The organism is Bradyrhizobium tropiciagri, from assembly GCF_001189845.1.
Taxonomy (GTDB): Bacteria; Pseudomonadota; Alphaproteobacteria; order Rhizobiales; family Xanthobacteraceae; genus Bradyrhizobium; species Bradyrhizobium tropiciagri.
In genome coordinates, this window is sequence record NZ_LFLZ01000013.1 from 1 (window position 1) to 55,051 (window position 55,051).

General features: G+C 62.1%; 59 protein-coding genes and 4 pseudogenes (1 of these 63 cut by a window edge). 29 read left to right on the plus strand and 34 right to left on the minus strand.

All coding sequences use genetic code 11. From position 1 onward, the window contains the following. Window positions 1-589 (minus strand): flagellar biosynthetic protein FliO (locus AKN84_RS13170; RefSeq protein WP_193399653.1); only part of this gene is annotated, 589 nt, incomplete at its 3' end. A gap of 360 nt (window positions 590-949) precedes the next feature. Between AKN84_RS13170 and flgB the strand changes: the two genes are divergently transcribed. The 9 genes and pseudogenes from flgB to AKN84_RS13215 all read left to right on the plus strand — a co-directional run bounded on the left by flgB (window position 950) and on the right by AKN84_RS13215 (window position 9,096). Continuing rightward, window positions 950-1,360 carry a flagellar basal body rod protein FlgB gene (flgB, locus tag AKN84_RS13175; protein ID WP_050421135.1) on the plus strand — a complete coding sequence of 137 codons (411 nt, stop codon included), beginning with the start codon at window positions 950-952 and terminating at the stop codon, window positions 1,358-1,360. A gap of 27 nt (window positions 1,361-1,387) precedes the next feature. Further along, entirely contained in the window at window positions 1,388-1,813 is a 426-nt protein-coding gene (flgC, locus tag AKN84_RS13180) for a flagellar basal body rod protein FlgC (protein WP_021077939.1), read from the plus strand. A gap of 26 nt (window positions 1,814-1,839) precedes the next feature. Further along, window positions 1,840-2,151, plus strand: a complete 312-nt coding sequence (gene fliE / locus AKN84_RS13185; protein WP_050421136.1) for a flagellar hook-basal body complex protein FliE — start codon at window positions 1,840-1,842, stop codon at window positions 2,149-2,151. Window positions 2,152-2,207: 56 nt separating this feature from the next. Next, entirely contained in the window at window positions 2,208-2,471 is a 264-nt protein-coding gene (gene fliQ / locus AKN84_RS13190) for a flagellar biosynthesis protein FliQ (protein ID WP_021077937.1), read from the plus strand. An 18-nt stretch (window positions 2,472-2,489) separates the two neighbouring features. Then, entirely contained in the window at window positions 2,490-3,260 is a 771-nt protein-coding gene (fliR, locus tag AKN84_RS13195) for a flagellar biosynthetic protein FliR (protein ID WP_050421137.1), read from the plus strand. A 10-nt stretch (window positions 3,261-3,270) separates the two neighbouring features. Continuing rightward, window positions 3,271-4,344, plus strand: coding sequence for a flagellar biosynthesis protein FlhB (gene flhB, locus AKN84_RS13200; protein WP_050421138.1), 1,074 nt, complete (start codon window positions 3,271-3,273; stop codon window positions 4,342-4,344). Between the two features lie 141 nt (window positions 4,345-4,485). Then, window positions 4,486-7,067, plus strand: a pseudogene (cckA, locus tag AKN84_RS13205) (cell cycle histidine kinase CckA). Between the two features lie 245 nt (window positions 7,068-7,312). Next, window positions 7,313-8,272: a Tim44 domain-containing protein gene (locus AKN84_RS13210; RefSeq protein ID WP_050421139.1), complete on the plus strand. Its 960-nt coding sequence runs from the start codon at window positions 7,313-7,315 to the stop codon at window positions 8,270-8,272. Between the two features lie 197 nt (window positions 8,273-8,469). Continuing rightward, on the plus strand, window positions 8,470-9,096 hold the full coding sequence (locus AKN84_RS13215; RefSeq protein ID WP_244485083.1) for a lectin: 627 nt from the start codon (window positions 8,470-8,472) through the stop codon (window positions 9,094-9,096). Between the two features lie 149 nt (window positions 9,097-9,245). Here AKN84_RS13215 and AKN84_RS13220 read toward each other — a convergent pair whose 3' ends face one another. Next, window positions 9,246-9,653, minus strand: coding sequence for a DUF3606 domain-containing protein (locus tag AKN84_RS13220; RefSeq protein ID WP_050421266.1), 408 nt, complete (start codon window positions 9,651-9,653; stop codon window positions 9,246-9,248). Window positions 9,654-9,820: 167 nt separating this feature from the next. On the opposite strand from AKN84_RS13220, the gene AKN84_RS13225 reads away from it, so the two are divergent. Further along, window positions 9,821-10,528 carry a glutathione S-transferase gene (locus AKN84_RS13225; RefSeq protein WP_050421141.1) on the plus strand — a complete coding sequence of 236 codons (708 nt, stop codon included), beginning with the start codon at window positions 9,821-9,823 and terminating at the stop codon, window positions 10,526-10,528. 110 nt (window positions 10,529-10,638) lie between these two features. Here AKN84_RS13225 and AKN84_RS13230 read toward each other — a convergent pair whose 3' ends face one another. After that, window positions 10,639-10,998, minus strand: coding sequence for a GFA family protein (locus tag AKN84_RS13230; protein WP_050421142.1), 360 nt, complete (start codon window positions 10,996-10,998; stop codon window positions 10,639-10,641). Between the two features lie 13 nt (window positions 10,999-11,011). Further along, on the minus strand, window positions 11,012-11,686 hold the full coding sequence (locus AKN84_RS13235; protein ID WP_050421143.1) for a methyltransferase family protein: 675 nt from the start codon (window positions 11,684-11,686) through the stop codon (window positions 11,012-11,014). 155 nt (window positions 11,687-11,841) lie between these two features. On the opposite strand from AKN84_RS13235, the gene AKN84_RS13240 reads away from it, so the two are divergent. Both AKN84_RS13240 and AKN84_RS13245 read left to right on the plus strand, forming a co-directional pair. Continuing rightward, entirely contained in the window at window positions 11,842-12,168 is a 327-nt protein-coding gene (locus AKN84_RS13240) for an ArsR/SmtB family transcription factor (RefSeq protein WP_050421144.1), read from the plus strand. Beyond that, on the plus strand, window positions 12,168-12,608 hold the full coding sequence (locus tag AKN84_RS13245) for an SRPBCC family protein (RefSeq protein ID WP_050421145.1): 441 nt from the start codon (window positions 12,168-12,170) through the stop codon (window positions 12,606-12,608). The genes AKN84_RS13240 and AKN84_RS13245 overlap by 1 nt, the downstream gene beginning before the upstream one ends. Before the next feature lie 67 nt (window positions 12,609-12,675). On the opposite strand, the gene AKN84_RS13250 is transcribed toward AKN84_RS13245, so the two are convergent. Then, window positions 12,676-13,137, minus strand: a complete 462-nt coding sequence (locus AKN84_RS13250) for a hypothetical protein (protein ID WP_050421146.1) — start codon at window positions 13,135-13,137, stop codon at window positions 12,676-12,678. A gap of 105 nt (window positions 13,138-13,242) precedes the next feature. Next, window positions 13,243-13,560, minus strand: a complete 318-nt coding sequence (locus AKN84_RS13255; RefSeq protein ID WP_050421147.1) for a Kazal-type serine protease inhibitor family protein — start codon at window positions 13,558-13,560, stop codon at window positions 13,243-13,245. Window positions 13,561-13,792: 232 nt separating this feature from the next. Between AKN84_RS13255 and AKN84_RS13260 the strand changes: the two genes are divergently transcribed. Continuing rightward, window positions 13,793-15,448: a fumarate hydratase gene (locus tag AKN84_RS13260; RefSeq protein WP_050421267.1), complete on the plus strand. Its 1,656-nt coding sequence runs from the start codon at window positions 13,793-13,795 to the stop codon at window positions 15,446-15,448. Further along, window positions 15,445-16,119, plus strand: coding sequence for a DUF429 domain-containing protein (locus AKN84_RS13265; protein WP_128970740.1), 675 nt, complete (start codon window positions 15,445-15,447; stop codon window positions 16,117-16,119). Before AKN84_RS13260 ends, AKN84_RS13265 begins: the two co-directional genes overlap by 4 nt. 67 nt (window positions 16,120-16,186) lie before the next feature. Here the strand turns inward: AKN84_RS13265 and AKN84_RS13270 are convergent, their stop codons facing one another. The 4 genes and pseudogenes from AKN84_RS13270 to AKN84_RS13285 form a co-directional block, all read right to left on the minus strand. Then, window positions 16,187-16,483, minus strand: a complete 297-nt coding sequence (locus AKN84_RS13270) for a hypothetical protein (RefSeq protein WP_050421148.1) — start codon at window positions 16,481-16,483, stop codon at window positions 16,187-16,189. Window positions 16,484-16,564: 81 nt separating this feature from the next. Beyond that, window positions 16,565-17,119: an inner membrane-spanning protein YciB gene (locus tag AKN84_RS13275; RefSeq protein ID WP_050421149.1), complete on the minus strand. Its 555-nt coding sequence runs from the start codon at window positions 17,117-17,119 to the stop codon at window positions 16,565-16,567. Window positions 17,120-17,177: 58 nt separating this feature from the next. Continuing rightward, on the minus strand, window positions 17,178-17,753 hold the full coding sequence (locus AKN84_RS13280; protein WP_050421150.1) for a hypothetical protein: 576 nt from the start codon (window positions 17,751-17,753) through the stop codon (window positions 17,178-17,180). A gap of 220 nt (window positions 17,754-17,973) precedes the next feature. Continuing rightward, window positions 17,974-19,376, minus strand: a pseudogene (locus AKN84_RS13285) (carotenoid oxygenase family protein). A 112-nt stretch (window positions 19,377-19,488) separates the two neighbouring features. On the opposite strand from AKN84_RS13285, the gene AKN84_RS13290 reads away from it, so the two are divergent. Together AKN84_RS13290 and AKN84_RS13295 are read left to right on the plus strand one after the other, a co-directional pair. Then, a complete protein-coding gene (locus tag AKN84_RS13290) occupies window positions 19,489-20,214 on the plus strand; it encodes a TetR/AcrR family transcriptional regulator (protein WP_050421269.1) in 726 nt (241 codons plus the stop codon). A 54-nt stretch (window positions 20,215-20,268) separates the two neighbouring features. Next, complete coding sequence (locus tag AKN84_RS13295; protein WP_050421151.1) at window positions 20,269-20,745, plus strand: OsmC family protein; 477 nt, start codon at window positions 20,269-20,271, stop codon at window positions 20,743-20,745. Between the two features lie 15 nt (window positions 20,746-20,760). Here the strand turns inward: AKN84_RS13295 and AKN84_RS13300 are convergent, their stop codons facing one another. Beyond that, window positions 20,761-21,363, minus strand: a complete 603-nt coding sequence (locus AKN84_RS13300; protein WP_050421152.1) for a hypothetical protein — start codon at window positions 21,361-21,363, stop codon at window positions 20,761-20,763. 165 nt (window positions 21,364-21,528) lie between these two features. On the opposite strand from AKN84_RS13300, the gene AKN84_RS13305 reads away from it, so the two are divergent. Beyond that, a complete protein-coding gene (locus AKN84_RS13305) occupies window positions 21,529-22,212 on the plus strand; it encodes an SET domain-containing protein (protein WP_050421153.1) in 684 nt (227 codons plus the stop codon). A 29-nt stretch (window positions 22,213-22,241) separates the two neighbouring features. Here the strand turns inward: AKN84_RS13305 and AKN84_RS13310 are convergent, their stop codons facing one another. After that, the gene (locus AKN84_RS13310) at window positions 22,242-22,676 is read right to left on the minus strand and encodes an RrF2 family transcriptional regulator (protein WP_050421154.1); all 435 of its coding nucleotides are present in this window, start codon (window positions 22,674-22,676) and stop codon (window positions 22,242-22,244) included. An 83-nt stretch (window positions 22,677-22,759) separates the two neighbouring features. Here AKN84_RS13310 and AKN84_RS13315 point away from each other — a divergent pair, with 83 nt between their 5' ends. Next, window positions 22,760-23,266, plus strand: a complete 507-nt coding sequence (locus AKN84_RS13315; protein ID WP_050421155.1) for a group III truncated hemoglobin — start codon at window positions 22,760-22,762, stop codon at window positions 23,264-23,266. 170 nt (window positions 23,267-23,436) lie between these two features. Here AKN84_RS13315 and AKN84_RS13320 read toward each other — a convergent pair. Both AKN84_RS13320 and AKN84_RS13325 read right to left on the minus strand, forming a co-directional pair. Further along, window positions 23,437-23,834 (minus strand): annotated as a pseudogene (locus AKN84_RS13320) (hypothetical protein). A gap of 33 nt (window positions 23,835-23,867) precedes the next feature. Beyond that, window positions 23,868-24,092: a hypothetical protein gene (locus tag AKN84_RS13325; protein ID WP_050421156.1), complete on the minus strand. Its 225-nt coding sequence runs from the start codon at window positions 24,090-24,092 to the stop codon at window positions 23,868-23,870. Window positions 24,093-24,356: 264 nt separating this feature from the next. On the opposite strand from AKN84_RS13325, the gene AKN84_RS13330 reads away from it, so the two are divergent. Continuing rightward, the gene (locus AKN84_RS13330) at window positions 24,357-25,742 is read left to right on the plus strand and encodes a tyrosine-type recombinase/integrase (RefSeq protein WP_050421157.1); all 1,386 of its coding nucleotides are present in this window, start codon (window positions 24,357-24,359) and stop codon (window positions 25,740-25,742) included. 42 nt (window positions 25,743-25,784) lie between these two features. Here AKN84_RS13330 and AKN84_RS48335 read toward each other — a convergent pair whose 3' ends face one another. The 7 genes from AKN84_RS48335 to AKN84_RS13360 form a co-directional block, all read right to left on the minus strand. Continuing rightward, complete coding sequence (locus AKN84_RS48335; RefSeq protein ID WP_193399654.1) at window positions 25,785-25,964, minus strand: hypothetical protein; 180 nt, start codon at window positions 25,962-25,964, stop codon at window positions 25,785-25,787. 959 nt (window positions 25,965-26,923) lie between these two features. Beyond that, window positions 26,924-28,561, minus strand: a complete 1,638-nt coding sequence (gene groL, locus AKN84_RS13335; protein ID WP_050421158.1) for a chaperonin GroEL — start codon at window positions 28,559-28,561, stop codon at window positions 26,924-26,926. An 87-nt stretch (window positions 28,562-28,648) separates the two neighbouring features. Beyond that, window positions 28,649-29,047 carry an Hsp20/alpha crystallin family protein gene (locus AKN84_RS13340; RefSeq protein WP_050421159.1) on the minus strand — a complete coding sequence of 133 codons (399 nt, stop codon included), beginning with the start codon at window positions 29,045-29,047 and terminating at the stop codon, window positions 28,649-28,651. A gap of 50 nt (window positions 29,048-29,097) precedes the next feature. Further along, entirely contained in the window at window positions 29,098-29,523 is a 426-nt protein-coding gene (locus AKN84_RS13345) for an Hsp20/alpha crystallin family protein (protein WP_128970741.1), read from the minus strand. 249 nt (window positions 29,524-29,772) lie between these two features. Next, window positions 29,773-30,411, minus strand: a complete 639-nt coding sequence (locus tag AKN84_RS13350; protein ID WP_050421161.1) for a MarC family protein — start codon at window positions 30,409-30,411, stop codon at window positions 29,773-29,775. Window positions 30,412-30,967: 556 nt separating this feature from the next. After that, window positions 30,968-31,189, minus strand: a complete 222-nt coding sequence (locus AKN84_RS13355) for a hypothetical protein (protein WP_050421162.1) — start codon at window positions 31,187-31,189, stop codon at window positions 30,968-30,970. 37 nt (window positions 31,190-31,226) lie between these two features. Then, a complete protein-coding gene (locus tag AKN84_RS13360; RefSeq protein WP_050421270.1) occupies window positions 31,227-31,424 on the minus strand; it encodes a hypothetical protein in 198 nt (65 codons plus the stop codon). Between the two features lie 630 nt (window positions 31,425-32,054). Here AKN84_RS13360 and AKN84_RS13365 point away from each other — a divergent pair. After that, window positions 32,055-32,450: a response regulator gene (locus AKN84_RS13365; protein WP_157863290.1), complete on the plus strand. Its 396-nt coding sequence runs from the start codon at window positions 32,055-32,057 to the stop codon at window positions 32,448-32,450. Between the two features lie 8 nt (window positions 32,451-32,458). Then, a complete protein-coding gene (locus tag AKN84_RS50665; protein WP_050421164.1) occupies window positions 32,459-32,845 on the plus strand; it encodes a response regulator in 387 nt (128 codons plus the stop codon). Window positions 32,846-32,972: 127 nt separating this feature from the next. Here AKN84_RS50665 and AKN84_RS13375 read toward each other — a convergent pair whose 3' ends face one another. Continuing rightward, a complete protein-coding gene (locus AKN84_RS13375; protein ID WP_050421165.1) occupies window positions 32,973-33,470 on the minus strand; it encodes an Hsp20/alpha crystallin family protein in 498 nt (165 codons plus the stop codon). 91 nt (window positions 33,471-33,561) lie between these two features. Further along, entirely contained in the window at window positions 33,562-34,017 is a 456-nt protein-coding gene (locus AKN84_RS13380; RefSeq protein WP_050421166.1) for an Hsp20 family protein, read from the minus strand. Between the two features lie 828 nt (window positions 34,018-34,845). Here AKN84_RS13380 and rpoH point away from each other — a divergent pair. After that, window positions 34,846-35,796, plus strand: coding sequence for an RNA polymerase sigma factor RpoH (gene rpoH, locus AKN84_RS13390; protein ID WP_050421168.1), 951 nt, complete (start codon window positions 34,846-34,848; stop codon window positions 35,794-35,796). Window positions 35,797-36,151: 355 nt separating this feature from the next. On the opposite strand, the gene AKN84_RS13395 is transcribed toward rpoH, so the two are convergent. The 3 genes and pseudogenes from AKN84_RS13395 to AKN84_RS13400 form a co-directional block, all read right to left on the minus strand. Then, on the minus strand, window positions 36,152-37,108 hold the full coding sequence (locus AKN84_RS13395) for a sensor histidine kinase (protein ID WP_050421169.1): 957 nt from the start codon (window positions 37,106-37,108) through the stop codon (window positions 36,152-36,154). A 50-nt stretch (window positions 37,109-37,158) separates the two neighbouring features. Continuing rightward, window positions 37,159-37,361 (minus strand): annotated as a pseudogene (locus tag AKN84_RS48925) (response regulator); the annotation flags it as partial. 131 nt (window positions 37,362-37,492) lie between these two features. Beyond that, window positions 37,493-38,575: a trypsin-like peptidase domain-containing protein gene (locus AKN84_RS13400; RefSeq protein WP_050421170.1), complete on the minus strand. Its 1,083-nt coding sequence runs from the start codon at window positions 38,573-38,575 to the stop codon at window positions 37,493-37,495. Between the two features lie 223 nt (window positions 38,576-38,798). Here AKN84_RS13400 and groES point away from each other — a divergent pair, with 223 nt between their 5' ends. From groES to AKN84_RS13435, 6 genes are all read left to right on the plus strand, one after another. Then, window positions 38,799-39,113: a co-chaperone GroES gene (groES, locus tag AKN84_RS13405; protein ID WP_050421171.1), complete on the plus strand. Its 315-nt coding sequence runs from the start codon at window positions 38,799-38,801 to the stop codon at window positions 39,111-39,113. Between the two features lie 44 nt (window positions 39,114-39,157). After that, window positions 39,158-40,783, plus strand: coding sequence for a chaperonin GroEL (gene groL / locus AKN84_RS13410; protein WP_050421172.1), 1,626 nt, complete (start codon window positions 39,158-39,160; stop codon window positions 40,781-40,783). 1,060 nt (window positions 40,784-41,843) lie between these two features. Further along, window positions 41,844-42,293 (plus strand): Hsp20 family protein, encoded by a 450-nt coding sequence (locus AKN84_RS13415; RefSeq protein ID WP_050421173.1) that lies wholly within the window; start codon window positions 41,844-41,846, stop codon window positions 42,291-42,293. A gap of 91 nt (window positions 42,294-42,384) precedes the next feature. Beyond that, entirely contained in the window at window positions 42,385-42,903 is a 519-nt protein-coding gene (locus AKN84_RS13420; protein WP_193399651.1) for a hypothetical protein, read from the plus strand. 512 nt (window positions 42,904-43,415) lie between these two features. Further along, window positions 43,416-43,631, plus strand: coding sequence for a Lar family restriction alleviation protein (locus tag AKN84_RS50670; protein ID WP_128970744.1), 216 nt, complete (start codon window positions 43,416-43,418; stop codon window positions 43,629-43,631). A gap of 146 nt (window positions 43,632-43,777) precedes the next feature. Further along, window positions 43,778-44,149, plus strand: a complete 372-nt coding sequence (locus AKN84_RS13435; protein ID WP_050421176.1) for a TetR-type transcription factor C-terminal domain-containing protein — start codon at window positions 43,778-43,780, stop codon at window positions 44,147-44,149. 73 nt (window positions 44,150-44,222) lie between these two features. Here the strand turns inward: AKN84_RS13435 and AKN84_RS13440 are convergent, their stop codons facing one another. The 7 genes from AKN84_RS13440 to AKN84_RS13470 form a co-directional block, all read right to left on the minus strand. After that, entirely contained in the window at window positions 44,223-45,425 is a 1,203-nt protein-coding gene (locus AKN84_RS13440) for an ABC transporter substrate-binding protein (protein ID WP_050421177.1), read from the minus strand. 99 nt (window positions 45,426-45,524) lie between these two features. Beyond that, entirely contained in the window at window positions 45,525-46,295 is a 771-nt protein-coding gene (locus tag AKN84_RS13445; RefSeq protein ID WP_244485073.1) for an enoyl-CoA hydratase/isomerase family protein, read from the minus strand. 28 nt (window positions 46,296-46,323) lie between these two features. Continuing rightward, complete coding sequence (locus tag AKN84_RS13450) at window positions 46,324-48,324, minus strand: acetyl/propionyl/methylcrotonyl-CoA carboxylase subunit alpha (protein ID WP_050421179.1); 2,001 nt, start codon at window positions 48,322-48,324, stop codon at window positions 46,324-46,326. A gap of 17 nt (window positions 48,325-48,341) precedes the next feature. Beyond that, window positions 48,342-49,949, minus strand: coding sequence for a carboxyl transferase domain-containing protein (locus AKN84_RS13455; protein ID WP_050421180.1), 1,608 nt, complete (start codon window positions 49,947-49,949; stop codon window positions 48,342-48,344). 167 nt (window positions 49,950-50,116) lie between these two features. Beyond that, a complete protein-coding gene (locus AKN84_RS13460) occupies window positions 50,117-50,530 on the minus strand; it encodes a Zn-ribbon domain-containing OB-fold protein (protein ID WP_050421272.1) in 414 nt (137 codons plus the stop codon). Window positions 50,531-50,532: 2 nt separating this feature from the next. After that, the gene (locus AKN84_RS13465) at window positions 50,533-51,714 is read right to left on the minus strand and encodes a thiolase C-terminal domain-containing protein (RefSeq protein ID WP_050421181.1); all 1,182 of its coding nucleotides are present in this window, start codon (window positions 51,712-51,714) and stop codon (window positions 50,533-50,535) included. Beyond that, window positions 51,711-53,252, minus strand: coding sequence for a class I adenylate-forming enzyme family protein (locus AKN84_RS13470; RefSeq protein WP_050421182.1), 1,542 nt, complete (start codon window positions 53,250-53,252; stop codon window positions 51,711-51,713). The genes AKN84_RS13465 and AKN84_RS13470 overlap by 4 nt, the downstream gene beginning before the upstream one ends. 132 nt (window positions 53,253-53,384) lie before the next feature. On the opposite strand from AKN84_RS13470, the gene AKN84_RS13475 reads away from it, so the two are divergent. After that, window positions 53,385-54,194, plus strand: a complete 810-nt coding sequence (locus AKN84_RS13475) for an enoyl-CoA hydratase/isomerase family protein (RefSeq protein ID WP_050421183.1) — start codon at window positions 53,385-53,387, stop codon at window positions 54,192-54,194. 72 nt (window positions 54,195-54,266) lie between these two features. Here AKN84_RS13475 and AKN84_RS13480 read toward each other — a convergent pair whose 3' ends face one another. Continuing rightward, window positions 54,267-55,051, minus strand: the final stretch of a protein-coding gene (locus AKN84_RS13480; protein WP_050421184.1) for an AMP-binding protein. 1,162 nt of this gene lie beyond the right edge of the window; the window shows 785 of its 1,947 coding nt (coding positions 1,163-1,947); its start codon lies off the right edge, out of view — the gene reads right to left on this strand; it ends in the stop codon at window positions 54,267-54,269.

Below are 55,051 nucleotides of genomic sequence, written 5' to 3' on the forward strand. Positions count from 1 at the left end.
CGGCGCGCGGCGGACGCGGGACGACGGGTTCGGCACGCGGCGGCAGGCGCGGCGGCATCGGATCAGGCCGTGGTTCGCCACGGTCGGGCGTGAAGCCGGTGAGCGGATCACTGCGGCGTTCGGCGATCGGCGGCGGGGGCCGGCGCAGCTCGTCGGCGAAAGAGGGCCGTGCCTGTCGCGGCGGCAATTCGGGCTCGGGAAGGTCGAAATTGTCTGACCGGGCGGCCTCGCTCTCGTTCCAGGCAGCATCCGGCAGCGGCGCCACGCGCGGTGGCGCGGCATCGGTTGCGACGGCCGGGCGGCTCGACATCTGATCGCGGCCGGGCATGGCGCGCACGATGTTCGGCTCGACCACGATGTCGGTGGGGCCACCGATCATCAGCAGATGCTCGATGTTGTCGCGGCGGACCAAGACCAGGCGACGGCGGCCGTCGACCGCGGCAGCGTCAATCACCGCCAGGCGGGGCATGCGGCCGCGATTGGCGTTGGCGCCGAGACGGTTTCCAGCGAAGCGGCGGACGAGCCATGCGGTGACGCCGATCAGCGCCAGCACGACGACGAACGCCAAGACGAATGTAATGACCTGCATATTGGAGTCCCCGGCCATCTTGGCCTTCCTCAGCTTCCGCCATCAACGAGCGCGGATTGATAGGTGCGGTTTTACGCAGCGAATCGCGCCCGAGATTCGCCTTATTTCTTAATTCCCAGCGGCTTGCAGCCGGCTGTTCTATTAATAAACCAAGAATCGCTTGTCCCAAAACGACTTCTCAGCGCCCCACGCTGTCTCGGTTTGTGCTGGTTAACGCAGCATTCGTGGCGAAAATGCGCTCGCCGGCCGTAGTTGCGGCGTTCTCCACGGATCCATCCGGCATTTTAACCACCCGTTAACCATGCACCGGGCAAATTCTGCCTACCTCGGGAGGTCCCAGAGGTTAACGGAGCCGCGGCGATGGCCATGAACGATCTCCCGATCCTGTCGGCGTTGCGCAGCAAGATGCAGTGGCACCAGGAGCGCCAGCGGGTGCTCGCCGAGAACATTTCCAATTCAGACACGCCGAACTTCCGGCCGCGCGACCTGGTCGAGCCGAAGTTCGACAAGGGCGGCGCCACCGTCGGCGGCGGCATGGGGACGCTGCCGATGATGCAGACCAGCGCCACCCACATGGCGGCCTCCGGCGCACCCGACACCTTCGACAATGATCGCGGCAAGAGCGGGTTCCAGACCCGCCCGGCCGGCAACGCGGTCAATCTCGAGGAGCAGATGCTGAAAGTATCGGCCAACCAGATGGACTTCGCAGCCGCCACGTCGCTCTACAGCAAGAGCCTGCATCTGCTGAAAACCGCGATCGGCAAGGGTTAGGCCACTTAAGGGCGGCAGGAGGATCCCATGGCAGATGGAACAAGCGATTTCGCCCGCTCGATGAGCATCGCGACCTCCGGCCTGCGCGCGCAGGCGGGGCGGATGCGGGTGATCTCGGAAAATATCGCCAACGCCGATTCGACGGCGCAGACCGCCGGCGGCGATCCCTACCGCCGCAAGGTCCCGACCTTCTCCTCCGCGCTGGATCGCTCGCTCGACGCCCAGGTGGTGACACTCGGCCGGATACGCCCCGACCAGTCGTCGTTCCGCATCAAGCACGAGCCGGGCAATCCCGCGGCGGACGCCTCCGGCAACGTGAAGTATCCGAACGTCAATTCGATGGTCGAAATGACCGACATGCGCGACGCCCAGCGCTCCTACGAGGCGAACCTCAACATCATCAGCGCGACGCGGCGGATGATCCAGCGCACGCTCGACATCCTCAAGTCCTGACGCAGCAAGAACAGGGAACGTAACTCATGGCTACCCCGACAGTCGCCGCCAACGCCTACGCCAGCCTCGCGAAGATGATGGAGCGCGGCGGCGCCGAGAAGGCCGGGCAGGCCGTCGCCGGCCCGTCCTTCAGCGCGCTGCTGAAGGACTCCGTCGGCAGCGTGCTCGAAGCAGGCAAGAAGTCCGACGCGCAGACCATGGCGATGGCGTCCGGCAAGGCGAATGTGATGGATGTGGTGACGGCGGTCGCCGACACCGATGTCGCGGTGTCGACGCTGGTCTCGGTGCGCGACCGCGTGATCCAGGCCTATGAAGACATCATGAAGATGCCGATCTGACGTCGCTTGCGACGTCATCCCGGGGCGATGCAAAACAACCAACAGCGAGAACAAACATGACCGGCCCTGAAACTCTCGACGTGGCACGCGATGCGATCTGGACCATCGTGATCGTGTCGTCGCCTTTGATGGTGGTCGGCCTCGTGGTCGGCGTCGTGGTGTCGCTGTTCCAGGCGCTGACCCAGATCCAGGAGCAGACGCTGGTGTTCGTGCCGAAGATCCTCGCGATCTTCGTCACATTGCTGCTGGCGCTGCCGTTCATGGCGGACTCGCTGTCCAGCCACATGATGCGGATTTCGTCGCGAATCATCGGCGGTTGATGCACTAATGCCGCGGTCATGCGCATCGATGTCTCCCTGCTGCCGGCGCTGGCCGCAATCTTCGTGCTGGTCTTTGCGCGCGTGGGCGCGATGGTGATGCTGCTGCCCGGCTTCGGCGAGAGCAACATCCCGGCGCGGGTCAAGCTGTCGATCGCGCTGCTGCTGACGCTGATCATCCTGCCCCTGCATCGCAATGCCTATCATGTCGACCTGACGTCGATCTCCTCGCTCGGCGTCCTGATGGTGCATGAGCTCATCATCGGCATCGTGCTCGGCGCGACCGCGCGGGTGACGCTGTCGGCGCTCAACGTTGCGGGTTCCGTGATCGCGCAGCAGCTCGGCCTCGGCTTCGTCACCGCGATCGACCCGACCCAGGGCCAGCAGGGACAGATCATCGGCAACTTCCTCACCATCCTCGGCCTGACGCTGCTGTTCGCCACCGACAGCCACTATCTCGTCATCGCGGCGCTGAGCGAGAGCTACCGCATCTTCTCGCCGGGCGAGATCATGCCGACCGGCGACGTCGCGGCGCTTGCGACCAACGCGTTTTCGGCGGCCTTCAAGATCGGCCTGCAATTGTCGGCGCCGTTCCTGGTGTTCGGCCTCGTCTTCAACATCGGGCTCGGCGTGCTGGCGCGGCTGATGCCGCAGATGCAGGTCTACTTCGTCGGCGTGCCGCTCTCGATCATGGTCGGCTTCCTGATCTTCGCCGTCGTGCTCGCGGCGATGATGAACACCTATTTCGACTACTTCAACGGCGTCATGCGCCAGCTCGCTCCGATGAACTAGGGGAGAGCCTATGGCCGACGATACCGAAGACAAAACAGAAGACCCTACGCAAAAACGTCTCGACGAAGCCCTTGAGAAAGGCGACGTCGTCAAGAGCCAGGAGGTCAACACCTGGTTCATCATCGCCGGCGCCACGCTGGTGCTGTCGACCTTCTCGGGCTCGATCGGCGGCGGCATCTTGATGCCGCTGCGCAATTTGATCGCCAATTCGTGGATGATCCGCACCGACGGTGCCGGCCTGCTGCAACTGACCCAGACGCTCGGCTACGCCGTGGTCGCCGCGATCGGCGTGCCGTTCCTGATGCTGGCGCTGGCCGCCGTCGCCGGCAACATGATCCAGCATCAGCTGGTGTGGTCGGGCGAGCAGCTCAAGCCGAAATTCTCCAAGATCTCGCCGGCGGCCGGTTTCAAGCGGCTGTTCGGCAAGCAGGCGGTGGCGAACTTCCTGAAAGGCCTGTTCAAGCTGATCGCGCTCGGCGTCGTGATGGTCATGGTGCTGTGGCCCGACCGGATGCGGATGGAATCGTTCCTGCGGGTCGACCCGGCCGAGCTGCTGCCCGCCATCACCAGCATGACTGTGCACCTGATGGCGGCGGTGGTCGCGATCCTCGCTGCGGTCGCGATCGCCGACTACTTCTTCCAGTACCGGACCTGGTACGAGCGTCACAAGATGTCGCTGCAGGAGATGAAGGAGGAGTTCAAGCAGTCGGAAGGCGACCCGCACGTCAAGGGCAGGATCAAGCAGTTGCGGGTCCAGCGCGCCAAGAAGCGCATGATGGCGCAGGTTCCGAAGGCCTCGGTGATCATCACCAACCCGACCCACTATTCGGTCGCGCTGGCCTACGACCGCAGCATGTCGGCGCCGATCTGCGTCGCCAAGGGCGTCGACGTCCTCGCGTTCAGGATCAGGGAGATCGCGAAGGAGCACGATATTCCGATCGTGGAGAACGTGGCGCTGGCCCGGGCGCTCTATGCCACCGTCGACATCGACAAGGAAATCCCGGTCGAGCACTATCATGCGGTTGCCGAAATCATCGGCTACGTGATGCGGCTGCGGCGCGGCCTGTCCGGCCTGCGTCAGTAAGGGGCGGAAAACCGCCTGAAATGCGCGTAACTTGCGAAATTGCCGCCTGATGGACTTGCGTTTTCGGGTCCGATTCAGGCACTCAGGGGCAAGGTGGCCGGCCGGTCGCCTTCGTGATGCAGACGAGCCATGTCTCTCCAGATGACCGCCGATAGCAACGATCCTCCCGCGACCGAGCCGTTCGTGGCTCACGGGCCAGCCCGGCGGAGCGGCAGCATCCTGCTGGTGGTGCTGATCGCGATCGGCATCGTCGCGGTGGCGGTCTGGCTCATGACCATCGGCCGCACCCAGGCGCAGCCTATATCCTCGGCGTGCTGGCGCTGCTCGCCACCGCTGGGCTGTTCAACCTGTTCGCCTTGGCCGCAGGCATCATCCGCTTCTCCGACCGCGCCACCGACGACCCGGTGATGGCGCGGATCGCCGACCAGGCCCAGGAGGGGCTCGTCGTCACCGACTCCCGCGGCCATGTGGTCTATTCCAACGCCGCCTATCTGACGCTGACCGGTGCGGCCGGGCCGCAGGACGTCCGTCCGGTCGAGCGCGTCTTCATCGGCAACCCCGACGTCTCCGAAGCGGTGTTCCGCCTCCTGAAGGCCGCGCGCGAGGGCAAGCGGCAGCAGGAGGAGGTGCGCGTCGCCGGGCACGACGCCGGGCAAGGTGGTGGACAAGGCCGCTGGCTGCGGCTGCGGGTCCGCCCGCTCGGCGAGGGCAAGCGCGACGCCAGATATGCGGTGTGGTCGATCGCCGACATCACCCGCGACCGCGAGCGCCAGGAAGACGTGTTCCAGGAGCTGCGGCACGCGATCGAATATCTCGATCACGCGCCTTGCGGCTTCTTCTCGGTCAATCCGGCCGGCGAGATCGCCTATGTCAACGCGACGCTCGCCAACTGGCTGGACTACGATCTGGCCGAGATCGGCTCGGGCGGGCTGAAGCTGACCGACATCGTGTCGGGCGACGGCGCGGCATTGTTGACCTCGATCGCGGCCGTGCCCGGTGAGGTCAAGACCGAGGTGTTCGACATCGACCTGCGCATGCGCGGCGGCAAGACCGTGCCGGTGCGGCTCTATCACAAGCTCGCCTTCGGCTCCGACGGCGCAGCGGGCGCCTCGCGCACGCTGGTGATCAGCCGCGCCCGCGACGAGCATTCCGATCCGGAGCGCGCCGCCGAGGTGCGCTTCATGCGCTTCTTCGACCATACGCCGATGGCGATCGCGACCGTCGACCGCGGCGGCAACGTGGTCGGCGCCAATGCGCGCTATGCCAAGCTGGCGCAGGGGCTGAATGGTGACGGCGGCGCTGCCAAGTCGATCTTCCGCGCGGTCAATCCGCGCGACCGCGGCCTGCTGATCGCCGCGATCAACCAGGCGGCCGAAGGGCAGGGCGATATCGCACCGGTCGAGGTGATGCTGGACGGGCCCAAGGAGCGCTTCGCCCAGTTCTTCGTCACGACCATCGAGAAGGACGAGCGCGACGCCGAGACCGCGATCGTCTACATGCTCGAGATCACCGAGCGCCGCGCGCTGGAAAACCAGATCAACCAGTCGCAGAAGATGGAGATGGTCGGCCAGCTTGCCGGCGGCATCGCGCACGACTTCAACAACGTGCTGTCGGCCATCATGATGGCCAACGACTTCCTGCTGAACGCGCACAAGCCGACCGATCCGTCGTTCCAGGACATCATGCAGATCAAGCAGAACGCCACCCGCGCCGCGACGCTGGTGCGGCAGCTGCTGGCGTTCTCGCGCCGCCAGACGCTGCGGCCGCAGGTGCTCGATCTCGGCGATGCCTTGAGCGATCTCACCATGCTGCTGCGCCGGCTGATCGGCGAGAAGGTCAAGCTCGACCTCGTGCATGGCCGCGATCTGTGGCCGGTGAAGGTCGACGTCTCGCAATTCGAGCAGGTGGTGGTCAATCTCGCTGTCAACGCCCGCGACGCGATGCCCGACGGCGGCAAGCTGATCATCCGCACCGCCAATGTGCCGACCGAGGAAGCAGCCCAGCTCGCCAACAAGGGCATGCCGGCGGCGGACTATGTGAAGATCGAGATTTCGGACACCGGCACCGGCATTCCGCACGAGATCATCGACAAGATCTTCGAGCCGTTCTTCTCGACCAAGGAAGTCGGCAAGGGCACCGGCCTCGGCCTGTCGACGGTCTACGGCATCGTCAAGCAGACCGGCGGCTTCGTCTATGTCGATTCCGTGCCGGGCGGCGGCACCACGTTCCGGATCTATCTGCCGCGGCATCGCCAGGAGCAGGAGGTCGCGCCGGAGGCGCAGGCCGGCAACGGCGCGGCAAAGGAAACCGCCGCCGCAGCGGAGGCCGCCAAGCCGAAGCCCGATCTCACCGGGCAGGGCACCATCCTGCTGGTCGAGGACGAGGATGGCCTGCGCTCGCTCAATGCACGTGGTCTGCGTTCGCGCGGCTACAGCGTGATCGAGGCGGCCAACGGCGTCGAGGCGCTGGAGGCGTTCGAGGAGAAGAACGGGGCCGTCGATCTCGTCGTCTCGGACGTCGTGATGCCGGAGATGGACGGGCCGACGCTGCTGAAGGAAATGCGCAGCCGCAATGCGGAACTGAAGATCATCTTCGTCTCCGGCTATGCCGAGGATGCGTTCGAGAAGAGCCTGCCGGAGAACCAGCAGTTCGCCTTCCTGCCGAAGCCGTTCACGCTGACGCAGCTGGTCGCCGCGGTGAAGGAAACCATGGCGGCGAACTAGCCGGTTGCCGCCGCAACTGCCTTCGCTTCTCGCAAGTGCGAGGTGAAATTCCGCTGCAACTGCGATTGAAACCGGGCCTCATCTCGCGCTAGGACGCGCTGTCGCGGCCACAAGGCCCATAGTGTCACATCGCCGCGACCGAGGGCCGCAGCCGCGGTTCCCGTTTCCCGCTTCACTTTTGTCAGGCCCTGCCCATCTTAGGGGCGGCGTTTCCCCATGCCGGGGAATCCTTTGAGGAAACCAACATGAATTTCTCGCAACGCACGCGTGGAATTGTTCGGGCGATCGCCGTCGCGATGGCGCTGGCGCTGCCTGTGATGATGACCGTCTCGGCGGCCGACGCTCGCGTCGGCGGTGGCGGCTCGCGCGGCTCGCGGACATTCTCCGCGCCGCCCTCGACCAACACCGCGCCGGGCTCGGTTGCGCCGCTGAACCGCACCTTCAGCCAGCCTGGTAGCCCGGGTATGAACTCGCCGGCTGCTGCGAACTCCGGCGGCCTGTTCGGCCGCGGCGGAATGGGGCGCGGCCTGCTCGGCGGCCTAGCCGCGGGCTTCCTCGGCGCCGGCCTGTTCGGCATGCTGTTCGGCGGCGGCCTGTTCTCGGGTCTCGGCGGCCTGTCGTCGATGCTCGGCCTGCTGCTGCAGATCGGTCTGATCGTGCTCGTGGTCCGGCTCGCGATGTCGTGGTGGCAGCGCCGCAATGCGCCGGCCGCCGCTTACGCTGGCGGACCCGACGTCGGCCCCGGCCCGCAGGCGAATGCCCGCTCGGGCTTCGGCTTTGGCCTCGGCGGCGGGGCGAATGCGCCGGTTGAGATCGCGCCTGGCGACTATGAGACGTTCGAGCGGCTGCTCGGCGACATCCAGACCGCGTGGTCGAACGAGGACATTGCGAAGCTGCACACGCTCGCGACGCCGGAAATGGTGTCGTACTTCTCCAGGGATCTCGAGGAGAACAAGGCGCGCAACGTCACCAACAAGGTGACCAATGTGAAGCTCCTGCAGGGCGATCTGGCGGAAGCCTGGCGCGAAGGCGACAGCGAATACGCGACGGTCGCGATGCGCTACGCGCTGGTCGACACCATGCTGGAGCGCGGCACCGGCCGCCAGGTCAGCGGCGGGCAGCCGGAAGAGGTCACCGAGGTCTGGACCTTCGTGCGCCAGCGCGGCGGCAATTGGGAGCTTTCAGCGATCCAGCAGACCAACTGACCGATGGTCTGACATGACGAACACAAGGCGCCGCGGCATCGTCCGCGGCGCTTTTGTCTTGTGCGTTCATTGCCGTGTCGTGACGCCGGAATATCCGGACATGCCGCGGGTTGATGTCAGCGGACCATAACAACCATCGGGAGGATGGAATGAAGTTTGCAAAAATCGCCGTTCCCGCCTGTCTTGCGTTCGTCGTCATGGCCGCGCCGCCGGCTAGCGCGCAGACCGCCGACACCGGCTTCTTCGTGACCAGCAACGGTATCGGCAACGGCGGCAACCTCGGCGGCCTCGCCGGCGCCGACAATCATTGTCAGACCCTGGCGCAGGCGGCGGGTTTCGGCGCGCCGAAGACCTGGCAAGCCTATCTCTCGACCCAGGCGGCCGATGGCAAGCCCGCAGTCAATGCGCGCGATCGCATCGGCAAGGGGCCGTGGAAGAATGTGAAGGGCGTCGTGGTCGCCAAGGATGTCGCCGATCTGCACAGCGCGGGCAACGCCCTGACCAAGCAGAACTCGCTCTCCGAGAAAGGCGAGCCGATCAACGGTCGCGGCGACACGCCGAACCGTCACGACATTCTGACGGGCTCGCAACCGGACGGCACCGCCTTTGCCGCTGGCGAGGACCGCACGTGCAAGAACTGGACAAGCAGCACGCAGGGCGCGGCGATGCTCGGCCATTCCGATCGCATCGGCCTGCGTGACGACGACGCATCGAAGTCGTGGAATTCGTCCCATCCCTCGCGCGGCCCCGATGGCGGCTGCTCGCAGGCCGATCTGAAGAGCACCGGCGGCGACGGCCTGCTGTACTGCTTCGCGGCGAATTGAGGGAGGCTTGCACCTCTCTCGTCATTGCGAGGAGCGATAGCGACGAAGCAATCCATCCGTCCGCGTACGGTGGGCGATGGATTGCTTCGCGGAGCCTGTCATCGGGCGCGCGTTCGCGCGACCCGTTGGCTCGCAATGACGGGGCCGGGTCAGCTCTTCTTGCGCTTGACGCTCTTCTTTGCAGTTTTCTTTACGGTCTTCTTTTTCTTCGCGGTTTTCTTCTTTGTCGCGAAATAGGCCTCGACCTTCTTCGAGGAATGTCCGACCTCGGCGACTGCCGCCTTGAGCCGGGCAGGGGTCACCTTGAACTTCTTCGACCAGTAGCGGACCTCGTAGGGCTCGCTGATCGCGATCCGGGCGCGATCGGCGGCCATGTGGCGCTGCTCCTTGAAATAGGCTTCCACTTTCCTCGCGGAGTGCCCGACCTTCTTGACGGCAGCCTTGAGCTTTGCCGGCGTGACCTTGAACTTCTTGGACCAGTACGCAACTTCGTAGGACTCGCTCAACGCGATCAGGGCGCGATCCTGTGCGCCCCGCTTCTTCTTGTTGTCCGCCATCAGTTGATCCTTCATCGAAGACTCGACGCTGGAACCTTAGCAGTCTCCGCGCGGTTCGGACAGGCGGCCCGCGTGCGATGGACGATCGGGCCGCGGCGCGGCTACGATCGCGATGAAAACAAACGACTGAAGAGAAATGACGCTGCGAAGTTTTTGGAGGTAAGTGCATGCACTATCAGCTTTACTACTGGCCGATGATCCAGGGCCGCGGCGAATATGTCCGCCTCGCGCTCGAGGATGCGGGCGCCGGCTACACCGATGTTGCGCGCGGCAAGGGCGGCACCGGCGCCATGATGAAGATGATGGACGCGCACAAGGGTGCGCCGCCCTTTGCGCCGCCATTCCTCAAGGCCGGCAGTCTCGTGATCGGACAGACCGCTAACATCCTGCTGTATCTCGGCGCGCGTCACGGCCTGGCGCCGAAGGCGGCAGCGAGGAAGCTCTGGGTGCACCAGCTGCAACTGACGATCACGGACTTCGTGCTTGAGATTCACGATACCCATCATCCGCTCGGCCCGTCGCTCTATTACGAGGACCAGAAGGCGCCGGCCAAGAAGCGCACGGAAGAATTCTGGAAATCGCGGGTGCCGAAATATCTCGGTTATTTCGAGGATCTGGTCGCGGCGAACGGCGGTGCCTTCGTCACCGGACGCCGGATCACTTATGTCGACCTGTCGCTGTTCCAGATCGTGGAAGGCCTGCGCTACGCTTTTCCGAAGCGCATGGCCGCGTTCGAGAAGAAGGTCCCGCGCCTGATCGCGCTGCGCGATCGCGTCGCCGGGCGGCCGAACATCAAGGCCTATCTGGCGAGCGAGCGGCGGATTCCGTTCAACGAGGAGGGCATCTTCCGGCGCTACAAGGCGCTGGATATTTGATTGATAGCAGTCATTCCGGGGCGATGCGTAGCATCGAACCCGGAATCTCGAGCCACAACTTCTGGATTCCGGGTTCACGCTTCGCGTGCCCCGGAATGACTGCTCCGCAGTCACCGGCTCCGCCCATCCACCGGCGTCATCGTGATCTTCGACAGGTCGATGCCGTCGATGCAGCTGACATTCAGCGCCACGATGTCGGTGCCATCGGGTTTCTTGCCGAGCGCGAACACGTCGACGCCGCAATCGACGCAGAGCTGGTGGCGGATCGCATGGCGGTTGAAGAGATATTCCTTGAGGTTCTCGGCGCCGGCGCGGAGCTGGAAGCTTATTGGCGGCATGAACACGAAGTGCAGGCCCTTCTTGGTGCAGATCGAGCAGTTGCAGGCGGTCACCATCGCCATGTCGGTGGTGCATTCGAAGCGCACCTGGCCGCAATGGCAGCCGCCGGTGTAGATCTTGCTCTCTGCCATGGCGGTCGGTCCCTCACCACAGTCCGGGCACCAGACGATAGCGCACCCGCGCCGCATAGTCAGCATAGCCTGACAATCCCGCCATCAGCGTGCGCTCCTCGATCCCGGTGCGGAACGCAAACATCGCGAAGAACACCGGCACGAAGGCAAGGCCCCACCAGGAGCCGAGTGTCAGCGGCACGCCGATGAAGAACAGCATCACGCTCGCATACATCGGATGCCGCACCAGCGCGTAGGGACCGGTCGAGATCACGTGATGGTCGCGCTCGGTCTGCACCTTGACGACCGGCGCTGCGAACGAATTGGTGCGGAACACCCACAGGATCAGCACGGTCGAGAGCAGATACAGCGCGAGGCCGAGCACGATCAGCGGCACGCCGGCATTGGCACCGCCAAAGCGGCGATCGAGCCCCATCGCGACGAACCACAGCACCGCGATGACCAGGAACACCAGCATGAAGCGCTTGTCCTCGGCGGGCTGGCCTTCGCGTGTGGTGAGACGCATGCGCTCGGCCAAGAGGCCGGGATCGACCTTGGCGAGCCACAGCCCGCAGGCCGGGCCGATCAGCGCCGAGGCGATCAGATATGCCCAGGCGCCGGGCCAGTGCAGCGTGCCGGCGAAGGCAAACAGCAGCGCGGCCATCGCGAGGACGAAGAACGTATTCTGCAGGAGGAGCTTTGCGATCATGGGTGGCTCCGTGATTCCAACAGTGATTATCGCACCGTTTGTCCGGCAAACATGCGACCGCAGCCATCAACTTTCGGAGCAGGCGAGCTGTTCCAGCGCCGCAACTGCATCGCTTCTGCATTGACAATCGTATAAGCAATTGCTTATATATTCGCATGACCGCCGCCATGCAGCTGACCAATGTGCTCAAGACCCTTGCCGACCCGACGCGGCGGGCGGTGTTCGAGCGGATCATCCGGGAGGGCGAAATCGCCGCGACCGGGCTGGTGCAGGGCTCAAAGGTGTCGCAGCCGGCGGTGTCGCAACATCTGCGCGCGCTGCGCGATGCCGGGCTCGTCGCCGAGCGGCGCGAGGGTCGGCACATCCACTATCGCGTCGCGCCGAAGGGGCTCAGCCCGCTGATCGACTGGCTCGGCCATTACGAGACGTTCTGGGCCGAGCGCTTCGCAAATCTGGAACGGTTGTTGAAGGAGAGTGAGTGATGAGTGAGACGCACGCGATCACGGTCGAGAAGGTGCTGCCTTATGCCGCCGACAGGATCTGGCGGACGCTGACCACGAGCGAATTGCTGATGAAATGGCTGATGCCGAACGATTTTCAGCCGAGCGTCGGCCACCGGTTCAATTTCCGCACCAAGCCGATGGGCGACTGGGACGGCGTTGTGCATTGCGAGGTGCTGGATTGCGATCCGCCGCGCCTGCTGCGCTATTCCTGGAAGGGCGGCGCCGACACCAATCCGGACTACGGCTCGAAGCTCGACTCGGTCGTCACCTGGACGCTGACGCCGGTCGAAGGCGGCACGCAGGTCCGCATGGTGCATGACGGCTTCGTCTTCCCCGGCAACCGCTTCGCGTTCGACATGATGAGCCCGGGCTGGGGCAAGATCGTCGACGCGATCGGGCGGGTCACAGCGGAAGCCTAGAGCTCCATTCCGATTGAATCGGAACAGAGTCGAGATTCTAGTTTCGCTCAGAAAACGCTCGAACGGATCACTCGTTGTTGCCGCGGCGAACCGTGATCGAGGCGTCGGTTCTGTTGCGCGTGCATTCGAGATTGAGACGGCGATAGCGCATGTTGATGGTGTTGCCGCGCAGGATGCCCATGCGCTTCAGGCAGCGTGAGGTGCCTGTGGTGGCGTCGTCCTTCGGCACGGTGAAGATCAGTGCGGTGGCGGAGCCGACCAGGTTGAAGAACTCCGGCTTCATCTTGCGGTCGGTCTTGGCATAGAGCTCGATCGCATAGTCCTTGCCGCGGCAGCCGAGCGACAATTCCTTCGCGGCCGGATGTGTGAGGTATGTGATGTTGGCGGCGCTGAAATTGACCTTCAGCCCGTCGATCTGGCCGGCGAGCTGCTTTGCGATGTCCACGCAGGGATCGGCATGCGCGGGTGCTGCGGCGAAAGCCGGCGCCAGCGCGATCAGCGCGGCGGGCAGGGTGGAGCGGATGCCCAAAGGCAAGCGTCGGCGCAACGGTGCTGTCACGAAATACCCCCGCGGTACGAAAATACGCGAAGCTACATGCAGGCTCCCGCGCAGCGCGTCAATATGACCTGTCCGTCAGAACGTGCACTTGCCGTCCTGCGCCTTGGAAGCACCGGCGGCGCGGCGCTCGCAATCATTGCCATAGGTCTTGCCGTCACAGCCGCACACCGGCTTGAAGATCTTGTTGCAGATCGTCGGGCGGAACGCGCAGGTGCCGGTCTGGTCGGCACGGCCGCAGCTGCCTGGTTTGAACTGGCAGAACTGGCCGCGACTGCTGCATTGCAGGCCGGCAAGGCCGCCGCAGGACTTGCCGAGGCGGGCTGCATCGGCGCCGCTCGGGAGTGCGATCAACAAGGCCAGCGCCGCAAAGTAGATGAAATGCGCTGTCTTCATGAAGGCCTCCTAATGGCTTCGCTGGCCAATTGCTGGTGTGCTGCGCGTTGTGGCAACCCAAGATTACCGTGGCATGAAACCTAGCACGTGGATTGCCGGTCTCGCGCATGGCTGGAAGGCGGCCGGCTTCCCTTTCCTTTGTCCGAAAAAGGCTTAGAACGGCTCTACATTGCCGGCGGCCTTGCGGCCGGGCCGGCCTTCGAACCCGACCTGCAAGCCCAAAGAGCAGCTCATGAACGCCCCCTCAGCCTTCCCCGACCAGCAGAAGCCCGTTCCGCCCTACAAGCACACGCCTCTGTTCCCGCTTGGTGCCGACACCACGCCCTACAAGAAGGTGACGAGCGGGGGCGTCCGGGTCGAGAAGGTCCTGGGCAAGGACATGCTGGTGGTGTCGCGCGAGGCCTTGCGGGCGCTCTCCGAGGCCGCCTTCGGCGACATCAACCACTATCTGCGGCCGGGCCATCTGAAGCAGCTGCGCTCGATCCTCGAGGACAAGGAAGCCAGCGACAACGACAAGTTCGTCGCCTTCGACTTCCTGAAGAACGCCAACATCGCCGCCGGCGGCGTGCTGCCGATGTGCCAGGACACCGGCACCGCGATCATCATGGGCAAGAAGGGCTGCAACGTCATCACCGATGGCGACGACGAGGCCGCGCTCTCCGAAGGCGCGCGCGATGCCTATCTGCGCCGCAATCTGCGCTATTCGCAGGTCGCTCCCTTGTCGATGTATGAGGAGAAGAACACCGCCAACAACATGCCGGCGCAGTGCGAGATCTACGCCGAGGGCGACGATGCCTACAAGTTCATGTTCATGGCCAAGGGCGGCGGCAGCGCCAACAAGAGCTTCCTGTTCCAGGCGACGCCGTCGGTGCTGACCAAGGACCGGTTGCTGGCCTTCCTGAAGGAGAAGGTGCTGACGCTCGGCACCGCGGCGTGCCCGCCGTACCACCTTGCGATCGTGATCGGCGGCACCTCCGCCGAGCTCTGCATGAAGACGGTGAAGCTTGCCTCGGCGCGCTATCTCGATGCGCTGCCGACCCACGGCTCGGCCGACGGCAATGCGTTCCGCGATCTCGAGATGGAGCAGGAAATCCTCAAGATGACGCAAAGCCTGGGGGTGGGCGCGCAGTTCGGCGGCAAGTATTTCTGCCACGACGTGCGCGTGATCCGCATGCCGCGTCACGGCGCCTCGCTGCCGATCGGGCTCGGCGTGTCCTGTTCGGCGGACCGCCAGGTGCTCGGCAAGATCACCAAGGACGGCGTCTATCTTGAGGAGCTCGAGCACAATCCGGCGCAGTACCTGCCCGCGGTCGAGCAGTCGCTCGGCGGCGAGGTCGTCAAGATCGACCTCAACAAGCCGATGAAGGAAATTCTCGCGACGATGTCGCAATACCCGATCAAGACCCGTGTCTCGATGACCGGCACCATGATCGTAGCGCGCGATTCCGCGCATGCCAAGCTGCGCGAGCGGCTGGAGAAGGGCGAGCCGCTGCCGGATTATTTCAAGAACCACCCGGTCTATTACGCCGGCCCGGCCAAGACACCCGATGGCTACGCCTCCGGCGCGTTCGGCCCGACCACCGCCGGCCGCATGGATTCCTTCGTCGACCAGTTCCAGGCCGCGGGCGGCTCGATGGTGATGGTCGCCAAGGGCAACCGCGCCGTCGCGGTGCGCGAGGCCTGCAAGAAGCATGGCGGCTTCTATCTCGGCTCGATCGGCGGCGCCGCGGCGAACCTCGCCGAGCACTGCATCAAGAAGGTCGAGGTGGTCGAGTATCCCGAGCTCGGCATGGAAGCGATCTGGCGCATCGAAGTGGTCGACTTCCCGGCCTTCATCATCATCGATGACAAGGGCAACGACTTCTTCAAGGAATTGAATCTGGGTTGAGGGCGATCGGCCTCGACGGATTCTCGAAAGGCTGGGTCGCCGTCAGCATCGACGGCGACCAGCGCACGATTTCCTTTCACAGCGATCTTGCGGACGCGCTTTCGCGTCCGTTCGATCGTGCCGGGATCGACATCCCGATCGGCATGACTGATGACGGGGAACGCGATTGCGACCTGCTCGCCCGCGCGCGGCTGCGCCAGCACAGCTCGCGCGTCTTCACCGGCGCACGGCGCTGGCTGTGGCAGGAGTTTCAAGACCCCGACAGGGCGAACAAGGAAGCGCGACGCCGCGGTCAGACGGCCGTCTCACGCCAGCTCTGGCACCTCGGCAGGAAGATCATGGAGGTCGACGCGTTCGTTCGTGCGAACGCTGCACGCGACATCCGCGAGGTGCATCCCGAACTGGTGTTCCTGCGGCTGAACGGCGGCGTGCCGCTGCCGCGCAAGAAATCGGAGGAGGGCGATACGCTCCGCCGCAAGCTGCTCAAGCACTCAGGCTTTCACGACATCGATCGCTGGCTGACGCGTGCGCGGATCGGCACCGGTGCGAAACGCGACGACGTGCTCGATGCCTGCGCGGTGGCGCTGGCTGCCCATGAACCAAGCGGCTGCGTTCCCGAGGGACCGCAGCCGCTGGATGGACATGATCTGCCGATGCAGATCTGGTTCTAAACGCGTTTTCGAGCGAAGTGGGCACCGGTTCGCGCCAAGAAAACGCGTCAAGACAAGGCGGGTTTGCTTACGCGCGCGAGCCAGTGAAGGGGAAGCTGCCCATCGGGCCGATGCCCATCTCGCCGGAGATGCCGTCGCCTGCGACCTTGCCGGAGAATTCGAGCGTCAGCGGCATCGGGTTGGTGATCGAAACCTTCCAGGAGACGTCGTCGCCGTTCACGGTGCCGTCGAAGATTTCGGTGGAGTTGCCCTCGGCGCCCTGCGTGCCGGTGAGCGTGCCGCCCGAACTCGCCAGCGACAGCGTCGCCTTGCGCTCGCCCATCGGCGTCGTCATCGTGAGATTCCAGTTTCCGTCCACCGCCATTGATGTATCCCCTCGGTTATTCAGAGCGTGCGCGCGGTATAGCCCATCTTGCCGCGCGCGCCTAGTTCGCGGCTGCGGCGATCAGGCGCGGGCTGTGGCGCGCAGCCGGTTTCCGACCAGGAAGCGGAACGCGACGTACTGGATCGCGAAGGCAACGATCTTGGCGCCGAGCAGAACCACCGACACGTAGAACGCCCACAGCTTAATGTCGCCGGTCGCTGCCACCGCGATGGTGCCGGCGGCAAGGATGAACATCAGCCCGGCCCAGGCAAAGCCGGCGAGGGTGGCGTATTCCGGAATGGTCTCGGTCACGATCGGCGGCAGATAGCGCAGCATCCAGCCGCGCTTGAGCATGATCGCACCGATCGCGATATGGCCGATCGCGGGCTTTGCCAGCACGAAGCGCGGATCGTTGGTGAAGAGCGTCGCGCCGCCCAGCACGATCACCAGCCCAAGGCTCGCCCAGGTCATGTAGCCGAGCGCCTGTCCCTTCACGCGCGCGTAGATCACTTGCGCGATCGCGCCCGCGATCGCAACGCCGGTCGCGATCAGGACATTGTCGGTGGCGAGATAGACCACCAGGAACACGATGGTGGAGAGGAAGTCGCTCGCGAGCCTGGCAAATACGCTCTTCATCGTCGTGGTTTCCGTTTCCTCAGACGTGGTGATTGTTCTGGTGTTATGACGGCAGCGTTCAGTGCGACGGCAGCGCGCCAGGCGGCGGCGCGCCGTACTTGGCCGCGCGATACTGCGGATACCAGCGGGTGAAGCCGACCGCGGCGTTGCGCGCGGCGAAGGCGACCAGCAGACCGCTCCATAGCGGCAGCGCCGGCACGTAGAGCACCGCGATGTTGCTGATCAACATCAGCAGCGTCGCCGCGGTCCAGGCGCCGGTGATCAGGTAATTGGCATGGATGAAGCCAGGCTGCTTCGCGATCTCGGCATCGACCTGCTCGACCGCGTATTGCCGCGTGAAGGGATGGCCGATCAGGATCGAGCCGAACGACACTGCGAGGATGCCGGCATCGACCTCGATCTTCACCGCGATCATGCTTGGCGTCGCATCGACGAAGGTGAGGTAGAAGCCAACCGCGGTGAACACGATCACCGAGCCGACGCCGAGGATCTTGATGCTGCGGCCGCGCGCGATATCGAACGCGATGACGGCAAGGCAGATCAGTGCGGCAGCGAGCAGGCTCACCGTGGCCGAGGTCACCAGCATCAGCGTGGCGAACGCACCGTAGGGAGCGAGGATCAGGAAGATCGTCATTGCGCGCCTCGAGGGCTAATCTTTACAACGTAAAGATAACCTAGAGGCGGGCAAGGAAAGCGTCAAGCGAAATCTTTACAGTGTCAAAATCGTGAAGTGGCGAGGGAAAACTGAGAAATGACAACGAAATAGGGCGCCTGCTCACGTGGATGCCCGGCACGCGGCCGGGCATGATCAGCGGAGAAATTTCAGTGGCTTTCATGTCTGGGACGATTGAGTGCTACTCCGCCCCCACCCAATTGCCGTGGAATCCGTCCGGCACGCGATGGCCGAGATGAACCAGCGCCGCCGGGCCGACCTCGACATCCTGCGCGTTGAAGACGGCGAGGTCGCTACGGTTTTCGCGGGCGCGCCAGACCACCGCGAGCAGCCAGCCGTCGCCTTCCGCGGCGTCGGCGCCGCGTTCGACGAACACCGGCTCGGAGATCGTATCACCGGCGGGCAGGAGATAGTGGCCGAGCCGCTTGCCGCGGCCGTCGACATGCACGATGCCCGACAGCGCACCGAACATCGGCAGGTCAGGGTTGGCGCAGGCGTACCAGCGTGATTGCTTGCAAAGCCCGCGCGGCGATCGTCAACGCGGGGGAATTCACCGGTGAGATCGTCGAGATAGGTTTGCGTGAAGCGATCGGTGTTGCCGGAAAGGTCGAAAGTCCAGCGGCAATAGCGGGCGCGGTTTTTCTTCGGATCGGTCGGCGAGCCGTCGGGATGGTTGAACAGCGGCGCTTCCTCGAACTGCATCACGTCGGCGACGATGCGGTTTCCTTCCTCCCACGCATTCATGACATGGAAGACGTAGCAGGTCTCGGCGCGGAACCAGACGATGTCCTTCGATGCGCCGTTGCGCTTCATCACGCCAACATAGGCGCCTTTCTCCGGCTCCCAGGCGTAGGGCGCCTGTCCGCGCATCGCGCGTTGCATGCTGCCGGTGATCGGCAGGATCGGAAACAGCACGTGATTCTCGGTGACGATGAAGTCGTGCACCATGCTGGCATAGGGCGCCTCGAAGCGCTCGAACCGCGTCACCACGCCGGATGCGCTCACCGCGCCGTACGACAGCGCCGGCGTCAGCGGACCCGCGGCGTTGTAGCCGAAGAACACCATTTCGCCGGTGACTGGATCGATCTTGGGATGCGCACTGAAGGGGCCCGAGATCGCGCCCTGGTAGTCGCAATAGCCGAGGCGATTGAGCGTGCCCGGCTCGATCTCGGTCGGCAGATGGCCTTCCTCGAGCGCGAGCAGGCGGCCGCCATGGAAGATGATGTTGGTGTTGGCGACGCCGCCATCGGTCGTGGTCGTGGCCGGCGCATCCGGTATCTTGCGGCCGAAGCCGCCGAACAGCGCGCGGCCCGCGTCGTGCTCGGCCTGCCATTTCGGGGTGCGGACCCAGCGGTTGCGGTAGCTGGCGCGGCCATTCTCGAGATGGAAGGCGTGCAGCATCCCGTCACCGACGAACCAATGCGCGCCCGGCGCCTCGAACTGCGGATTGGGGCCGTTGCGGTACAGCGTGCCGTTGAGTTCGCGCGGCAGCTCGCCTGAAATCTTCAGGAACGGCGCATCGGCTTCAAACGGGATCGGCGCGAGATTGGACCGCGCCGTGTTCGAGGTGACCTGGTCGAGCATTCGCATCTCCCTGCATTATGATCTTTACATCGTAAAGATATCAGTAGGGATCACGCCTTCGATCGTCAAGCAAAATCTTTACAATGTAAAAATTGCGACATATAACGGCGTCATGGCAAGATTATCCAAGGAAAACAAAGCGACTCGCCCGGTGCGGGCTCCGACGCGCCGGGTTGCGCGGGTCGCTGCGGACCGTCCGGCGTCGCGGCGCCGGGCCAATGACACGCCGTATCATCACGGCGATCTGCATGAGGCGTTGCTCAGGGCCGCCGAGCGCGTGCTCGAGCGTGACGGACTGGCTGGGCTGACCTTGCGCGCGGTGGCGCGCGAGGCCGGTGTGTCGCATGCAGCTCCCACGCATCATTTCGGCGATCTCACCGGCCTCGTCAGCGAGCTTGCCGCGATCGGCTTTCGCCAGTTCAACGAGGCGATGATCGTCGCCGGCGCGTCCGGTGCCACGCCGAACGAGAAGGGGCTGGCGCGCGCGAAGGCCTATATCGCCTATGCGCAGGCGCATCCCGGCATGTACGGGCTGATGTTCCGCACCGAGCGGCTCGACATGAAACGGCCGTCCCTGCACGAAGCGGCGAATACCTCGTTCGCCGGGCTCGCCGGCTCGATCGGCGAAAGCCGTCACGAGCAGATCCAGGAACGGGCACTGTCGCTCGACCAGGCCGCGGCGATCGTGCGCGCCTGGTCGCTGGTCCACGGCTTCACGATGCTGCTACTCGACGGACGCCTGACCGACGTGTTGAACCGGATGCCGCCGGGCAATACCGTGGAGATGCTGCTCGAGGCGATGCTGAGGGGGGCGGTCAACAAGCCGCCCGGGTGCTAGCCAAGGCTTGATCCGGTAAAGGCTTGGTCCGGTAAGTGTGTATGCGGAGATCGTATGAGCGGGAAGATACATACCTACGACGTGAAAGTGACGTGGACCGGCAATGTGGGCAACGGCACCAAGGCTTATCGAGATTACAAGCGCGACCATGAGATAATGGCGGCCGGCAAACCGACTATCGCCGGGTCTTCCGACCCGAGCTTTCGAGGCGACCGTACGCGGTGGAACCCGGAAGACCTGCTCGTCGCGGCGTTGTCCGCCTGCCATAAGCTCTGGTACCTCGGGCTTTGTGCGCAATCCGGCGTGAACGTCTTGTCCTATGAGGACGATGCGCACGGCACCATGGTCGAGGAAGCGGGTGGCGCGGGGCAGTTCACAGCGGTCGTTCTCCGCCCCAGAATCGTGATCGATGCTTCATCCGATATCCAGGTCGCCCGCGAGCTGCACCACAAAGCGCACGAACAATGCTTCATTGCGAGATCGGTGAATTTCCCGGTCGAGAACGAACCGGACATCGCCGTCGCCGCTTGAACGATCTCAGCGCATCTAGCGTTTTGTCAGCGCCGTGGTGCGGCCGCTCTGGCCGATCGTCTTGACCTGATCCGCGCCGCACTTGAAATCGCGGGCGAAGTCGTCGGCGGCCTGCCGCGCCAGCTCGTTGGCGTTGGGATTGGCGGCGACGTCGACATAGGCGACATGACAGACATCGCCCGGCGGCAGCCGCGTCACCGCGAGCATCGCCCGTGAGACCGGGCCGCCGCGCTTGTCCTGTTCGCTGTTGTCGGCGATCTGCCAGCGCTGGATGATCGCGAAGGGTCTGCTGCCTGCGGCACGCCATTCGACCGTATCGCCGGTCGAGCTGAACGGGCCGAACCAGGCCTGCGCCGCCGGTTCCTTCGCCGCAGCCGCGCGGTTTCGGCCGACCGAAACCACTTCGCGCAGATCACCCTCGTTGATCAGCACCACAAGGCCGGATTTCCCCGGGCAGATCCGCGTGGTGCTGCCGTCCTCCTCGTTGGGCTTGCCGATCATGCGGCAGGCCTTCGGCGCGGTCGAGGTGAAGCTGCTGCTGATCGTCTCAGAGGCAGCCTGACCGGGATTTGCGCAGGCCAGCGCCATAACGGCTGTTGCAAAAGCAAGGTATTTCATCGGGGGAAACCTGCGATCCGGACGTTACTTTGTGTCTGACATATGCAATCTGGGGAAGGTTCAACAGACACGCTGGAAACACCTGACAGGCGCGTGGAATCGTCCTAGAAGGGCGGCTTCGCAACTTTGTCGCGTGCGCCCCGGCGTGCCTCAGCCTCGATCATCATGCCCGCATCATTATCGCACAAGCCCTATCGCGTTGGTCGTTCCCGTACCGGCCTCGGCCTTTTCGCCACCAAGCCGATCAAGAAAGGCACCAAGATCATCCGCTATTTCGGGCCGTTGCTCGATTCGAAGAAGAAGGATGAGGACGCGATCGAGAACAAATACCTGTTCGAGCTCACCAACCGCTGGACCATCGACGGCTCGATCCGCGAGAACGTCGCCCGCTACATCAACCACGCCTGCCGGCCGAACGCGGAATCCGACGTCAAGCCCCGCAAGCGCAAGGTGTTCATCCGCGCCATCAAGGACATCGAGCCGGGCGACGAGATCAACTACGATTACGGAACCGACTATTTCAAAGCCTATCTGAAGCCGATCGGCTGCAAGTGCGATGCCTGCGAGAAGAAGCGCAAGAAGAAGCGCGCGGAGGCGAGGGCAGAGCGGCTGCGGCTGAAGGAAAGGGCCGAACGGAAGGCCAAGCGCGAGGCCGAGAAGCTAGCCGAGACGCGGGCCAGGCAAAGGAAAGCCAACGCGAACAAGGCCGCCAAGGCAAACGGCAACGGCAAGGCCCTGAATGGCAAGGCTCTGAACGGCAAGCACCTCAACGGCCACAGCCTCACTGCCGCGGCAGGCAAGCGCGCGGTCCCTTCAAAGCGTGGCGCGGCGCGCGTGCTGCAAGCCTGAGCCCCGAGACCGATCCTGTTCGAGGATCGTCATGATGCGCGCGCCGGATGACGCGGGGGACGCGGCAGGTAGGCGCATTCGGCAAGCGTGGTTCCGTCGAGCTCGCGCATGAAGGCCTCGCGCGCCGCGGCGAGCCTTGCCTTCAGCCGGCAGCGCGGCAGCAGCACGCAATCCCCGCCATCTTCCCTGAAACATTCGACCAGCGCGCTGCCGCCTTCCAGCGCACGGACCACTTGCCCGAGGGTGATGGTCTCCGCCGGCCGCGCCAGCGAAAACCCGCCGCCCGCGCCGCGCTGGGTCGCGATGAAGCCGGCCTCGGCGAGGTCGCGCACCACCTTAGCGAGGTGATTGCGGGAAATGCCGAACTCGGCCGCGATCTCGCTGGTGGCGAACGACCGATCCGGCTCGCCGGCCAGCCGCATCAGCGCGCGGAGCGCAAAATCCGTGAACGAAGTCAGGCGCATGGAAGCCCTTCGAAATCAGCACTTGGCGGATCAGCTATAGCAGTTTAAATAGGTATTTGAAATGCATATTTTGGGTGTGAGTGATGACAGGAGCAGAGCGCCGCGAGCAGATCACCGCCGAGATCGTCGCGCGGACCGGGATCACCGAGGCCATGATCGCGCAGCTGGTGCACGCCTTCTACGCAAGGGTGCGCAATGACCCGATGATCGGGCCGGTGTTCGAGGCCAGGATCAGCAATTGGGAGCCGCATCTGGCCCAGATGTGTGCGTTCTGGTCGTCGGTCGCGCTGATGACCGGGCGCTACCACGGCACGCCGATGGTCAAGCATATGCCGCTGCCGATCGATGCCGCGCATTTCGATCGCTGGCTCGAACTGTTCGAGGCGACGGCGCATGAATTGTGCCCGCCGGTCGCCGCCGTTCATTTCATCGAGCGCGCGCGGCGCATCGCCTCGAGCCTCGAGATGGGCGTCGCCAGCGGGCAGGGCGTGATGCTGGCGGTTGGCGAACGTTACAGGCGAAATCTCCCCGCGTCATTCCGGGGCTCGCGAAGCGAGAGCCCGGAATCCATCGGTCCAAAGTTCTCGTAGCACAATGGATTCCGGGCTCGCGCCAGGAGGCGCGCCCCGGAATGACGGCGTTCGTTTCGTAGGGTGGGTAGAGCGCAGCGAAACCCACCATCTTTGCCGCGGGTCGAAGCCGATGGATTTCGCTACGCTCTACCCATCCTACGCAGCTCCGCTCGCAATGATGGTCGCTACTACACCGTCACCGCACCTTCACTCCTGCGCAACCCGACATATTGCAGCTCGGCGAACACGCCGGTGGCGATCGCCTGGGCGAGGATCACGATCGTCCCGAAGAGGTTCGGCGACACCGCGCCCGAGAGCAGCAGCGCGATGCTGGCGAGCGTCCAGGCCGCGTTGCCGGCGACCACGAGGATCACGGGGCCTTTCGGCAGCGAGGTTCGCGCGCCGAGCCAGCCGACCAGCGCGGTGTAGGCGATCAGGAACAGCCCGGTCTCGCGCAGCAGCGCTTCCGGCAGGCCGAGCAGCGAGCCAGCGCGCTGGTGTCGAGCACCATCGCTATGGCGGATACGCCGCTGAACACGGCATCGGCAAGCAAAGCGCGGCGCAGCAGCTGGGACGAGTGGATCATGGCAGTGTCTCCTCTGGTTTGGGACGGGAGTGGTCAGCGGAACAGGGACTGCAACTGACGCCACAGCCGCGGCGGGCACAGCGCCTTGCCGACCCTCATCTCGACCGCGTAGACCTGCGCGAACACGAACAGGCCGGTCGCGTGCACGAGCGGCTGGGGCATGTTGAGCGAGCGCGCGACCAGCCAGGTGGTCAGGTGGGCCAGCCACGGCAGCAGGACGGCGAAGGCGCGGATAAGGGACAGCATCAGCATGGTCATCTCCTGTGCCGTGGAAGATGAGCCGCCCCGCGCGCCAATTCGATTACCTCAGGCGTAAAAAATTAGCCTGTTCGAAGGTGTTCGACGCCGTTCGTTTGGCTGGCAAAACCCCTTGAAAAACAGATGCTTCTGCGTACATCGGTGTCCGTCCCTGTTTGTTCTTCGCCGCCTCCAGCCGACCGATTTGTTGGTATTTTTGTTGGTATCGGAAGAACAAACGTTCTCGGTAAAATTACGATATTCCGAACGAAGAGAACAGAGCAGATGGCACGCAACAAAGGCGAGTGCGCCAATCCCGGGCAGATCAGGACCGACGTCGACTGCCGCGCCGCCGGGCCGAAGTTTCAGAACGGTGCATGGCGAGCGACCAAGATTTCCGACGCGACCGGCGGCGGTCTCTATCTGTTGATCACGCCGGACCCGAGCAGAACCGGCAAAGCGGGCTCCAAGCTCTGGCGGATGGCCTATCGTTTTCACGGCAGGCAGAAGACCTATTCCATTGGGCCCTACGGCAATGGCAGCGACGGCACCGTCTCGCTCGCTACGGCACGCCAGAAACGTGACGCCGCAAAGGGCCTGCTCACACAGAACCGGCCGGTCGATCCCTCGATCGAGAAGCAATTCGAGCGCCATCGCCAGGCGGCCGAGCGGCCGTTCGGCGTGTGGATCGACGAATGGCTCGCGGAGAAGAAGACCGAGAAGATCAAGCGTGGCCGGCTTGTCACCGTGCGTAGTCCGCAAACCATTGCGCTGCTTGAAAGGTGGTCTGGCTACCTGAAGAATCGTTTCGGCAATCTCCACCGGCCGGACATCAAGCGTCCCGACGTGCTCGCCTTCTTTCGGACGATGCAGGCCGAGGGGAGGTTGGAGACCCGTGACCGGGTCCACAGTATCGGCGAGCAGGTCTGCGACTACGCCGACCTCGAAGGCGACGGCTATAATCCGTTCCGCGCCTGCAAGAAGCAACTCAGTGTCAACGTCTCAACCCCGCGCCCGGGCGTCACTGAACCCCAGGACATCGTTCGCCTCTTCAGCCTGATCATGCCGCTATGGCAAAAGGCCAGATTTGGCGACGTGGTCGGTGATGCCCTACGGGTCGATGCGTTGACCGTCCCTCGTCCCGGCATGATCAACGACATGGAATGGACCGAAGTCGACTGGGATGCCAAGCGCTGGACCATCCCCGCGACGAAGATGAAGACCGGATGGGACCACGTCGTGCCGCTGTCACGCCAAACTCTCGCGATCCTGCGGCGCGTGCAACAGATCACAGGCAATCGGCGCTACGTGTTCGCTTGTGCCCAGGATGCGCCACTGTCGAGCAGAACGCTATGTCAGCGGCTGCGCGCGCTCGGCATTGATACCAAGGTCGAGCATTGCGCACATGGTTTCCGCACGACTTTCTCGACCCTTTGCCACCATGAGGAGATCGAGGAAACCAAGGCATGGGACAGCGACGTCATCGAGCTGCAATTGGCACATCTCGAAAGCAATTCGGTCAAGGCGACCTACAAACGGCATGGCCCCCTCGCACTGATCGGCTCGCGCACGAAGCTGATGCAGCATTGGGCCGACCGGATCGATGGCTTTGCCGATCCAAAAAAGATTGTGCCGGTCGAGGCAATCCGAGAAGGCTTCGCAACCAGCTAAACTAGGCCTGTCTTCATGTACCCGGTTCAATGCGAGGAAGGCTCATATGGTAAGCGTCGATGGAATCGGCATCGACCATGGTCTGGCCGCCCATTTTGTAGGCGATGATTTCCCTTCGTTGATCAACTCGTAGGCCTTGGTTCGGCCAAAGCCGCCGCGCTCCAATGCCTTTTTCAGTGGGATCAGGTTCCGTTTCTGGCGGGGCTCACCTAAAATCGCCATGTGTTCTCTCGTAATCGGCTTGCCACGTCGATAGCTACGGCCACATCGCGGTCTCGCGCAGCCAATCAGCAGCGTGCTTTCGGCCGCCACTCTACGTGCAAAGCCGCTTGTCGCTCCAGTGAAGCTAACGAATGCTTGAAGCATTGTGGGAGAGCTGAAAGAGCCAAGGATCGTTGTGAGCCAGTGAGGTCGGATATGAACATAGCGATCATTTTCCGTTGACCGGACTCTTTGCTTTGAGATGACCACCTTGATGAAGACGTATTAGGGAACCCTTTGCCCTAGCTAGCGCAGTCTTTCCGATGATGGATTGGAGCGAGAGTTCGAGTTTTTCAATTGGTTAGATGACGCCGTGTGCACGACGTGTGCACCGGGAGATCAAGAAAGATCTTGTCACAGCCAACATGAGCAGCCTTGTAGTGCATGTGCAGAGTCTGAATTGCCGAGGGCCTGAGGCGGGCGAGTGCTTACGAGCAGTCTCAGTTGTTCGATGTGGAACGATCGATATTCGTGGGTTTGACTCCCACTCTCTCCGCCACTTCTACGCCACAGCTCTCCCCTTTATCCAATTGTTCGAATCTACCGCAAAGCCACCGAAATTTCGCTATGTTGCGCGCTTCTTCGCGCAAAGCCGTAGTTTTTCACCGTAGGTTCGGAGGAAAAGACCAGCGGTCACACTGCTCGCGCTGCGTGCGACCATTTGTCTTCGCGGAGGCAAGGAGAGGACAAAGGAGTTGGCGGTTGGCGGTCAAAGTCCAGCGCTGAAGAGTTTTATGCCCGCCGCGTGTGAGCGAATACGCTCCGCGACATCAAACTTGGAACCAATTCCAACACGGCTCCTGCGGTGAGGATATTGATAGACGATTTGCCCTGGGACCCTTTCTGTAGCAAGGGCCGCCGGTCGCACGCGGCGTAAGTAGACCGGGGGACCGGCCTCTATCCGCACGTCGTTTGTACCCTCAGAAGTCCATTGCGCCGGCGCCCGCGGGGACAGTTTGGCCAGCTCCATTCTTCTTCTGGGGCGCTTCGGCGACCATGGCCTCAGTCGTGATCAAGAGCCCGGCGATCGAAGCTGCGTCCTGCAGCGCGGACCTTACGACCTTGGTCGGGTCGATGATGCCTTTCGCGAACAGATTACCGTATTCTGCTGTCTGCGCATCGAAACCCCAAGCATAGTCCTTGGTTTCGAGCACCTTTCCAACCACGATCGATCCATCTTCTCCCGCATTTTCGGCGATCTGCCGCGCCGGCCAGGTGAGCGCCCGCTTGACGCTTTCCAGGCCGTGTCGCTGATCGTCGTTTGCGGGCTTGAGTTTCGCCAGCGCCGCCGTGGCCCGTAGCAGCGCCACTCCGCCGCCAGGAAGAATACCTTCTTCGACTGCGGCGCGCGTCGCGTGCATGGCATCATCGACACGGTCCTTCCGTTCCTTGACCTCGACTTCTGTCGCGCCACCGACCCGGATGACGGCAACTCCGCCAGCAAGCTTTGCCAGCCGCTCCTGCAGCTTTTCCCGATCATAGTCCGACGTGGTCTCTTCGATTTCGGTTCTGATCTGTTTAATGCGCGCCTCGATCTCCGACTTCTTACCGGCGCCGCTGACGATGGTCGTATTATCCTTGTCTATCGTGACTTTCTTGGCGCGTCCCAACATCGCGAGCGTGACATTCTCAAGCTTCGTGCCGAGTTCTTCGGAAATGAAATTGCCGCCAGTCAGGATCGCGATGTCCTGCAACATTGCTTTGCGGCGGTCACCGAACCCGGGCGCCTTGACAGCGGCAATCTTTAATCCGGCCCGCAGCCTGTTCAAGACAAGCGTGGCGAGCGCCTCACCCTCTATGTCTTCGGCGATCATAAGCAGGGGCTTGCCGCTCTGCACGACCGCTTCCAGCAGCGGCAGCATCGGCTGCAACGCCGAGAGTTTCTTTTCATGGATGAAGATGTATGGATCGTCCAGCTCAACCCGCATCTTTTCTGCATTGGTGACAAAATAGGGCGAGATGTAGCCGCGGTCGAACTGCATGCCTTCGACGACTTCGAGCTCGGTATTAAGACTCTTGGCTTCCTCGACCGTGATCACTCCCTCGTTGCCAACCTTTTTCATTGCATCAGCCAGGAAGCGTCCGATTTCCTTGTCACCATTGGCCGAGATCGTCGCGATCTGCGCTATTTCTTCATTTGAAGTTAGCTTCTTGGTATTCTTCTTGAGTTCATCGACGACCGCATCGACCGCGAGATCAATACCACGCTTAAGATCCATAGGATTCATGCCCGCTGCGACCGCCTTTGCGCCTTCGCGGACAATTGCATGTGCGAGAACGGTAGCAGTAGTCGTGCCGTCGCCTGCCTGGTCGGACGTCTTCGACGCGACCTCGCGGACCATCTGCGCTCCCATGTTCTCGAACTTGTCCTCGAGTTCGATGTCCTTCGCAACGGTTACGCCGTCCTTGGTGATGCGCGGCGCCCCAAAACTCTTCTCAAGCACAACGTTGCGGCCCTTCGGTCCCAGCGTCACTTTGACGGCATTGGCTAGAATGTCGACGCCACGGAGCATCTTGTCCCGGGCGTCAGTCGAGAATCGTACCTCCTTTGCGCTCATGATTATTCCTCCGAAAAGCGTTTGCCAGCGCGGCGCACGCACCTGCGTAGTGAACTATTCTCTCGACCCACCCGAGACAAAGCCCCTTCAATTGACCTGGATGGCTCGCGGCTTGGCTTTCTCTGCAAGCGGCAGCATGAGCGACAGCACGCCGTCCTTCAGCTCGGCTGCGATCTTGCTCTGATCGATCTTGCCGAAAAGCCGGAAGCTTCGCGAAAAGTGACCGACATTGTACTCGGTGTACAGCGGCTGTAGGCCCCGGTACTTGGAGAAGTCGAGCTTTCCGTCGACCTTGAGCACGTCGTCCTCCACTCGAACGTCGACGCTACTCTTGTCGACCCCCGGCATTTCGAGAACCACGTTGAGCCCATCCTTGGTCTCATAGATGTCCGCGTTCGGCACGAATATGCGCGCCGGGATGGTGGTCTCCTCCTTCTTCTCCAACTCCCGTTTTTGGGTGACCTGCAGTTCCTTCTTAGAAGCCATGATTGTAATCTCCTCAAAGCTGCGCGGCGCCTTATGGCGACAGATTGCGGTCAGGATATTTTGATGGTGCGTGGCTTGTCGCTTTCCGCACGCGGCAGGAATAGCGCCAAAATGCCGTCCCGATATTCGGCCTTGATGCCATCTGGCTCGATCTGCACGGGGACGGAGAGCGTTCGATCGAACTCGCCGGAGACGCGCTCGCGTCGATGCAGGCTCGCCTCTTCGGGATAGTCGACATTCTTCTTTCCGAAGATGCGGATGGTGTTTTCCTTCGCCTCGATCTGTAGATCGCTCTTGCTGACACCCGGCAGCTCTATGATGGCCAGGATGTCGTCGCCTTGCTGGAAAACGTTAATCGGTGGGAATGGTCCGCGGCTGGTCGTGAGGTCTTGCAGCCAGTCGCTGGCCAAGCTCGCTTCAAGAGAGCGTTGTAGATCGAGAAGTGTGTCGAACGGATCAGCAAATCCCATGATCATGTTTGCAACCCCATGTACTTGTGGACGGGGCGAGAAGGCATCATGGTCGCCCCTCGGAGCTTTGATTTGGGACGACCCGTGGCACTGTCAAGGGGTGAGTGCTAACCGGGGCAAGTGTTTGCTGTTACCCTCATAAGTAATTGAAATTGCTGCATGAAATATAATTTCAGATGCAGGCTGCCAGCAGCCCATTTGGAGTGCGTCTCGTCAGTTTTTCCAAGTAGAGGCGGATTTGCTCGAGCGCCTTGGCTATTGGCCCGCCAATCCCGGCAATTCACTCCTGATGCCAGTCATGATGAAATTCACGCCGATCGCGGCGACGATAAGCGCCATCACGCGCGTCATGACGTTGATGCCGGTTCTGCCTAGAAGCCGCTCGATTGCTGCGGCCATCCACAGCGTAAGTCCAATCAGGAGCGCTGCGAGCAGCGAGGCAATTGCAAGCAGCGCTTTGGGAAGCCATCCCGGATTGTCGTTGGATAGAGTGATCATGATGCTCAACTCGGCCGGCCCCACAAGCAGCGGAAAGGCAAAGGGGGTGATCGCTAGCCCGTGAATATCCACTTCGCCGCGCGCCGTTTCGTCAGCAACTTGTATGAATCTTCCATACTGCGCCTGAAACATCTCGAAGGCGATCATCAGCGCCAGTAGGCCGCCTGCGATGCGGAAGTCATCGAGTCCGACATTGAAGAAATTTAGGATCTGCTTGCCAAGCAGCGCCGAGCTCATGAAGAAAACCGCGACGGCCGCGGAAGCCAGAATGATGATGCGGTGTATCTGTACGCTTTCAACCTTGCGCGTCATCGCCAGAAAAATCGGAATGGCTCCGACCGGGTTCGTCAGTGCATACAGCAGCATGGTAATGCCGACAAACTGATTCCAGGCCATCGTCTAAGCACCGACCTTTTGAAGAGATGCGCAGCCGCGCGTCCCCCGGCTGGGCGTCGGGCAGGCGCAAGCAGGCTCGCCTTCAACGTTCCAGCAACCAGTTTGCTCCACTCGGAACGCGACCCCTCAGCTTCGGTCCCAACATTGTTCGAACTGCGGGTTGACCGGCCGACGGAAATTCGTTCCAAAATAGGCTTCCGGGGAGCTATCCAATGCCGAGGCGCCTGTTCACGGGCTTTGGCATACTTCTGCGGAACCACACACCAGTCGCAATTGATGCCGATCGGGCGGAGCCAAGCCTGCGCGACCGTGCGCCCCCGCTTGACCGAGCATGATCCGCAGGCGTGTTAAAGCTGACGGTGTTTTGCAGTGGTTATCCAGACTCATCGACACGACAAGCAAGCGCGTACGCGGTGGGCGCTCCTACTCAGCAAGCCGTACTCGTCCGGAGAACTTTCGGCCAAGGTCGAGTCGATGCTTCGGGCAAAACGGATGCCGTCTCCTGTGATGGTCGCAGGGAGCGAAAAATCCGCGGAGGCACAAAAATAGTCCCATCCTAATTCCTCTCAATGGTAACCTGCGATTCCGCCGCAAGGCCGGCAAGAGATTCCGCAAGGGAGCGCCGCAGCTCTTCATCTGTAGCATCTGTCCCCTTCCAGACAACGATACGCGGCACCTCACTCCGGCCACTCCAGACGAGGCTATACTTGCGGATCAGGCCGCTTTCCTTCACGCAATCAAGAGCCTCCGTCAGTGCGTCATGGATCTTTGCAGTCATCCTTGCCTCGTCATGAGTTGCCCATAACGTTGGTCTTTCACTCAGCTCCGGTCCGCAGCATGGCTCGTGCGACTTCTAGCTCGCTAATCGCTCGACGAAGCGCTGCTCGCGCCTCGGCCTTGTCGCCGCTCGCGCATGCTGAACACAGCTCTTTAAGATAGCGGGTCGCCACCTCGGCATGCGCAACAAGGTCCGCGGCACCCGCAAAGCCGGATCGGCGCTTCGTGTCATTCATCGAACCCACTCCCGACCTCTGCCCGAATGTTTCAATGGCATTGACGAATGTGGCCATACAGCAACCGCAAGCAGAGTTTCTCTGTCTCTCCTGCTTGGAGCCTTCGATCCGCAGAACGCGCTGCGCGACGGCTTGTTCGCGCCTCCGGGCCATCAAGCGCTTGGCAGTAGGAATCATAGGACAGCGTCCTGGCGTTTCAAGGACGGCATGACCAGCACGACCACCCAACATGAGTGCCGTAAGGGGCAGAGCCGTGCGAAACTTCAGCCTGCGCAGCGGTCCTTGAGCGCTCTGGCTCATGCTTCACCGCGTCCGGAAGTATCGATCGAGGGAGGGGAACCATGATTGGCGTGCCGGAAATATACTGTCGCTAGGGCTTCGTCGCCGGCGTACTCCAGACCGGCCGGGATGACCAACCGCCCTTGCCTTGGTCATGGGCGCAGGGAGAAATGCCGCCGTCGACTGCTGACGACCGTTCTTCGGCGCGTGCTCGAAGCGTGCAATCGAACGCAGGACTTTTCACGAGCGAGCTAACCCCAGATGCGCGACCGTTCGGGCCAAGCTCTATGTCGGCACTTTGAGGAACCAACTGTTTGCCGACCGATTATGCGGTTACAGAAGGGCGTGCGTATGGCCACGGTTCCATTGCTACGTTTGGATACAGGGCCAATTCGGGTTTTGCTCGTCGAAGATGAGACATTCATCCGCTTGGACGTTGCAGAGACCCTTCGGCGAGCCGGGTATGAAGTGATTGAGGCCGCCAAAGCCGACGCTGCGATGGAGTTCATTGAGGCGGGTGAGCAGGTTGACCTGGTGGTTACAGACGTACAGACGCCTGGCCTTCTAACGGGCCTGACTTTGGCCGAGCGTATTCGGGCCAAGTTCCCGATGGTGCCAATCATCATAACCTCCGGAAACACGAACATAGAGGACGCGGCGAGCCGATTAGGGAAGTTCTTGCCGAAGCCATATCCGCCTGATGGGATTCCGAAGCTGATCGGAGAGATCATCGGCTTATTACCGTGACGAAATGAATGCAAATAGCAACTGTTTTGGTGGTGGAGCAGGACATTCTCGTCCGCCAGCCACTTGCCCAGTATCTGCGAGACTGCGGTTATCGTGTCCGGGAAGCAGTCGATGGCGACGAGGCTCGTGCAACCCTTTCGAGTGGCAGACATACAGTGGACGTTGCGCTCATTGGCGTGAAAAGTTTGCCGAGCGAAAGTGGGTTTGCTCTCGCATCATGGATCAGGGATCACCAGCCTGACGTGAAGGTGCTGCTCGGGGGGACCATTACCAAAGTTCTGCAACTCGCCGGCGGCCTATGTAACGATGCCCCCGATGGTGGGCTGGATTATAAGACGGTGCTTGATCACATCCGTCGGTTAGTCGCTGCTCGCAATCGCGGAAGGACAAGCTAACCAAGGAGCAGAGGTTCTCGATCGGCTTCCAAACTTGGACGCTTGTCCTTGGCTTGGGGCTCAAGCCGAGTGACATGCAAAGAGCAAAGGTACAGCGGGAGCAGGGATCCCGCTCCCGCTGTGACGCTTATTTGCCGTTGATCGCAATGCGCTTCACTTTCGACTGTGCCTCCGGCAGCTTCGGCATGGTCACGGTCAGAACGCCGTTCTTGAATGCGGCTGACACCTTGTCTTGATCAACACCCTCAACCGGAATGCGCCGTTCGAAGCGGCCGTAGTAGCGCTCACTGAATCGTCGATTCTTGTCTTCCGTTTCGGTCTTCTTCTCGCCCTTGATCGACAGGACGCCGTTGGCGAACTCGACCTCAACGTCTTTCTCGTCGAGGCCTGGCAGTTCCGCCGCGACCCTCACGTCCTTGTCGGTCTCGCTGACTTCGATGTTAGGCCAGCCCATGGACCGCTCAAGCAGGTGGTCGCCAAAGGGGGCAAAATCGAAGCCCCGAAAGACGTTGTCGAATAGACGATTCATTTCGCGATGCAGAGCCAAAAACGGGCTCGCGTCTCCGCCTCGTTGGGCGGGAACGTTACGACCGCGGCCCCAGGGAATGAGATCAGTCATAGCCATAGTCTTTCTCCTTGTAACCCGGTTATCTGCAAGCGTCCGCGGTCGCGGCATCCGCCGTGCCGCGAGACAAAGCACAACTGGCAGCAGACCTTCAGGCCGCCTGCTTGCTCTCAAGCTGTTGGTTGTCGCTGCCAGCGTTGATGGCAATCTGGCGTGGTTTCATCGCCTCCGGAACTTCACGCACAAGGTCGATCTTGAGCATGCCGTTCTCGAACGAGGCGCCCTTCACTTGCACGTAGTCCGCGAGGTTGAAGACCTGCCGGAACGGACGTGCCGAGATACCTTGGTACAGGTACTGATGCGCGCCCTTTTCGGCTTTTCGGCTCTCAACTGTCAGCACGTTCTGCTCTGCGGTGATGCTGACCTCTTCGGGCGTGAAGCCAGCCAGCGCCAGCGAGATTTGGTAGTGGTCCTCACCGGCCCGTTCGATGTTGTAGGGCGGATAGTTATCGCTGTTCGTCCATCGGACGGAATCTTCGATGAGGTCAAACAGGCGATCGAACCCAACCGTCGATCGCCAAAGGGGAGCAAGATCAAAGGTGGTCATAGCCACATCCTCCTTTCGAGCAACATGGTTACGAGCGCCGCGGACACCGTGTCCGGCGCCCAGTGGCCGGGCCCCGAAGAGGCGCCCGGTGCAGGTCGGCGTGCCGCGCCTGCACCTTTCGAATTAGAAGCCAAGGCCTGCTTTTCAAGAGGTTTTTTATCACTTGCGAAATCGGCGCGCGGGAACCCATCTCTCCTTGCGGCGGGCTGGCGTGAACCTGGACGCGACCGCTCGTTGCGGCAGACGATCGACAATCAGGAGCCGTAGTCCGGCTGTATGACTTCGGAAGGGTCGCAGGAACGAGGCCCCGCGCTGGTTTTCATCACCGCAGTGAGCATTGGGCCGGAGCGGCGGGGTGGTGTCCATTCTCGACCCGGAGGGCCGCAAAGCATTCGCGGCGATGGGGCCGCGTGGGTCTGCTCCGAAGCTAACTTCCAAGATAGCGCTGGAACAAATTTCCTGGATCACAGTTCTCTGCAGCGCCTCACCTGCGATCCGACGCCTGAAGGGGTCCATGGACGCAGCGACGGCATCCCTCGTACCCATCTTGCTCTTGGAGGATTTGGATATGGGACGCATCTCCACCTTTTTCGGCAGTCTAGCCAGGCCTTCGATCATCTCCTCACTGCGCTCGAGCGGCGATCGGGCCGTCTCTTTTCCGGGCGACGCTTTGCGCGCCGTATCGATAGCGCTAGGGCCTATCTGAAGAAGCGCCTTCCGCAATGGCACAGCAAGCTTAGATCCCTGGTGAGCAAGATCGGCGCCAAGACGTCGACCAGCTCGCGATAAGCTTGCGCGTGTGAAGATCGGAAGAAAGGAGCGATCGTCATGGCGACTATCGCGGCACTCCCATTCGTGACCTCGCAAGGCGGGCTCTCTCGCTACCTTGTCGAGATTCAGAAATTTCCGCTTCTTACGGCGTCCGAAGAGGACATCTACGCAAGGCGTTGGCGTGAGCACGGCGACCGCGAGGCTGCATACCGTCTTGTTACAAGTCATCTTCGGCTGGCAGCCAAGATCGCAATGAAGTATCGCCGATATGGCCTGCCTATAGCCGATCTCGTTTCGGAAGCGAATCTTGGCTTGATGCAGGCCGTCAAGCGCTTCCAGCCGGAGAGGGGCTTTCGACTGGCGACCTATGCCATGTGGTGGATCAAGGCCTCCGTCCAGGAGTATGTCTTGAGATCATGGTCGCTGGTGAAGATGGGTACGACAGCCGCCCAAAAGAAACTGTTCTTCAATCTTCGCCGGCTGAGAAGCAGACTATCCGCGTTCGAGGAAACGGATCTGGGCCTCGACCAGGTGAACTATGTCGCGAACCAGCTGAAGGTTGCCCCGCCGGAGGTGATCGAAATGGATCGGCGACTACGCGGCGATATCTCGCTCAATGTTCCCATCAGCGATGAGGAGACCACGGAGGAATGGCAAGACCGGCTGGTCGATTCTTCACCTGATCCCGAACGTCAGCTAATCGACGCGGATGATTACGGACGACGAGAAGCCGCTCTCTCGGAGGCACTTGAGATGCTGTCGGCGCGCGAGCGGGCAATCCTGGAAGCGCGGATGCTCGCGGACCAGCCGAAGACGCTGGACGAGCTGGCGCGGCAGTTCCGCGTCTCGCGCGAGCGGATCCGGCAGGTCGAGCAACGCGCCTTTCAGAGACTGAGGGACGCAGTGCACGCACGGGTTGCGAGCTCTTCCCGTCCCGCAGCATTGTCGGCGAAAATGGTCGACATTGGCGATCGGAGATCATCACCATGCTCACAGAGACCGTCCTGAGCGTCATGCTCGCTAACATCGTGAGCGTTGCGGCGGCACTGCCGTTCATTGCTGCGCAGCACTCATTGCCCAGCGAGGGGACGGCATCGCAGTCTTCGTCACAGGAACGCGGACGGGCGCTCCCGCTTTCCCGACCCGCTCGCCGTCGCCGCCAAGATCGAACTGAGCCGCACATACTGGCGTCTCATCCTTCTCGGCGTCAGACCAAACACACGCGCGTGTTGGGGAGTTGCTAAAGCACGCCGCCATGGAGGCACCGGTTCGACTAGGTCCAGGCGATTGTGCCAACATGCGCCGACGCAAATGTCTAAGCTGGTGAATTGCGCCGGCTGACATCAGAATGCGTTTGCGCAAGTTAGGTATCGAGTGCGACTGCCACTTGCACCTGACAGCCTTTCGGGAGCGACACGCGCGTCATTTCTCCCTTCATTTGGGCGGTGAGCATTCTGATCAGGCGCGTTCCCAACCCATCACTGGCGTCGCTCGGACAGCCCACGCCGTCATCCGTGACAGTGATGGTGATGTGCGGGCCATTAGCCTGGACGGCGACCTCGACTAGACCGGTGCGGTCATCGGGGAAAGCATACTTGAACGCGTTGGTCGCCAGCTCGTTTACGATCAAGCCGACCAACGCGACATGAGAGCTCTTCAGCGATATGTCGTCGCATGTGACGCGTATCGCAATGGGACGAATCCCTCGATGAAAATCTGCCAGGCTCTGGCACAGTCCCTCGATGTAAGGAGCAAGCGGAATCCTCTGATCGCCTCGGGCGTCGTGCAAGCGGTCGTGCACCTGCGCCACCACCTGGACCCGGCTAACCGCCGAAGCCAGGGCTATTTGAGTTTCCGTGTTGGATGCTGTTCGCGCTTGCATTTGCAGCATCGATATTACTGTACTCAGTTCATTCTTGGTCCTATGACGCAGCTCTTCGAGTAACGTTTCGGCGTAGGCGTTCGCCTCGGCAAGCCGCTCAATCGCCTGCCTTAGGGTCTCGGTCACCGCCGCTATCGTTAAACCAGTCGCCACAAAGATCAGCAATGGGATCGTGCTCTCGCTGAACGGCTTCGGTATGTAAGTCGCTGCGACGACGGCGCTCGCAAACGTAGCCAAAAAGCCTGATCCCCTGTCGAAGATCACAGAGACCAGAAATATCGCAGGAACAAAGAGAAGGAGCGAGTAAGCTTTCAACTCGGCGTAGAATGCCAGATGGGTGGCGTAGGTCAGCGCAACCGAGGCAAGCGTGATTAGATACCGGACCCAAATCGGGTACCTTGGTGTAGTGGGCAGAAAGCGAAACAGAAACTGCTCCATCCCAACCCAATGTGAGGCGCGGATGTGCGTTCCTAAACACACAAGGTCAGCTACATTGTCGTACCACCGCTGTTGAGGAGCTGGGAAACAGCTGTGACCAGCTGTGCCGGTGCAAAAGGCTTTCCAAGAGAATGCCGTTCGGCACGCCCTGCGAGCCCCATTGATCGGCGGCAGCTCCCGCGATGTAGACGACAGGAAAAGCTGGATTGATCTCCCTGACTTGGCGCGCCAGCTCCCAGCCATTCTTGGCGCCTTTTGAGGTTAACATCATCACTTACTATGGTTGAGCACTTTGCGACTCCGGACTGCGTTGAGGTTGCCTTGCCAGTCGATCAGGGCCGACCTGAAGTTCGCCGCCGGCATTACATGCGATTTTGGGTGCTCTCACCTGGATTTTTTCTCCGCCAGCGGAAGAACCTCAATCGTCACGCTTTCGCGCGCGTGGTCGTGCTCGACGAGCAGATGCACCTGTTGGCCGACTGGCGTAAGCCCAATCAGGTTACGCATCTGCGTCGCGCTCCGGATCGGGAGGTCGTTGGCCTTCACGATGATATCGCCTTTGTGCAGGCCCGCACGCTCGGCTGGAGAGCCAGGGCTGACCTCTTTGATCCTCGCCCCCTCAAGGTGACCGGCGGCTGGGGCATCGAGATCCTCAAGCGCTACACCGATTCGGCCCCGCTCAACGCGGCCCGTCGCAATCAGCTGAACCATCGCCTTCTTCGCCATGTTGATGGGCACGGCGAAGCCAATCCCGATGTTGCCTCCGCCCGGCGATATGATCGCGGTATTGATACCGATCAATTCGCCTTTCAAATTGATCAAGCCTCCGCCCGAGTTACCAGGATTGATAGCCGCATCAGTCTGAATGAAATCCTCATAGCCTTGCTTGACGAGGCCCGTTCGCCCCAGCGCGCTCACAAGTCCTGACGTGACGGTCTGGCCAAGACCGAAGGGATTGCCGACGGCAATGACAAAGTCGCCGACCTCAAGCGCATCGCTGTCGCCGAGCTTGATCGCCTTAAGACCACTCGGATCCTTGATCTGCAGGAGCGCTACATCTGTGGGAGCGTCGCGCCCTACCAGCTTCGCGGCGAACTTCCGTCCGTCCTTTGTCTTGATCTGCACCACCGCAGCTTGCGCCACCACGTGGTTTGCAGTGAGAACGTAACCCTTCTGCGCGTCAACGATCACGCCGGAGCCAGCCGCGTTGATCTCCTTCTCGAGTTGCTTCGGAACGTCGAAGAACTCACGAAAGAACGGATCATGGTAGAGCGGATTGTCCTCGCGGATTTTGCCTTGCACCGAGATGTTGACCACCGCTGGAGTGACTTCTTTCACAAGAGGCGCCAGGCTTGGCACTCGACCGGTGCCGAGGTCGGGGATTTGGGCGAAGGCAGTCCCGAGCGTGAACAGGCAAACGAGCAAGACGAGCAGCCGGGCATAGCCAAAGAACCGCGGCGACGACATTGATTTCTCCTTATCTCACAATAAGTTACGAGGATATCGGTGCGCTTAACTAGGTAGCTACGGCCGGCCCTTCAAGTCTCTCTGGCAGTCATCGGTTCAGAGTGCCAAAATTTTTTGTTCCGAGACTTGAAACCGACTTCCTCTTTCCTAGGTGATTTTTTCGCCGGGGGCTGGTTATCGGCGCCGGTCAAATGACATCGCTAGACTGTTAAGGAGGATGTGCATGCATTTCCGTCCGTTGCACGACCGCGTGCTCGTGCGCCGCATCGATGCCGAGGAGAAGACCGCCGGCGGCATCATTATTCCCGACACCGCAAAGGAGAAGCCGCAAGAAGGCGAGATCATCGCCGCCGGCCCCGGCGCGCGGAATGAGCAAGGCCAACTGGTCCCGCTCGATGTGAAGACAGGGGATCGGGTTTTGTTCGGCAAATGGTCGGGCACCGAGGTGAAGATCGATGGCGAGGATCTCCTGATCATGAAGGAGAGCGATCTTCTGGGTATCGTCGAACACAGCGGCAAGTTGAAGAAGGCGGCCTGAGGCCGTCGAAGACTGACAGTCATGAAAGAAAGGAGATCTAGAGAATGGCTGCCAAGGACGTGAAATTTTCGACCGAGGCCCGCGAGCGCATGCTGCGGGGAGTGGACACACTGGCAAATGCGGTGAAGGTCACGCTCGGTCCCAAAGGGCGCAACGTCGTGATCGAAAAATCGTTCGGCGCGCCGCGCATCACCAAGGACGGCGTCACAGTCGCCAAGGAGATCGAACTGGAAGACAAGTTCGAGAACATGGGCGCCCAGATGGTGCGCGAGGTGGCGTCGAAGACCAACGACCTGGCTGGCGATGGTACGACCACGGCCACGGTGTTGGCGCAGGCCATCGTCAAGGAAGGCACAAAATCGGTCGCGGCCGGCATGAATCCGATGGATCTCAAGCGCGGTATCGATCTTGCGGTCGAGGCGATCGTCGGCGACCTGAAGGCGCACGCCAAGAAGGTCACCTCCAATGACGAAATCGCGCAGGTCGGGACAATCTCGGCGAACGGCGACACCGAAATCGGCCGTTTCCTGGCTGACGCCATGCAGAAAGTCGGCAACGAAGGCGTCATCACGGTCGAGGAAGCCAAGAGCCTCAACACTGAGCTTGAGGTCGTCGAAGGCATGCAGTTCGACCGCGGCTATGTCTCGCCGTACTTCGTGACCAACGCCGAAAAGATGCGCGTCGAGCTCGAAGACCCCTACATTCTGATCCACGAGAAGAAGCTGTCCGGATTGCAAACGATGCTTCCGTTGCTGGAGGCGGTGGTCCAAACCGGCAAGCCGCTTCTGATCGTTGCCGAGGACGTCGAAGGCGAAGCCTTGGCAACGCTTGTCGTCAACAGGCTGCGCGGAGGACTGAAGGTCGCTGCCGTGAAGGCACCGGGCTTTGGCGACCGGCGCAAGGCCATGCTCGAAGACATCGCCATTCTCACGGGTGGCACGGCGATTGCGGAAGACCTCGGCATCAAACTCGAAAATGTAACCTTGAATATGCTCGGCCGCGCCAAGAAGGTGGTGATCGATAAGGAGAACACCACGATCGTCAACGGGGCCGGTGCCAAGAAGGACATCGAAGCCCGCGTCGCCCAGATCAAGGCCCAGATCGAAGAGACGACTTCGGATTACGATCGCGAGAAGCTGCAGGAGCGGCTGGCGAAGCTCGCTGGCGGCGTTGCGGTGATCCGGGTCGGCGGTGCCACGGAAGTGGAGGTCAAGGAGAAGAAGGACCGCGTTGACGATGCACTCCACGCCACGCGCGCAGCGGTCGAGGAAGGCATCCTTCCCGGCGGCGGTGTCGCGCTGCTGCGGGGACTTAAGGCGCTCGATAGTGTCAAGACCACCAATGCCGACCAGAAGGCGGGCGTCGACATCGTGCGTCGCGCCATCCAGGTGCCGGCGCGGCAGATCGTCCAGAACGCGGGCGAGGACGGCTCGTTGGTGGTCGGCAAGCTGCTTGAGAACGCCAGCTACAACTGGGGCTTCAACGCTGCAACCGGCGAATACCAGGACCTTGTGAAGGCTGGTGTGATTGATCCCGCCAAGGTCGTTCGCACTGCGTTGCAGGATGCCGCCTCGGTGGCGTCCCTGTTGATCACCACGGAAGCGCTGGTGGCCGACAAGCCGAAGAAGGCGGAGGCTCTCACGCCGGCCGCGCCGCCGATGGACTTCTGACAAGACTGCGCCCGGCGGCCGGCTCGCGGCCGGGCGCGCTCTTTTCAGCACTCTGAGGAGACGAATAACGCAAGGAGAAAATAGGGTTTCACGATGAGCACACAGATCGAAGCTCTGATACGCAAAGGCGGGGCTGCTCTGAACTGCTCATGCTGGCCTCAAGCCTCGCAACCATCGCATTGATAACCTTTCGAACGATAGGAGGATGAGATGATCTCGCATCAAACCATTGGCTCCCCTCGTGCGGAGAAGCACAAAAAGGGCCGCTCGGGCGCTGTCATTCGCAATTTGATGACAGCCCTGCTGGCTTCGGCTTTGACATTACCCTCGCTGGCCGCTTGGGGAACGGAGGATTCGCCGATGCGAGCAGTGACGAGAACAGGTGGGACGCTGCCGTTACCGCCACTCCGGTATCTAGACTCGATGCCCTGGATGAAATGGAACGCTTCGGCGCCGACGTTGAAGATTGATACACTGATGTCTCCAACTGTCACGCCCTGGGGTATCCGGGAAACTCCTCAGGATCGGACAAAGGCGCCACCAGCCTTCAGTTGACCGTCGTGTGGCTTGCGCAGTGCGGGCGGCGAGCGCCCGTACTGTGCTGAGACGTCTTTGCTTTGCTCATGTTGGAATTGCAAACCGCGACAAGGTGGCCGTCCCCGACTGGCTAGCCCGTTCCGGCTGCGGACGATCACGTTCGTAGCTTTCTGATCGAAAGCGAGCAGCGGGTCGTTTTGCATTGCAAAAAATTACTCTGCGCCCCGAACTTATCCAGCGAAGAACAGCGCCGGCTGATGCGGCTGCTTGAGGATGCCGAAGCCAAGCTGCGGGATCTCGCTCCATGAGCCGCACCCCAAAATTGACCGCGGGAAAATTCAGCCAAAATTTTTTGAGCGTGCTCTTGAAATCACGTCGGGCTCTTCTAATTCGATTTTTGCCGCCTGCCGGCGGCGCTGGGCGCCAGCTTTGGGTCCGGCGGACTGACCGGGCGCCGGACAGGTGTCTTGCACTGGTGTCTTGCGCTCCTTCGTACCCATCTTGCTCTTAGGAGGACCTGGCTATGAGGACTTACGATTTCGCTCCCCTGTGGCGCTCGACCGTCGGCTTCGACCGTCTTTTCGATCTCCTCGACGAAACCCAGCACCGGACAGAGGACAACTATCCGCCCTATAACATCGAGCGGCTTGGCGAAGATCGATATCAGATCTCGCTGGCGTTGGCTGGTTTCAACCCGGATGAGATTGCGGTGACAGCCGAGCAGAACGTGCTGACGGTGGAGGGCCGCAAGAGTGACAAGGACCAGCACGAATATCTCTACCAAGGTATCTCGGCTCGGCCATTCAAGCGGCAGTTCAATCTTGCAGACTACATCCAGGTGAAGAATGCGGCGTTCGACAACGGCCTGCTTCGGATCGAACTCGTCCGCGAAATCCCCGAGGCCATGAAGCCTCGTCGCATCGCAATCGACGGTGCGACTTCTAGCGCGCAGATCACGAAGAAGGCGGCCTAAGCCTCGAAGGCGGCGACGTCATTGCCGCCGCCTTTGTCCCGAGACTCACATCAACCCGTCTCTCGACGAAAGGAGCAAAAGGAGACAAGAGATGAGCCAGGTCGATCGCACCATCAAGAACGTTGTGCCCTTCTTTCACCCTGTATCGCACTACAACGCACCCCGAGACGTGTTGAACGATGCCAAACTCTCGACTGATGAGAAGCGAGTGATTCTCTCGTCGTGGGCGTCGGATATGTATGTTGTCGAATCCCATCCGGCTTTGCGTGAAATCCCGGGTATTCCGCACAGGTTGCGTCTAGATGATATTTTGGCGGCGCTGAAGCAGTTGGACGGCGAGGATGACCCGCCGCCACGCGGAGGATTGGCGATGCGACTGCCTCGTTTCAGCAGGCTCGATTGCATTGCTCTCGACCAGCCGCAGCGTTCGATCGGCAGGCAAGGGACGACGAGACGGCATGCGTCGATGCAAGCCTCACCTGCGCAGAGTCATTCGCGATGGACTCGCGAAGCAAATGTGAGGCGATATCGCAAACTCCTCAACACGCGACTGACCGACATCGAACGCAACTTTATAGAACGGCGGCTCGCTGAAGAATTGCGCGGTTGAGCATCCCGAGCTCAGCTCGTTGAATTACTTTGGCGTCCGCGACAAGGAGCGAAAGGACTGCCCTCGTAGGGAGTGCCTACGGAGAAGCGTAGAACCGAAAAGCAAGAAAGAAGGACGGATGAGTGCAGCTTCATTGGCTCAGGTTAAGATCGGTACCGAAGCTCTCGCTCTCTGCATCGCAGGAGTTCTGTGCGAACGGGATCCGTCACTACTGGCTGCCTTCCGAGAGAGAGTAGAAATACTTTATCGCGTCCTCGATGATCGTGGAGACCGCCAAGCGGCGGCAATGGTTAGCGCGTTTGGGAGAGCGCTGGTTGATCCGGCATTCAAACGTCCGTCGAACTAGAACATGGCCTCCCATTGCTGTCATGTGGTCCTTTGAGATGAACCGCATCCGCAGTGTGTATTGCAGCTTCCTGTGCTGATGTCGGCCCAATGACAAGCCAATTATAGCCGGCGCCCAACACGCCGCCCGCATTCTCTCTGGTGCGCAAACTAGACCAGGCTAGCGAATGGCAAGAACAGTTGGAGATAAGCCCCCGTCCGAGTCAACGCCCACTATCCTGCTTTCTGGGTCGCTACGGCCGTGCCCTTTCTGCGCCTCATCGGACCTTTGGATCAGCAGTGACCTCGAGACGAAGTTCGTTGCCTGCAAGAAGTGCGCGGCGTTCGGCCCCACCGCGCCGACGGTCACCTTGGCCACGGAGCGCTGGAATAAGCGATCCTGATGACGATCGCGCATGGCGACGGGCGCTAACGATGCGAGCTATGAAGTGCTGGACAAAAGATACGTACCACGCGGGTGCGATGCCACACAAGTTCAAGGATATGGTCATAGTGCTGTCCGGCGGCGCGGATCGATCTCGAGACGCAGGTGTTCAGGAAATATCGCTTTCGCGATCGCCTCGAAGCGCTGATCAGGCGGCATCTCGAGGTCTTCGTCTCCGACACTGATCTCTGCCGCCTGTTTATCGCGGAAGTGCGGGGCCCGAGCGACTACGAAGGCTCGGCGATCCGGGAGATGAACCGGCGCTATACCTCGGTGTTGATCCGGATCGTCAAGGACGCCGTCAAGACCGGGGAGGTGAGGCCGGACGTCAATCCAAAGCTGCTGCGCGACGTGCTGTTCGGCGCGATCGAGCATCTGGCCTGGCGATACGTCGACGGTCGCGGGCAGCTCAGGGTGGCCCAGACCGCGCGTGAGCTGGCCGCGATGCTCGCCATCGGCATCTGCGTGGACGGGTAACGAGGAGCGGGCGTGCGAAACGCGCCGACTGCATCGGCACGTCGCATTCGCTGAGGTACCTGAGCCGATCAGCTTACTTCTTCAGGAGCTGGCATTTCGACTCGGAGACCGGCCGATAGGCATCCTCGCCTTTGACGGTCTTGACGATGTCGAGGTAGTCCCACGGTTCTTTTGACTCGGACGGCTTCTTCACCCTTGCGAGATACATGTCGCGGACGACCCGGCCGTCCTCGCGTAGCTTGCCACCGTGCACGAAGGTGTCCTCGATCGGCAGCTCGCGCATTTTCGCCATCACCTTTGCCGGATCGTCCGTACCGGCTGCCTGGATCGCCTTGAGATAGTGCAGCACCGAGCCATAGACGCCGGTGTGGATCATCGTCGGCATCACCTTGGTTCTGGCGAAGAACTTCTTCGACCATGCGCGGGTCTTTTCATCCATATTCCAGTAGGAGGCAGTCGTCATGTAGGTGCCTCGTGCGGATTGCAGGCCGATGGCGTGCACGTCGGTATCGAACATCAAGAGGCCGACGAGTTTCTGGCCACCCTGCACGAGGCCGAATTCGCCGGATTGCTTGATCGCGTTGTCGGTATCCTGGCCGGCGTTGGCGAATGCCACCACATCCGCTTTGGAGTTCTGCGCCTGCAAAACGAACGAGGAGAAATCGGCCGTGTTGGTCGGATGCCGCACACTGCCGAGCACCTTGCCGTCCAGCTCCTTGATGAAGCGCACGGCGTCCTTCTCCAGTTGCTGGCCGAACGCGTAGTCGGCCGTCACAAAGAACCAGGATTTGCCGCCTTCATTGATGACCGCCGAGGCCGTCACCTTGGAAAGGGCATAGGTATCGTAGGCGAAGTGAACGGTGTTGGGGCTGCACAGTTCGTCTGTCAGCGAGCTTGCACCTGGCCCCGAGAGCAGCGCGATCTTGTTGCGTTCCTTGACCATGTTGTGGATGGCGATCGCGATCCCCGAGTTCGGAATGTCGGCGATGGCATCGACCTTGCCATTGTCGAACCAGTCCCGCGCGATTTGCAGGCCGACGTCGGTCTTCATCTGGTGATCGGCACTGACGATCTCGATCGGTTTGCCCAGCACGGTCGGGCCGAACTCCTCGACGGCCATTTTGGCCGCCTCGACCGATCCCGGACCGCTATTGTCGCGTCCCCAGCTCGAAAGGTCGGTCAGCACGCCAATTCGGACGACATCGTCTGAGATCTGCGCTGAGGCTGTCGACGCTGTCGCCACGACGATGGCCAAGGCCAGGAAATGCTGTTTCACGAGTTCTCCCTCATTTTCTTCTGTTGAATTTTGGTGTCGTGCGCCCCGCAGGCGTGCGATCTGCGAAACGATGATGGTTGCGATGACGGCGAAGGTGAACTACCGCTCGCCGAACTGCGGTTCCCGCTTCTCGCGAAATGCGCTGATGCCTTCGCGGGCGTCGGCATGCGTCAGCAGGAACGGAAAGCCATCGATCGCATGGCGCATCTCGTCGCCGCCGAGGCCGCGGTTGTAGAACGACTTTGCCATCCGCACCGCAAGGCGCGGTTGCGCGGCAATGCGTTCAGCGAACGCCAGCGCGTCGGAAAGAAGCCTGTCGTCGGGGACGACGCGTGAAACGATGCCGAGCTGGCATGCCTCGGCGGCGCTGAGGGGGTCGCCGAGCATGCTCATCTCCTTGGCTTTCGCGCGCCCGACGATGTCCTTCAGGCGGACGATGGCGAAGCCGGGTAGCAGTCCCAGCTTGATCTCGGGGACGGCGAAGCGGGCGCTTTCGGCGGCGAAGATGAAGTCGGACGCGATCGCAAGCTCGAAGCCGCCGCCATAGGCAATACCGTTGACGGCCGATATCACCGGCTTCAGCGCCCGTTCCGGGGCCGACAACACGTCCATGGCGCCGATGAAGAAGGCGCGGGCCTTGTCTGGATCGAAATCGAAGTTGCCGATATCTGCGCCAGCGCAGAAGGCTTTGCCGCCGGCGCCGGTGATGATGCTGACGCGCACCTGATCGTCGTTGTCGGCGCGCTTCAGGCCTTCGAGGATGCCTGCGCGAATGCCGGTCGTCAGTGCGTTCAGCTTGTTCGGCTCGTCAAGGGTCAAGATCGCGATGTTGTCCCGGACCTCATAGTTCACGCTTTCCAATCGTAACATGTGCTTTCCTGGTATCTCGAGAGGCGGGCTATTGCAGGGCGAGGTCCGGCTCGATTACGGCCACGACGGCATTTCGCTCGACCGTGTCGCCGGGCTTGAAATAGACTGCGGTCACGACGCCATCGACTTCGCTGGCGATGCGCAGTTCCATCTTCATGGACTCCATGATGACGGCGGCATCGCCGGCCTTGACGCGGGTGCCGACCGCAACATTGACCTTGAGCACCACGCCGGTCATCGGAGCACGTAGCTCGCCGCTGATGTCGGGACTTGTGCTGATGTACCGCAGATAGGGAATCGCGGTCATGGTATGGGCGGCGCGCGCGTCGTGGACGAAGATCGCCTGATCCTTCTGGAAGATACGCACGGTCTCGCGACGCGCGTTCACCTCAGTGGCGAAGTTCCCGTCAGGGAGCTGCGAAAGCTTCACCGAAATCCTGGCATCGTTGACGCCGATCAGCATCGTGCCGTCCGCCTGCAACGGCGCAAAGCGGATTTCCGCGCTGGCGCCGGCGCTCTCGAGGTGCAGGAGGGGGATCGGCGACATGCCGTCGTCTCCCTGCTCCATCTGCCAGCCGGTCAGCCCGCTGGATTGCCATGGGTTGTCGGAGCTGACAGCGCGCTGGCGCATCATCCAGAAATAGGCCCCAAGCGCCAACGCGTCGGCGGCGAGGCCATCGGCGCGCGGCGTGAGCGCGTCGATCTGCTCGTCGATGAGGCGGGTATGGAATGTCGCGGCCCGGGTCGCGGGTAGGGCGATCAGGCGCTGGAGGAACTCCCTGTTGGTGATGACGCCGAAGATCGACGTCTCGTCGAGCGCGTTGTGAAGCTGATCGAGTGCCTGGTCGCGGGAAGACGCGTGAGCGATCAGCTTGGCCAGCATCGAGTCGTAGTAGGGCGTCACGGTCGAACCGCTCTCGATGCCGGTCTCGACGCGGATGCCATCGGACGGAAACCTGACATAGGCGACCTCGCCGGTCGACGGCATGAAGCCGTCGTTCGGATCCTCGGCGCAGATGCGCGCCTCGACCGCATGGCCCCGGCACGTCACATTGTTCTGCGCAACCGGCAGGCCTTCGCGTGCGGCGATGCGCAGCATGGTCTCGACGATGTCCATGCCGGTGACCAGTTCGGTCACGGGATGCTCGACTTGAAGCCGCGGATTGACCTCCAGGAAGTAATAGTCGGTGCCGCTGACAATGAACTCGACCGTGCCGACACCACGATATCGGAGCCTGCGGCCGAGCCGGACGGCGTCGTCGAGGATACGCTGGCGAAGATGGGGCGGCAGGTTGGCGGCGGGCGCTTCCTCGATCAGCTTCTGGTGGCGGCGTTGCAGCGTGCATTCGCGTTCGAACAGGTGAATCACGTTGCCGTCGCCGTCTCCCGCGATCTGCACTTCGAGGTGCCGGCCTTGCTGGATCAATTTCTCGACGATCAATCCCGCGTCGCCGAATGCATTCTTCGCCTCGCGCATCGCGGACTCGATTTCGTCGCGGAGCCCGTCGAGGGTCGCGATCGCCCGCATGCCCTTGCCACCGCCGCCGGCCGCAGCCTTCAGCATGACGGGCAGTTCGAGCCGGCGAACGCTGCGTTCGATTTCGACGGGATCCTGGCTCGGAACCTCGCTGCCGGGCACCGTGGGGACGCCGGCCGCGACGGCCTCGCGTTTCGCCGATGCCTTGTCGCCGAGCCGTTCGATGGTTTCGGGCGCAGGTCCAATGAACACCAGCCCTGCGGCTTCGACCGCGCGGGCGAAGGCCGCGTTCTCGGCCAGGAAGCCGAAGCCGGGATGAATGGCCTCGGCGCCGGTGGACTTTGCTGCAGCTATCACCGCATCGATCCGCAGGTAGCTTTCCGAGGCCGGCGCGCCACCGATCTCGATCGACTCGCCGATGGTCCTGACATGCAACGCGTCTGCATCGGCGATGGAATGCACGCCGGCCACCGCGACGCCGAGACGGCGGCAGGTGCGGGCGATACGGCAGGCGATTTCGCCGCGATTGGCGATGAGGATCTTCTTGAACATGGCGGGTCTCCTGCCGATTACATCCGCAACACGCCGAAATCGGTGTGCTGATGCGGGATCCGACCGGCCAGATCGAGCAGCAGCGCCATCACGCCGCGGGTTTCGAGCGGATCGATCACCATGTCGCACCAGGTGTTGCGGGCGAAATTGTAGGCGTTGGCGAAGTCTTCGAAGGTTCGCCGGGTCGGCGCCATGTAGGCCTCGCGCTCTCCCTCCGCCCACGTCGTGCCTTCGCGCTTGTGGACCTCGTCGCGGACCATCGCGAGCGTGGTCGCGGCCTGGTCGGGCCCCATGATCGCGGAGCGGGCATTCGGCCACATCATCATGGCGTTCGGCCGGAATGCGCGACCGCACATCGCGAGGTATCCCGCACCGTAGGCGTTGCCCATGATCAGCGTGTATTTCGGCACATTGGCGCTTGCCATCGCCGTGATCATCTTGGCGCCGTTCTTGGTGATGCCGCCTTCCTCTGCCTCGCGGCCGACCATGAAGCCGGTCACGTCGGCCATGAACAGCAGCGGAATGTCGCGCTTGCAACAGAGGTCGATGAAGTGGGTCGCCTTCAGCGCGCTTTCGGAGAACAGCACGCCGTTGTTGCAGAGGATGCCGATCTCGAAGCCCATGATCCGCGCGAAGCCGGTGATCAGGGTGTCGCCGTAGAGCGGCTTGAATTCATGGAATTCGCTGCCGTCGACGAGGCGGGCGAGGATGTCGCGATTGTTGGTGGGAACGCGGGGGTCCGAGGAGATCAGGCCGTAGATTTCGGCCGGATCGAACTGCGGTTCGCGTACCGGTGCAACCGTCCAGGCCTGCCGCGGGATTTCGCCGAGATTGGCGACGATCTCGCGGGTGATGGCGATCGCGTGTGCGTCGTTCTCGGCGAGATGATCGGTCACGCCGCTGACGCGGCTGTGCATCTCGCCGCCACCGAGTGCCTCCATGCCGACCTCCTCGCGCGTTGCCGCGTAGACCAGCTGCGGCCCGCCGAGGAACATGGCGCCCTGGTTGCGAATGATCACCGTCTCATCGCACAGAGCGGGGATGTACGCGCCGCCCGCGGTAGAGGGACCATGTACCACCGCAATCTGTGGGATGCCTTCGGCGGACATCCTGACCTGGTTATAGAAGATCGAGCCGAACTGGCCGTCGTCGGGGAAGATGTTGGGCTGGTCGGGCAGGTTGGCGCCGCCCGACTGGACCAGGGTCACGCAAGGCAGGCGGTGCTGCCAGGCGAAGCGCTGGGCGCGAACGTGCTTCTTGCAGGTGATGCCGTAATAGGTGCCACCCTTCACGGTGGGCTCGTTGGCGATGATCATGCAGGGACGATCGGAGATCATTCCGACGCCGGTGACGATGCTGCCGCCGGGGGGCACGCCGTCGTACAGACCTTCGCCGGCTAGCTGGCAGAATTCGAGGAACGGCGAGCCGGGATCGATCAATGCCGCGATCCGTTCGCGCGGCAGCAACTGGTCGCGTTCCTTGTGGAGCTTGCGCGCCCGTTCGGGCCCGCCGATCGCCGCCTCGGCCCGGCGCCGCCGCAGGTCGGCGACGCGCTCGGTGTAGGCGCCGCGGTTGCGCGCGTATTCCTCGCTCGAGGTGACGACGTCCGATTTCATGATTGCCATTGCGTCTAGTCCTGGCGGCTGCGCGGCGGGCCCATCAGGCGCCCGCCGTCGGTGTGGATCGTTGCATGGGCGGGCGGCGCGATCCTCGCAAAGCGAATGCGCCGCAAAAATCTAACAGTTGTTAGAATTGGTCGCGCGGCGATGCAAGCGGAACTCATGCGGGCCTCTCAGCTTTTCTTGAAACGCGGCAGGGTCACGTCGTCGGTGACTTCGTCGAAGACAAGCTCGACGTCCATGTCGAAGGTGATGTCCGCCGGATCGCTGCCGACAAGGGTGCTGATCATGCGCGGGCCTTCCGCGAGCTCGACGAGCAGTACGGCGTAGGGAACGTCCGACTTGAATGCCGGGCCCGGGGCGCGGTGGACCACGCTGAAGGAGTGAACCTTGCCGCGGCCGGTGGCCGGCCGGTGCTCGAGCTCATCGCCGCCGCATTCGCGGCAAGTGGCCTGCTGGTAATACTGCACGTGGCTGCAAAGGCGGCAGTGCTGCAGCAGAAGCTTGCCGTGTTGCAGGCCGCGCCAGAACGCAGCCGTGTCGGCATCTGGCGCGGGCAGGGGCTTTCGTGTGGAATCCTCTGACACCGTCACAGCGCTCCCCGTGTGCCCAGAACGGTCGTGGCGTTGGTGGCGAAACCTGCGCCAAGGCTGTGTACCAGCCCCAGGTGAGCACCCTCGATCTGCCGCTCGCCGCCTTGGCCGCGCAGCTGCGCGATCACCTCATGGAAGTGGAACAGGGAGCCAGGCATTCCCGAATGCGCAAAGGACAGCAGGCCGCCATGGGTGTTGGAGGGGATCTGGCCGCCGTAGCTCATCTGCCCGTCGGCAACGAAGGGTCCGCCTTCGCCCTTGCGGCAGAAGCCGAGGTCCTCGAGCATCATGATCACGGTCCCGGTGAAGCAATCATAGATGCCGGCGACGTCCATGTCGGCCGGCCGGTAACCCGCCATCGCATAGGCGCGGCGGCTCGATTCGACCGCACCGGTCGTGGTGAGGGACGGCATCAGGAAGATGTGCTCATGGGTGTAGCACTCGCCGCAACCGAGAATGTAGACCGGCGTTTCGATCCCAAGTTCTTGCGCATGTTCGGCCGAGGTCAGGACGAATGCCGCGCCGCCGTCCGAGATCAGCGAGCAGTCGAGCTTGCGATAAGGCGTCGTGACCATCGGCGAATTCAGCACGTCCGCGGTGGTGATCGGCGTCGTCTGCTGCGCGCCGCGGGTCCGCGCCGCGTGACGCCGGTGCACCACCGCGACCTCGGCCAGTTGTTCGGGGGTGGTGCCGAACTCCTTCATATGCCGGTGTGCGGTCATGGCGAAGGTGTTGGCGACGGGGATGCCGAACGGCATCTCGTATTGCTGATCACGGCTTTCGGTGAGCGAACGAAGGGCGAGGTCCGGGGTCAGCCCCGTCATGAGGCTGTCGGCCGCGACCAGTAGCACAGTCTTGGCGAGGCCGCCGTGAATGGCGGCCGCGCCGATGCCAAACATCGTCGCCGCCGTCGCGCCTGATACCTGCAATGTGTTGGAGAAGGTCGGGCGGATTCCGAAATATTCGCTGAAGGCGACGCTGAAGCGGTGGAACGGGGAGGCGAAAGCATGGCTCGACAGCACGCCATCCACTTCACTCTTTTCCAGCCCGGCGTCCGCGAGCGCATTCTTGGCGGCCTCGGTGGCAAGCGAGAGCGGGCTGCGGCCCGGTACCTTGCCGACCGCCGATAGTCCGATGCCGATGACGGCGACCTTCCCTCGAAGACTGATGTCGCTCATGTGGGGGCCTTCAGAAGCCGCTCGAGTTCGTGGCGCTGGACCTTGCCGCTCGTGGAGCGCGGAAATTCGCCAAACGCGATGAAACGGAATTCGCGCGGCCGTTTGTAGCCGGCAAGCTCGCGGCGGCACAGTTCGGCGAGTTCGCCCTTCGATATCGCGGCATCGTCGCGGCACGCGACAAAGGCGACCGGCGCCTCTCCCCATTTGGGGTCAGCCGCACGGACGACCGCGACCTCCGTGATCCGCTCGTCGCTCAGCAGCACGCGCTCGATCTCGGCAGGATAGATGTTCTCGCCGCCCGACTTGATCATGTATTTGGCGCGATCGACGAAATCGAGCGAGCCGTCCACATTGCGCCGGAACACGTCGCCCATGTGAAACCAGCCGCCGCGGAAATCGCGCGCGTTGGTTTCGTCGGCCTGCCAATAGCCGGAAAACAGCGTCGGGCTGCGGATGACCAATTCGCCGGGCTCGCCGGGCGCGACCTCACTGTCGGAGGTATCCACAAGCTTGATCTCGCAGAACGCGTTCTGTCGCTTTGACAGGCTGGTCGGGACCTCTCCAGGCGCGATCAGCGCCCTTGTCGCTGGCGGCAGGCCGGTCTCGGTCGAACCAAAGCTGTTGAGAAAGGGGGCATGAAGAAGCTCTGTCACTGCGGCGATCGTGTGCGGCGGCACGAGGTCAGCCATGGCCCCGCACACCCGCACGCCCTTCACCTTGGTGCGCTGGGCTTTCAAGCCCTCGACAAAGGCTTCGACCATGCCGGGGATCAGCACCAGCCAGCCAATGTCGTGCTGGGATACGGCTGACAGCAGTGGATCCAGCTGGAATCCATCGATCACAACGACCGTTCCGCCACGCAGCAAGGTGGCAAGCGCGTGATCGGTCGATGCCATGTGGAACAAAGGCGTCCATGCGACGAATGTGTCGTGCGGGGCGATTCCGAGCTCGGACGAGAATACCAGCGCGCGCATCGCCATAGCGCGGTGGGAAATCACGGCGCCCTTCGGCAGCCCGGTCGTTCCGCTCGTGTAGAGAATGACGAGTCCATCCTCTGGCTGCGCCACGGAAGTGCAGGCTCGCCCATCCTGCCCCGCAAGCTCGCTTTCATATTGCGGCCCGATCTCCAGGATCGGACAAGCCTTTGCGGCAAGCGGCAGGTTCGCGGTGAGATCGGTCTCGATCACCAGCAGCCCCGGCGACACCAGTTCGATGCAGTAGTTGAGTTCGCGCTCCGACAATCGCCAGTTAAGGCAGGCCGTGATGATTCCGAGATTGGCCGCCGCCAGCTCGATCTCGAGATATTCGGGGCGGTTCCGGGACAGCAGGCCGATACGATCGCCCCGGCGCAGACCCCGCGCGGCAAGCACCGCGGTCAAGCGACTGACCCGGTCGAGCAACTCGCCATAGCTCATACGCCGGTCGTAATGCTCGATCGCAACCCTCTTAGCATGAAGTTCGGCGCAGGCCGCAAAGAGCGTGCCGATGGTTCCGATGCCGGATCCGGCTGCTATCTGGGTATCGAATTCGGTTGCCATCGACGTTTCCTCAAGCGCTGTCTTTCGACATTCTTGTCCCGAACCGGTGCTTGCGCCGGCGGATTACAAATTCTAACATCTGTTAGAAATAATTGGTAGCGCTTCTTAGGCGCCAACAGCGGGAAGATCAACATGTCCAATCGATACGCCGCCTACACCAGGCTGAAGCTCGACTATCCGGCGGAACGGATTCTTCGGGTCACCTTCGATCGTCCCGAAACCTACAATTCCGTCGACGCCGAGACCCATACGCAGCTCACCCACATCTGGCGCGACATCGACAACGATCCCGATATCAACGCCGTGATCGTCACGGGGGCCGGAAAGGCATTCTCGGCCGGCGGCGACTTCGAACTGATCAAGGGGCTGCTCGACAATCCGGCGGCACGGATGGCGACCTGGAAAGAGGCAAAGGACCTCGTCTACAACGTCATCAACTGCAACAAGCCGATCATCTCGGCCATCAATGGCGTTGCGGTGGGAGCCGGTCTCGTGGTCGGCATCCTCGCGGACGTGTCGATTTGTGGCAAATCCGCGCGGATCGTCGACGGGCATACGCGCCTCGGCGTCGCGGCGGGCGACGTCGCCTGCATCATCTGGCCGCTGCTCTGCGGGTTGGCGAAGGCAAAGTACTATCTGCTCACATGCAAGCCGCTGTCCGGCGAGGAAGCCGAGCGGATCGGCCTGGTTTCGCTGTGTGTCGATGATGCCGAACTGCAGAAGATCGCACTGGAAACGGCGCAGGATCTCGCCACCGGCGCACAGAGCGCGATCCGTTGGACCAAATATGCGTTGAACAATTGGCTTCGCGTCAACGGGCCGCTGTTCGATACCTCGACTGCGCTCGAGATCCTGGGCTTTGCCGGCAACGAAGCGCGCGAAGGGCTGGCCTCTCACCTCGAGAAGCGCAAGCCCGCGTTTCCGAAGGATTGCCCGATCTAGGATCGACTGGTCGTCGTCAAGGCAACTGACTTGGCCGGTTGCCTTGACGCTTGGATGAATTGGGGCCGGCTGCTACGCCTTGAGCTTCCGTCGGATGTGCTCGATGGCCTCCGGGTTGGCGAGCGCCGACAGATCGCCGGGGTCCTTGTCCTCGAAGACGGCGCGGAGCACGCGGCGCATGATCTTCATGTTGCGCGTCCTTGGCAGGTCGTCGACCAGCAACACCCGCTCGGGGCGGTATGATGTGCCCATTCCGTGCACCAGCGCTTGGGACAATTCTTCGGAGAGCGCGCGGGAATCCTGCGTGGTAGCGCTCGGCACGCAGGCGCACACGATTGCGGAGCCCTTCACCGGATGGGGAACGCTGAAGACTGCAGCTTCCGCCACCTTGCCGGTCGCGGTCAGTATGCCCTCGAGCTCCGCAGGGCCGACGCGCTTGCCCGAGATCTTGATCGTGTCGTCGGAGCGGCCGAGAATGTAGTAGAGGCCGTCCTCGCCACGCATGGCAAAGTCGCCATGCACCCAGATGCCCGGGATCGTTTTCCAGTAACTCTCCAGATAGCGCTGGTCGGCCTTCCACAAGCTCTTGGTCAACCCGATCGATGCATGACGCAGGACCAGTTCGCCGACTTCGCCGTCGGGGACGCGGTTACCCGCCATGTCGACGATATCTGCGCCGACCCCGAGCGCCGGCCGGGAGAACGAACACGGATTCATCGGATGGTTCGGCGTGCCGGTGAAGATGCAGCCGCCGACTTCCGTGCCACCGGAAATATTGATGATCGGGATATTCGACTTGCAGACATGCTCGAAGAACCATCGCCACGGCGTCTCCGTCCAGGCCTCGCCGCCCGACG

Excerpts from the sequence above, each read along its gene's own strand:
- flgB (WP_050421135.1), top strand. The coding sequence starts at position 950 with ATGGCCATGAACGATCTCCCGATCCTGTCGGCGTTGCGCAGCAAGATG.
- flgC (WP_021077939.1), top strand. The coding sequence starts at position 1,388 with ATGGCAGATGGAACAAGCGATTTCGCCCGCTCGATGAGCATCGCGACC.
- fliE (WP_050421136.1), top strand. The coding sequence starts at position 1,840 with ATGGCTACCCCGACAGTCGCCGCCAACGCCTACGCCAGCCTCGCGAAG.
- fliQ (WP_021077937.1), top strand. The coding sequence starts at position 2,208 with ATGACCGGCCCTGAAACTCTCGACGTGGCACGCGATGCGATCTGGACC.
- fliR (WP_050421137.1), top strand. The coding sequence starts at position 2,490 with ATGCGCATCGATGTCTCCCTGCTGCCGGCGCTGGCCGCAATCTTCGTG.
- flhB (WP_050421138.1), top strand. The coding sequence starts at position 3,271 with ATGGCCGACGATACCGAAGACAAAACAGAAGACCCTACGCAAAAACGT.
- AKN84_RS13210 (WP_050421139.1), top strand. The coding sequence starts at position 7,313 with ATGAATTTCTCGCAACGCACGCGTGGAATTGTTCGGGCGATCGCCGTC.
- AKN84_RS13215 (WP_244485083.1), top strand. The coding sequence starts at position 8,470 with ATGGCCGCGCCGCCGGCTAGCGCGCAGACCGCCGACACCGGCTTCTTC.
- AKN84_RS13220 (WP_050421266.1), bottom strand. The coding sequence starts at position 9,653 with ATGGCGGACAACAAGAAGAAGCGGGGCGCACAGGATCGCGCCCTGATC.
- AKN84_RS13225 (WP_050421141.1), top strand. The coding sequence starts at position 9,821 with ATGCACTATCAGCTTTACTACTGGCCGATGATCCAGGGCCGCGGCGAA.
- AKN84_RS13230 (WP_050421142.1), bottom strand. The coding sequence starts at position 10,998 with ATGGCAGAGAGCAAGATCTACACCGGCGGCTGCCATTGCGGCCAGGTG.
- AKN84_RS13235 (WP_050421143.1), bottom strand. The coding sequence starts at position 11,686 with ATGATCGCAAAGCTCCTCCTGCAGAATACGTTCTTCGTCCTCGCGATG.
- AKN84_RS13240 (WP_050421144.1), top strand. The coding sequence starts at position 11,842 with ATGACCGCCGCCATGCAGCTGACCAATGTGCTCAAGACCCTTGCCGAC.
- AKN84_RS13245 (WP_050421145.1), top strand. The coding sequence starts at position 12,168 with ATGAGTGAGACGCACGCGATCACGGTCGAGAAGGTGCTGCCTTATGCC.
- AKN84_RS13255 (WP_050421147.1), bottom strand. The coding sequence starts at position 13,560 with ATGAAGACAGCGCATTTCATCTACTTTGCGGCGCTGGCCTTGTTGATC.
- AKN84_RS13260 (WP_050421267.1), top strand. The coding sequence starts at position 13,793 with ATGAACGCCCCCTCAGCCTTCCCCGACCAGCAGAAGCCCGTTCCGCCC.
- AKN84_RS13270 (WP_050421148.1), bottom strand. The coding sequence starts at position 16,483 with ATGGCGGTGGACGGAAACTGGAATCTCACGATGACGACGCCGATGGGC.
- AKN84_RS13275 (WP_050421149.1), bottom strand. The coding sequence starts at position 17,119 with ATGAAGAGCGTATTTGCCAGGCTCGCGAGCGACTTCCTCTCCACCATC.
- AKN84_RS13280 (WP_050421150.1), bottom strand. The coding sequence starts at position 17,753 with ATGACGATCTTCCTGATCCTCGCTCCCTACGGTGCGTTCGCCACGCTG.
- AKN84_RS13290 (WP_050421269.1), top strand. The coding sequence starts at position 19,489 with ATGGCAAGATTATCCAAGGAAAACAAAGCGACTCGCCCGGTGCGGGCT.
- AKN84_RS13295 (WP_050421151.1), top strand. The coding sequence starts at position 20,269 with ATGAGCGGGAAGATACATACCTACGACGTGAAAGTGACGTGGACCGGC.
- AKN84_RS13300 (WP_050421152.1), bottom strand. The coding sequence starts at position 21,363 with ATGAAATACCTTGCTTTTGCAACAGCCGTTATGGCGCTGGCCTGCGCA.
- AKN84_RS13305 (WP_050421153.1), top strand. The coding sequence starts at position 21,529 with ATGCCCGCATCATTATCGCACAAGCCCTATCGCGTTGGTCGTTCCCGT.
- AKN84_RS13310 (WP_050421154.1), bottom strand. The coding sequence starts at position 22,676 with ATGCGCCTGACTTCGTTCACGGATTTTGCGCTCCGCGCGCTGATGCGG.
- AKN84_RS13315 (WP_050421155.1), top strand. The coding sequence starts at position 22,760 with ATGACAGGAGCAGAGCGCCGCGAGCAGATCACCGCCGAGATCGTCGCG.
- AKN84_RS13325 (WP_050421156.1), bottom strand. The coding sequence starts at position 24,092 with ATGACCATGCTGATGCTGTCCCTTATCCGCGCCTTCGCCGTCCTGCTG.
- AKN84_RS13330 (WP_050421157.1), top strand. The coding sequence starts at position 24,357 with ATGGCACGCAACAAAGGCGAGTGCGCCAATCCCGGGCAGATCAGGACC.
- AKN84_RS48335 (WP_193399654.1), bottom strand. The coding sequence starts at position 25,964 with ATGGCGATTTTAGGTGAGCCCCGCCAGAAACGGAACCTGATCCCACTG.
- groL (WP_050421158.1), bottom strand. The coding sequence starts at position 28,561 with ATGAGCGCAAAGGAGGTACGATTCTCGACTGACGCCCGGGACAAGATG.
- AKN84_RS13340 (WP_050421159.1), bottom strand. The coding sequence starts at position 29,047 with ATGGCTTCTAAGAAGGAACTGCAGGTCACCCAAAAACGGGAGTTGGAG.
- AKN84_RS13345 (WP_128970741.1), bottom strand. The coding sequence starts at position 29,523 with ATGATCATGGGATTTGCTGATCCGTTCGACACACTTCTCGATCTACAA.
- AKN84_RS13350 (WP_050421161.1), bottom strand. The coding sequence starts at position 30,411 with ATGGCCTGGAATCAGTTTGTCGGCATTACCATGCTGCTGTATGCACTG.
- AKN84_RS13355 (WP_050421162.1), bottom strand. The coding sequence starts at position 31,189 with ATGACTGCAAAGATCCATGACGCACTGACGGAGGCTCTTGATTGCGTG.
- AKN84_RS13360 (WP_050421270.1), bottom strand. The coding sequence starts at position 31,424 with ATGAATGACACGAAGCGCCGATCCGGCTTTGCGGGTGCCGCGGACCTT.
- AKN84_RS13365 (WP_157863290.1), top strand. The coding sequence starts at position 32,055 with ATGGCCACGGTTCCATTGCTACGTTTGGATACAGGGCCAATTCGGGTT.
- AKN84_RS50665 (WP_050421164.1), top strand. The coding sequence starts at position 32,459 with ATGCAAATAGCAACTGTTTTGGTGGTGGAGCAGGACATTCTCGTCCGC.
- AKN84_RS13375 (WP_050421165.1), bottom strand. The coding sequence starts at position 33,470 with ATGGCTATGACTGATCTCATTCCCTGGGGCCGCGGTCGTAACGTTCCC.
- AKN84_RS13380 (WP_050421166.1), bottom strand. The coding sequence starts at position 34,017 with ATGACCACCTTTGATCTTGCTCCCCTTTGGCGATCGACGGTTGGGTTC.
- rpoH (WP_050421168.1), top strand. The coding sequence starts at position 34,846 with ATGGCGACTATCGCGGCACTCCCATTCGTGACCTCGCAAGGCGGGCTC.
- AKN84_RS13395 (WP_050421169.1), bottom strand. The coding sequence starts at position 37,108 with ATGGAGCAGTTTCTGTTTCGCTTTCTGCCCACTACACCAAGGTACCCG.
- AKN84_RS13400 (WP_050421170.1), bottom strand. The coding sequence starts at position 38,575 with ATGTCGTCGCCGCGGTTCTTTGGCTATGCCCGGCTGCTCGTCTTGCTC.
- groES (WP_050421171.1), top strand. The coding sequence starts at position 38,799 with ATGCATTTCCGTCCGTTGCACGACCGCGTGCTCGTGCGCCGCATCGAT.
- groL (WP_050421172.1), top strand. The coding sequence starts at position 39,158 with ATGGCTGCCAAGGACGTGAAATTTTCGACCGAGGCCCGCGAGCGCATG.
- AKN84_RS13415 (WP_050421173.1), top strand. The coding sequence starts at position 41,844 with ATGAGGACTTACGATTTCGCTCCCCTGTGGCGCTCGACCGTCGGCTTC.
- AKN84_RS13420 (WP_193399651.1), top strand. The coding sequence starts at position 42,385 with ATGAGCCAGGTCGATCGCACCATCAAGAACGTTGTGCCCTTCTTTCAC.
- AKN84_RS50670 (WP_128970744.1), top strand. The coding sequence starts at position 43,416 with ATGGCAAGAACAGTTGGAGATAAGCCCCCGTCCGAGTCAACGCCCACT.
- AKN84_RS13445 (WP_244485073.1), bottom strand. The coding sequence starts at position 46,295 with ATGTTACGATTGGAAAGCGTGAACTATGAGGTCCGGGACAACATCGCG.
- AKN84_RS13450 (WP_050421179.1), bottom strand. The coding sequence starts at position 48,324 with ATGTTCAAGAAGATCCTCATCGCCAATCGCGGCGAAATCGCCTGCCGT.
- AKN84_RS13455 (WP_050421180.1), bottom strand. The coding sequence starts at position 49,949 with ATGGCAATCATGAAATCGGACGTCGTCACCTCGAGCGAGGAATACGCG.
- AKN84_RS13465 (WP_050421181.1), bottom strand. The coding sequence starts at position 51,714 with ATGAGCGACATCAGTCTTCGAGGGAAGGTCGCCGTCATCGGCATCGGA.
- AKN84_RS13470 (WP_050421182.1), bottom strand. The coding sequence starts at position 53,252 with ATGGCAACCGAATTCGATACCCAGATAGCAGCCGGATCCGGCATCGGA.
- AKN84_RS13475 (WP_050421183.1), top strand. The coding sequence starts at position 53,385 with ATGTCCAATCGATACGCCGCCTACACCAGGCTGAAGCTCGACTATCCG.